The organism is Pseudomonas sp. 3MA1, assembly GCF_029237275.1.
Taxonomy (GTDB): Bacteria; Pseudomonadota; Gammaproteobacteria; order Pseudomonadales; family Pseudomonadaceae; genus Aquipseudomonas; species Aquipseudomonas fluorescens_AP.
Window position 1 is genome coordinate 956,094 of record NZ_JAACFX010000001.1, and the last position, 56,074, is coordinate 1,012,167.

A 56,074-nucleotide genomic window follows, 5' to 3' on the forward strand; every position below is an offset into this window, starting at 1 on the left:
CGTGGAGACCAGACCTTTATGCCAACGTCCTTTCTAGAAATTGTCGAGTTGCCAGACGGCCGTATCGAGCTGCGCAGAGCTGAGGACGAGGGTTCTCTGGTTACTTTGGATTTCTCCGAGGATGCCAAAGCCTTTTTGCAAGGTCAGCATGTTGAGGTGGCCAAGGCCATGTTGAGCGTCGGTGTGCAGATGGCCGGACGCCTGGTAGAAGGTGAAATCGATAAGGAAGACGGCCCGCGGGTTCTTCACTAAGCCCGTTTATCGGTTTTCTTCCGGTTGCTCGTCATATTTATTTCGGCTTCTCAATCCTGGAGAAGCCTCGTGCTTTTCAAGCGCATTGTGTAGCGATTTCCCGGTGTTTATCCCAGGCGAATATTCAGGCTTTGCGCATCTCCCGTGCGTGCGGCGCTGATCAACTGTTGCCGTGCGCTAGCGCTCAGTGGATTCAGCCAACTGACCACGGTATGACTGCGCCCCAGGCGCAGGGCCTCGCAAGCCAGCTGTTGTGGGCTCTGAGAGCCCCGGGGGTGAAGCAGCAGGATACGTTCGCGATTCAGGCCGGCATCCCGTAGCCAGCTTTGGGTCAGGCTTGAGGGTGGGGCGATCAAAGTCAGCCATCGTGCGTCCTGCTCCTGGCTCAACTCTCTGAGAATGGGTGCCAGGAGGTTCAGGCAGTTCCCGGCGGCGCCGCGTAACGACAGTTCGCTGAAAGCCTCTGGGTCTTTATTCCAGGGCGACTCGACCGCTTCTTTGAGCGCAGGCGCCAAGGGCTGGGCCAGGAACGCTTCAAACAACGGCAGTTGGGCTTGCTGTGGTGTATGAGGGAACTGCATGGAGCCTCCTTTAGCGGCGAATGACGCCGACACTCAAGCCTTCGATCACCAGCTCCTGATCTTTCAGGTTGACTTCGATGGGGGCGAAATCAGGGTTTTCGGCGATCAGCCAGACTTTGCTGCCTTCGCGCTTGAAGCGCTTGACCGTGACTTCATCGCCGATGCGCGCCACCACCACCTGGCCGTTGCGGGCCTCGCGGGTGGTATGCACTGCCAGCAGGTCGCCGTCGAAGATGCCGATGTCCTTCATGCTCATGCCGTTGACCCGAAGCAGGTAGTCGGCGCGAGGATGGAAGAAGGTCGGATTGATGTTGCAGGATTCTTCGATGTGCTGCTGGGCCAGGATGGGGGCGCCAGCGGCAACGCGACCGATGATGGGCAGCGAGTCGTCGGACTTGGCTTCGAAGCCAGGGATGCGGATGCCGCGGGAGGCTCCCGGGGTCATCTCGATGGCGCCTTTGCGGGCCAGGGCCTTGAGGTGTTCTTCGGCGGCGTTGGGCGACTTGAAGCCCAGCTCCTGGGCGATCTCGGCGCGGGTGGGCGGATAGCCGTTGTCTTCAAGGCAGCGTTTGATAAAAGCCAGAATCTCAGCTTGGCGTGGCGTCAGTTTTAGCATGTCGATCGCTCTGTCTTTTTATACAGTGACTGGGATTATATACAGTGAACGTCGCTTGGCAATCCTCCATTTACCGTGGTCGGTCGGGCGGTTGTCATTCCGGGGTAGCAATCCACTGCTCAAGGCTGGCTACAGACCGCGGCAGGTATGATTAAATAGCGCGCCGGACGGCCTTCGCAGAGGCTGGCAGGCTTGACATTGGCGAGCCTGAAACGTATGTTTCAAACAAGTGTTTGTCAGGCGGAGTAGCCATGGCCCAGTCGGAAACCGTTGAACGCATTCTCGATGCTGCCGAGCAGTTGTTCGCGGAAAAAGGTTTTGCCGAAACCTCGTTGCGGCTGATTACCAGCAAGGCCGGGGTCAACCTGGCAGCGGTCAACTATCATTTCGGTTCCAAGAAAGCCCTGATCCAGGCTGTGTTCTCGCGCTTCCTCGGGCCTTTCTGCATCAGTCTCGATCGTGAGCTGGAGCGGCGTCAGTCCAAGCCGGACAGCAAGCCGAGCCTGGAAGAGCTACTGGAAATCCTTGTCGAGCAGGCGCTGGTGGTGCAGCCACGCAGCGGCAACGACCTGTCGATTTTCATGCGTCTGCTGGGTCTGGCTTTCAGCCAGAGCCAAGGGCATTTGCGGCGTTATCTGGAAGACATGTACGGCAAGGTGTTTCGCCGCTACATGCTGCTGGTCAACGAGGCGGCACCGCGTATTCCGCCCATAGAACTGTTCTGGCGCGTGCATTTCATGCTGGGTGCGGCGGCGTTCAGCATGTCCGGAATCAAGGCGTTGCGGGCCATTGCCGAAACCGATTTCGGGGTCAACACCTCCATTGAGCAAGTGATGCGGCTGATGGTGCCGTTCCTCGCCGCCGGTATGCGCGCCGAAACCGGCGTCACCGATGAAGCCATGGCCAGCGCCCAGCTCAAGCCCCGCAGCAAATCAGCCCCGGCAGTCGCCAAGGCTTGACCTCACGGGTGGGCGCGACAGCTTGCATCCGCTAAGCTAGCCGCCCATGCCGACTCTGTTTTTTTACCCCTGTGCCTTCCCCTTGTTGACGTTGATTGGCCCGGTTGCGTCCGTTGCGGATGAGGCTTGGTCCTGCGTCTTGCGGGGGCCATCGTCGATGGCGTGCGCATTCGTGTCTAAGGAAATGTTATGACCGCTGGCCTGCAAGGCTCCTTGATGGTGGACGTCGCCGGTACCTGGCTGACGGCTGAAGATCGCCAACTCCTGCGTCAGCCGCAAGTGGGCGGGCTGATCATTTTCGCTCGGAATATCGAGCACCCACGCCAGGTGCGCGAGCTCAGCGCGGCGATCCGGGCCATCCGCCCGGACCTGCTGCTGGCGGTGGATCAGGAAGGAGGCCGGGTGCAGCGATTGCGTCAGGGTTTTGTCCGTCTGCCGGCGATGCGCGCCCTGGCCGACAACCCGAATGCCGAGTTCCTGGCCGAGCAGTGCGGCTGGATCATGGCCACCGAGGTCCTGGCGGTGGGCCTGGACCTGAGCTTTGCCCCGGTCCTGGATCTGGATCACCAGCGCAGCGCGGTGGTGGGCAGCCGGGCGTTCGAAGGTGATCCGGAGCGCGCGGCGCTGTTGGCCGGTGCCTTTATCCGCGGCATGAACAGCGCCGGGATGGCGGCGACCGGCAAGCATTTCCCTGGACATGGCTGGGCCGAGGCCGATTCCCATGTGGCGATTCCCAATGACGAGCGCAGCCTGGACGAGATCCGCGCCAAGGACCTGCTGCCGTTCGCCCGCTTGAGCAAGCAGTTGGCGGCAGTAATGCCGGCCCATGTGATCTATCCGCAGGTCGACCCCCAGCCGGCCGGTTTCTCCCGACGCTGGCTGCAGGACATTCTGCGTGGCGAGTTGCAGTTCGATGGGGTCATCTTCAGTGACGACCTGTCCATGGCCGGCGCCCATGTCGTCGGCGATGCGGCAAGCCGGATCGAGGCGGCCCTGGCGGCTGGTTGTGACATGGGGCTGGTGTGCAACGACCGCGCCGCGGCCGAGCTGGCCTTGAGCGCCGCGCAGCGCTTGAAGGTGCAGCCGTCGCCACGCCTGGCCCGGATGCGCGGTCAGGCGTTCGCCAATCTCGAATACAAGCAGGACCCGCGCTGGCTCGCGGCTCTGGAAGCGCTGAAGGCCGCCCAGTTGATCGATTGAGGTGGTTTGGCCCGGCACCGCGAGTTGCGCGGTGCCCGTGCATTGACTGGCCTCAGCGGCCGGTTTTGTTGTCCGGCAAGGGCGCGAACAGGGCTTCGATGTCTTCGCTCTGCAGCTTCCAGTCGCCGGCCTTGCGTCCATCCAGTACGCCTGCCGCCAGGTCCGATTTCTCCTGTTGCAGGTGCTGGATCTTCTCTTCCACGGTGCCGCGGGCGATCAGCTTGTAGACGAATACCGGCTTTTCCTGGCCAATGCGGTAGGCGCGGTCGGTGGCCTGGCTCTCGGTCGCCGGGTTCCACCACGGATCGTAGTGGATCACGGTGTCGGCCTCGGTCAGATTCAGGCCCACGCCACCGGCCTTGAGGCTGATCAGGAAGATCTGCAGCTTGCCGCTCTGGAAATCCCGCACCGGCGTGCGCCGATCCCGGGTCTGGCCGGTGAGCAGGGCGTAGGCAATGTTGCGTCGTTTCAGTTCAGCCTCGATCAGGCCCAGCATCGAGGTGAACTGGGAAAACAGCAGAATGCGCCGGCCTTCTTCAAACAGTTCCTCCAGCATCTCCATCAGGCTGTCGAGCTTGCCCGAGGAACTGCCGCGCGCCGGTGGCGAGTCGTTGACCAGGCGCAGGTCGCAGCACACCTGGCGCAGTTTGAGCAGGGCTTCGAGGATGATGATCTGGCTGCGGGCCACGCCCTTGCGGGTGATTTCGTCGCGGACCTTCTTGTCCATGGCCAGGCGCATGGTTTCGTAGACGTCCCGTTGCGCCTCGTTGAGTTCGACCCAATGGATGATCTCGGTCTTGGGCGGCAGCTCAGTGGCCACTTGCTCCTTGGTGCGGCGCAGCAGGAAGGGTTTGATCCGGCCGTTGAGGTGTTGCAGACGCACTTCGCTGGCGTGCTTTTCGATCGGCACCCGGTAGTCGCGGTTGAAGCTCTTGGCATCGCCAAGCCAGCCTGGCAACAGGAAATGGAACAGTGACCAGAGCTCTCCCAGGTGGTTTTCCAGGGGCGTGCCGGACAGACACAGGCGCTGTCGGGCGTTGAGTTCGCGGGCGGCTTGGGCGGCCTTGCTCGACGGGTTCTTGATGTACTGCGCCTCGTCGAGGATCAGCACGTGCAAGGGCTGCGCGGCCAGCAGCTCGACATCCTTGGGCAGCAGGGCGTAGGTGGTCAGCAGCAGGTCGTAATCGGCCAGTTGCGCGAAGTGTTTCTTGCGCCCCGCGCCATACAGCGCCAGAACCTTGAGTTGCGGGGTGAAGTGCGCGGCCTCGTCCAGCCAGTTGGGAATCAGGCTGGTGGGCATCACCACCATGCACGGCCGATCCAGGCGGCCGGCATTCTTCTCGCTGAGGATGTGCGCCAGGGTCTGCAGGGTCTTGCCCAGGCCCATGTCGTCGGCGAGGATGCCGCCCACTTCCAGCTGACGCAGGGATTGCATCCAGCTCAGGCCCTCCAGCTGGTAGGGGCGCAGCGTGGCATTCAGGCCTTGCGGCGCTGGCGCCGAGTAGTCGCGGATGTCCCGCAGGCGCTGGGCGAAGGTGCGTATATGCTCGCCGCCTTCCCAGAGCAGCGGCAGCTCTTGCAGCGGGTTGAGCCGGGTAGCGTCGGCGCTGCTCAGGCGCAGGGTGGTTTCGCCGGGTTCCTGCAGGTAGAACTCGCCCAGGGTCGCCAGCACCGGCTTCAGGCGGCCGTAGGGCAGCGCCACTTGCAGCGGGCCGTGCAAGGAGTTGGGGCGATTGGGAATGTTCACCAGGATCAGCTCGTCGTCGCGGCGCTTGGCCAGGCGTTCCGGGTTGAGGATCTCGGTGTGGGAGCGCATCAGGTTGAGCAGGATCGGCAGCAGGCTCAGGCGCTCGCCGTTGACGATGATCCCCAGCTCCAGGTCGAACCAGTCGCGCCCGGGGGCTTCGTCGACACTGGCATACCAGTCGTCCACCGCGGTCAGGTCGAAGCCGAAGCCATCGTCGATCTGCAGTTCCCAATCCTGGCTGCGCAACTTGGGCAGTTCATTGAGGGTGAAGGTCAGCCAGGCGCTGTCGTTGACCATCTCGAACAGTTCGCCGGCGCTTTCCGGCAGGGCCTTGCTCTGCCGCGTGGCGATCTTGAAGCCCAGGCTGCGCAACTGTTCGCGCCAGCCTTGCTCCAGTTCTGGCTGGCGCTTGATGCGCAGGCTCTGGTGTTCCTGGCGGATGATCACATCGGCATTTTTCTGGCCGCTGACGTACTCGCCCTGGTAGTTGAACGACAGCGCGGCACGGTGCTGGATGTAGCGCTGCATCTTGCCGTTGCGCGGCTCGAAGGCGCTGAACTCGATGCTCGCCAGCCACAGGCGCGGCACTGGGCGCACGTCCTCCAGCAGCACCTGGGGCAGGGCGGCGGGCCGCCGGCTGTCGAGCACGGCAGAGAGTTTCTCCAACAGTTCGGCGTCTTTGGCCGCCGCCGGGTAGGCCAGGGTTTCTTCCACTTGCAGCAAGACCGCGACCACATGTTTGCAGTTGCTGCGTACCGGGCAGGTGCAATGGGTGTCGATCAGCAGCAGGTTGCCCTTGCTCGACTCGCGCAGGTTGATGCTTTGCCGGTAGACATTGCCACCGGAGCCCTCGCAACTGGCGTTGATAGCGCTGTCTGCGGCGCTGACGATGCGCACGCGCTTTTCCAGGGCATAACGCCGGCCGCGCTCCAAGGTTTGTTCCTTGAAGCGGTTGACCCAGGACGGGGCCAGGGGTTTGGTCAGGGGCGGACTCATAGGGACTTCGATCAGTCCGGTATTTCAGTTGGAGCGGGACGGGGTGCCGGTGCGGTGAGCGAGGTGATCTTGATCAGCAGGGCCAGATGGCCGTTGTCCAGGTAGTTGAGCTGGCCGTTCTTGGTGTGGCTTTGCTGTTTCAGGCGTTCGCTGCGGGTGACCAGGCCATTGCTGTCGATCTGGTTGATCCAGAAATCCGCGTCCACATCGGTGAAACGCCCCAGCTTGAGGTTCAGGGTGCCTTCGATGGGGAACTGGCCGAACAGTTCCGGGCCGTCGCTGAGGGCCACCTTGACCGGGGTTTCCCCCAGGGTCTGCTGCCAGGCCTTGTGCAGCAGCACGCTGTAGTTGCCACTGGCGTTGAGCTTGTCGACGATCCCGCCCAGGGCGGGCGTGCGCTGGCTGTCGGGGCTCAGGCGTTGAGCGCCGGCGGCCCAGTCTTCCGGAGCGGCGCGGCTTATGATCTGCGGCTCGGCGTTCTGCCGGACAAGGATCATTTCCACCTGGTACAGATCGTCGGCAAACGCCATGGGCGCGACCAGGGTCAGGAGCAGGGTCAGGGAGCGGAACAGGCGCATGGGGCGTCCTTCAAGCAGTTTTCGGGGTGAGGCGTTCAAACAGTGCCTCCAATGTATTAAAGCGCTCTTCCGGGCGCTCCATCGGCACCATGAACTTGAACAGGGTTGCGCCTTCGAATTTGTAGCGTTTGGGCTGGCTCTGAATCAGTTTGATCAGCGCCAATGGGTCCACCGGAGTGTCCGCCGCGAACTCGATGCGCCCGCCTTGCGGGCCGCCGTCGACCTTCTTGATCCCCAGGGTTTCGGCCTGGAGTTTGAGCAGGGTCAGGCGGATCAGGTTCTTGGTCGGCTCGGGCAGCAGGCCGAAGCGGTCGATCATCTCCACCTGCAGGTCCTTCAGGCCGTCCTCGTCGGTGGCCGAGGCAATGCGCTTGTAGAGGATCAGGCGCGCGTGCACATCCGGCAGGTAGTCCTCGGGAATCAGCGCCGGCAGGCGCAGGTTGATTTCCGGGCCGCCGCCCAGGGGCTGGTCGAGGTTCGGTTGTTCGCCCTTGCGGATGGCTTTCACGGCGCGCTCGAGCATCTCCATATAGAGGGTGAAGCCCACGGCCTGGATCTGCCCGCTCTGGCCGTCGCCCAGCAGTTCGCCGGCGCCACGGATCTCCAGGTCGTTGGTGGCCAGGACGAAGCCGGCTCCCAGGTCCTGGGTATTGGCGATGGCTTCCAGGCGCTTTTCCGCGTCCGGGGTGATCTGCTGGCGCGGTGGCGTCAACAGATAGGCGTAGGCCTGGTGGTGACTGCGTCCGACCCGGCCGCGCAACTGGTGCAGTTGGGCCAGGCCGAACTTGTCGGCGCGCTCGATGATGATGGTGTTGGCGCTGGGCACGTCGATCCCGGTCTCGATGATGGTCGAGGCGATCAGCACGTTGAAGCGCTTGTGGTAGAAGTCGCTCATCACCTGTTCGAGTTCGCGTTCGCGCATCTGCCCGTGGCCGATGCCGATCCGGGCCTCGGGCACCAGTTCGGCCAGCTCGGCGGCGCATTTCTCGATGGTCTTCACGTCGTTGTGCAGGTAGTACACCTGGCCGCCACGCAGCAGTTCGCGCAGCAGGGCCTCTTTGACCGTGCTCTTGTTCTGCTCCATGACGAAGGTCCGCACCGACAGGCGACGGGCCGGCGGGGTGGCGATGATCGACAGGTCGCGCATGCCCGAGACCGCCATGTTCAGGGTCCGCGGGATCGGCGTGGCGGTCAGGGTGAGGATGTCGACTTCGCTGCGTAGCGCCTTGAGCTGTTCTTTCTGGCGCACCCCGAAGCGGTGTTCTTCGTCGATGATCACCAGCCCCAGGTTCTTGATCTTCACATCGTCCTGCAACAGCTTGTGGGTGCCGATGACGATGTCGATCTTGCCTTCGGCCAGGTCGGCCACTGCGGCGTTCACTTCCTTGGCCGACTTGAAGCGGCTCATCACTTCCACGGTTACCGGCCAGTCGGCGAAGCGGTCGCGGAAGCTGTTGTAGTGCTGTTGGGCGAGCAGGGTGGTGGGCACCAGGATCGCCACCTGCTTGCCGCCGTGCACCGCAATGAAAGCGGCGCGCATGGCCACTTCGGTCTTGCCGAAACCGACGTCGCCGCACACCAGGCGGTCCATCGGCTTGCCCGAGAGCATGTCCTCGCGCACCGCTTCGATGGTGCTCTGCTGGTCCGGGGTTTCCTCGAACGGAAAGCCGGCGCTGAAGGTGGCGTAGTCGGCCTTCGGATCGGCGAAGGCGTAACCTTCGCGGGCGGCGCGCCGGGCATAGATGTCCAGCAGCTCGGCGGCCACATCGCGCACTTGCTCGGCGGCCTTGCGCTTGGCCTTCTGCCAGGCTTCCGAGCCCAGGCGGTGCAACGGCGCCAGGGCGTCGTCGCTGCCGGTGTAGCGGGCGATCAGGTGCAGGTTGGCCACGGGTACATAGAGCTTGGCGCCCTCGGCGTATTCCAGGGTCAGGAACTCGGCGGCCTGGTTGTCGATTTCCAGGGTCGCCAGACCCAGGTAGCGGCCGACACCGTGGTCGATGTGCACCACCGGCGCGCCTTCGCGCAGCTCGGTGAGGTTCTTGATCACCGCATCGTTGTTGGCGTCGGCGCGTTTTTCCCGGCGCCGGCGCTGCATTACTCGTTGGCCGAACAGCGGGCTTTCGGCCACCAGGGCCAGGGCCGGATCGTCCAGCACCAGGCCTTCGTCCAGGGGCGCGATGGTGATCGCCAGGCGCTCCTTGCTGGCGACGAAGTCCGGCCAGCTGTCGACGGTCTTCGGTCGCAGCTTGAGGCGTTCCAGCAGCTCCAGCAGCACTTCCCGGCGGCCGGCGGATTCGGCGGTGAACAGCACCCGGCCGGGGAACTCGTCGAGGAAGCCCGAGAGCGCCGCCAGCGGCTGGTTGGCCTTGGCCTCGATGGCCAGGTTGGGCAATTCGTGGGCCGGGAAACGCTCGCGGCCGACGCCGGTTTCGATGTCCTGCTGGCTGGCCACCACCCGTGGCCAGTTTTTCAGGCGGGCGAAGCAATCTTCCACCGGCAGGAACAGCTCCGCCGGCGGTAGCAGCGGTCGCGAGGGGTCGACGCGGCGCTCTTCATAGCGGTTGCGCACGTCGTTCCAGAAGTTTTCCGCGGCCTGTTCGATGCCCGGCAGGGAGAACACCTGGGTGTCCTGGGGCAGGTAGTCGAACAGGGTCGAGGTTTCTTCGAAGAACAGCGGCAGGTAGTACTCGATACCGGCCGGGGTAATCCCGCTGCTCAGGTCCTGGAAGATCGGGCAGCGGCGGAAGTCCACGTCGAAGCGTTCGCGAAAGCGCGCCTTGAAGCGGGTCACCGCTTCTTTCTGTAGGGGGAACTCCTTCGCCGGCAGCAGGCGTACCGAGTCGACCTTGTCGATGGAGCGCTGGTTCTCCGGATCGAAGGTGCGCAGGGTTTCGATTTCGTCGTCGAACAGGTCGATCCGATAGGGCAGCTTGCTGCCCATGGGGAACAGATCGATCAGCGCGCCGCGCACGGTGAATTCGCCGTGCTCGTAAACCGTGTCGACATAGCGGTAGCCGCTGGCCTCCAGGCGCGTGCGCATCTGTTCCACATCGAGCTTCTGGCCGACATCCAGCACCAGGCTGCTGCCCAGCAGGAACTGGGTCGGCGCCAGGCGGTGCAGGGCGGTGGTGATCGGTACCACCAGCACGCCGTGCTCCAGTTCCGGCAGCCGGTAGAGGCTGGCGATGCGCTGGGAAATGATGTCCTGGTGCGGCGAGAACAGGTCGTAGGGCAGGGTTTCCCAATCGGGAAAATGCAGCACCGGCAGGTCCGGGGCGAAGAAGCTCAGCTCCTGCTCCAGCCGGTCAGCGCTTTGGCTGTCGGCAGTCAGCAACAGGGTAAAGCGCTTGGCGGCGCTGGCGGCTTCGGCGATGGCCAGGCTCAGGGCGGCACCGGGCAGGTTGCCCCAATGCTGTTTACCGGCGGCGGCGGGGAGTAGCGGTAGACGCAGGACGGGCACGGACGGTCAAGCTCCAAGCGTTGCGACGAAAGTCGGTAATTGTAACGGCCCCGGGTGGCCACTGTCAGTGGCTGATGCGTCTATTACGCCGGTCAGGGCAAATGTAGTGGCTATGACAACAAAATGTGCTTTTTGAGCGGAAATGTAGTGCCGAATCCGGCTGGTGTTACGGAGGGTTACAGACAGGCTGGTGTGCCGTCCAAAAAATTGACGCTGCTGGAGGCCGCGGTTTTACTGGGCTCCAGCACAGTGGTGTTTTTTTGCAAGGGCTTTTTGTTACGTTCCGCACGACAGGCGCGCATTGCTACGACAGGAGCGGGGCGGCATAATGTAGCCCCTTTTTTCTGCCCCTACATGTGGAAGGTTCCCGTGACTCAGAAGCCCGACCAGTGTCTTGGTGAATGGATCGACCGTGAAGCACTCGCAGAAGCGATGATTCCGCTTATCGGTCAGCTCTACCGCAATAACAATGTGGTGAGCTCGATCTATGGCCGCAGCCTGATCAACCAGTCTGTCATCGCGATTCTCAAGGCTCATCGCTTTGCTCGCCATCGCTCCTCCGACGACAGCGAACTCTCCGTCCACGAAACATTCCCACTGCTCAAGGCCATGAGCGAGCTCAAGCTCGGCGCGGCTTCGGTAGACCTGGGCAAGTTGGCGTTCAAATTCCGCAACGAAGGCAACGGCCGCAGCGCCGAGCAGTTCGTGCGTGAAGAAATGGCTGACGTGGTTGGCCAGCAAAACGCTTCGGCCCGCAAAGGCACTGACGTTGTGCTGTACGGCTTCGGTCGTATCGGCCGTCTGCTGGCGCGCATCCTGATCGAGAAAACCGGTGGCGGCGACGGCCTGCGCCTGCGAGCCATTGTGGTGCGCAAGGGCGCCGAAAACGACCTGACCAAGCGCGCCAGCCTGCTGCGTCGCGACTCGGTGCACGGTTCGTTCAACGGCACTATCACCATCGACGAAGAAAACAACACCATCACCGCCAACGGCAACCTGATCCAGGTGATCTACGCGAAGAACCCGACCGAGGTGGACTACACCCAGTACGGGATCAAGAACGCGCTGCTGGTGGACAACACCGGTGTATGGCGTGACGCCGACGGCCTGGGCCAGCACCTGGCCTGCCCGGGTATCGACCGCGTGGTGCTGACCGCGCCTGGCAAGGGCAAGCTGAAGAACATCGTTCACGGTATCAACCACAACGAAATCACCGCTGAAGACAAGATCGTGTCCGCCGCGTCCTGCACCACCAACGCCATCGTGCCGGTGCTCAAGGCTGTGAATGACAAGTTCGGCATCATCAACGGTCACGTTGAAACCGTTCACTCGTACACCAACGACCAGAACCTGATCGACAACTTCCACAAGGGCGATCGCCGTGGCCGTAGCGCCGCGTTGAACATGGTCATCACCGAAACCGGTGCTGCCACTGCTGCTGCCAAGGCCCTGCCTGAGCTGGCCGGCAAGCTGACCGGCAACGCGATCCGCGTTCCGACGCCAAACGTGTCGATGGCCATTCTCAACCTGAACCTTGAGAAAGCCGCCACCCGTGAAGAGATGAACGAGTACCTGCGCTACATGGCGCTGCACTCCGATCTGCACAAGCAGATCGACTTCGTCAACTCGCAGGAAGTGGTGTCCACCGACTTCGTCGGCTCGCGTCACGCCGGTGTGGTCGACGCTGAGGCGACCATCGTCCAGGACAACCGCGTTGTTCTGTACGTCTGGTACGACAACGAGTTCGGCTACAGCTGCCAGGTGGTGCGCGTGATGGAAGACATGGCCGGGGTCAACCCGCCAGCGTTCCCACGCTAAGCGACTGCTGAAATGAAAACGCCCCGACTCGTCGGGGCGTTTTTGTTTGTGGCTTGCGCCGGCCAGCTAAGCTGGCGCAAGCCGTAGTAGCTGGCTTGCCAGCGAAGCTTTGGTCTCAGGCGCCGCGCGCTGTTGCCGCTTGCGCGGTACGCAGTTCATGGCGATTGCCGCGGAACAGCACCAGGGTGGCGATCAGCCCCAGCACCGCCGCGCCACTGAGCCAGATACCCGGGGCCGCCTGGTTGCCCAGGACGTGGATCAGGTAGGTACAGGCCGCCGGGGTGAAGCCACCGAAGGTGGCGGTCGCCAGGCTGTACGCCAGGGAGAAGCCCGTGGTGCGTACTTCCACCGGCATGATTTCGGTCAGGGCCACCACCATGGCGCCGTTATACGAGCCATAGAGGAAGGACAGCCACAATTCGACGATCAGCAGGTGACTGAAGCTGGGGTTGGCCACCAGCCAGGACAGCGCTGGGTAGGCGGTGAAGATCGCCAGGAGGGTGGCGCCCAGCAGCAGCGGCTTGCGGCCGATCTTGTCCGACAGCGAACCCATCACCGGCAGCCAGAAGAAGTTCGACAGGCCGATGCACACGGTCACCAGCAGGGCGTCGAAGTCCGACAGGTGCAGTTCGGCCTTGCCGAAGGTCGGGGTGTAGGCGGTGATCAGGTAGAAGGACACGGTGGTCATGACCACCAGCGCCATGCCAGCGATGACGATGCCGAAGTTCTGACCGATGGAGCGGACGATTTCCTGCAGCGAAGGGCGATGCTTGCGGGCCTGGAATTCCGGGGTTTCCTCCAGGGAGCGGCGGATGATGAAGATCGCCGGAACAATCATGCAGCCCACCAGGAACGGCACGCGCCAGCCCCAGTCGCCCATTTGCTCGGGGCTCAGCCAGTGGTTCAGGCCCACGCCCAGCAAGCCGGCGAACACCACCGCGGCCTGTTGGCTGGCCGACTGCCAGCTGACGAAAAAGCCCTTGCGGCCCGGCGTGGAGATTTCGGCCAGGTACACCGACACGCCACCCAGCTCGACGCCGGCGGAGAAGCCTTGCAGCAGCCGGCCCAGCAGCACCAGCAAGGGCGCGGCAACACCGAGGGTGGCGTAGCCTGGTACGCAGGCGATCAGCACCGTGCCCGCGGCCATCAGTGCCAGGGTGATGATCAGCCCCTGGCGACGACCGTGGCGGTCAATGTAGGCGCCGAGGAAGATCGCCCCCAGGGGGCGCATCAGGAAGCCGGCACCGAAGGTCGCCAGGGACAGCATCAGCGAGGCGAAGGCACTGTCGGCAGGGAAGAAGGTCTTGGCGATTGCCGTGGCGTAGAAGCCGTAGACCATGAAGTCGAACATCTCGAGGAAGTTGCCGCTGACAACGCGAAAGATCGCCTTGCCTTTGCCCGTGGTCGTGGACATTTTTTTCACTCACTTTGGCTGTCTTGTTAGCAATCCCTGGTCGTTATGCGTCCCTTACTGCAAAGCCGGGGTTTTGAGGCTGCACGCTGAACAGTTTTGTAACGATATGTGTATGAGCGCTATCAGGCAACTAAATCTCTTGGTTGGGCTGCGTGGGCTCTGGAAAGGGGCTCCGGCCGTGAGTGAGACAAGGTTCCGGGTGCGTGGGCCGGTGCCGTCTGTCACATAATGGCGTTTTGCATAGCGAAGTGGCCTTGCGGGGCACTTGATTGGGAGAGCGGACTGTGTGGGCAAGTCATTTCTGGCCGGGTCCCGTGTTATGGGCGGCGGCACTGCTGCTGGCGGGTTGTGGCGGCGAGCGCATGGAAAGTATTTCCGGGCCGACCATGGGCAGTACCTATTCGGTGCAGTACGTGCGGCACGCTGATGGCCCGGCGGCGTCTCGGGTCAAGAGCGAAGTCGAGGGGATTCTTGCCGAGGTCGATCGGCAGATGTCCACCTATCGCGCTGACTCGGATATCGAGCGCTTCAACGAATTGCCGGCCAATAGCTGTCAGCCGATGCCTGAACCGGTACTGCAGTTGGTGCGTGTGGGGGAGCAGTTGGCTGCTGACAGTGAGGGCGCCTTTGATCTGACGGTGGAGCCGCTGCTCAATCTCTGGGGCTTTGGTCCCCAGGGGCGCGAAGAGAAGGTGCCAAGCGCGGCAGCGCTGGCGCAGGTGCGGCAGCGGGTCGGGCATGGGCACCTGCGTATCGAGGCCGGGCAGCTGTGCAAGGACGCGGCGGTGGAGGTGGATTTCAACAGCATTGCCGCCGGTTATGCGGTGGATCGTATCGCTGCCCGGCTCGGGCAGTTGGGTGTCGACAGTTTCCTGGCCGAGGCCACCGGCGAACTCAAGGCGGTGGGGCGCAAGGCGGACGGCTCACCTTGGCGCATCGCCCTGGAAGAGCCTCGGGATGACCAGCAAGTGGCCCAGCGAGTGATAGCGCTGGATGGCTATGGCGTATCCACGTCCGGCGACTACCGTAACTACTTCGAGCAGGATGGGCGGCGCTACTCCCATACCTTCGATGCACGGACCGGCAGGCCCATAAGCCACAAGCTGGCGTCGGTGACGGTGATTCATCCTTCGGCGCTCATGGCCGATGGCCTGTCGACGTTGTTGCTGATTCTCGGCCCCGAGGCCGGCTGGGAGTACGCGGAAAAACACCGGATCGCCGCATTTTTTGTGATGCGTGCCGATACAGGCTTCGTCACACGCAGCAACCCGGCCTTCGATGCGTTGTCGGCGGGGGTAAAACAATAAACCGGCGCGCTGTCACGAACGCTGTAGTGCAGGCAAAAGTAGCCTACGACGCGACCAAGGGTTAATGTGCGCGGCGTTGACGCTTCTATAGACTGTGCCCGGGTTCGTAACCGAGCCAAATTGATCCTTCATGCCGCTGGCCGCGGCATGATTTAGCCGGAGATGCCAGAAGGGCATCTCGGCCTGTTCTGAGGAGTACGCATGGCTGTCTACAACTACGACGTAGTGGTGCTGGGCTCAGGCCCCGCTGGAGAAGGTGCGGCGATGAACGCCGCGAAAGCAGGACGCAAAGTGGCGATGGTCGATAGCCGTCGCCAGGTCGGCGGCAACTGCACCCACCTGGGTACCATTCCGTCCAAGGCCCTGCGTCACTCGGTCCGGCAGATCATGCAGTTCAACACCAACCCGATGTTCCGGGCCATTGGCGAGCCGCGCTGGTTCTCGTTCCCGGACGTGCTCAAGAGCGCCGAGAAGGTCATTTCCAAGCAGGTGGCTTCGCGCACCGGCTACTACGCCCGCAACCGGGTCGACGTGTTCTTCGGCACTGGCAGCTTCGCCGACGAGCAGACCGTGGAAGTGGTCTGCGCCAACGGCGTGGTGGAAAAGCTGGTAGCCAAGCACATCATCATCGCCACTGGTTCGCGCCCGTATCGCCCGGCGGACATCGATTTCAGCCACCCGCGTATCTACGATAGCGACACCATCCTCAGCCTCGGCCACACCCCGCGCAAACTCATCGTTTACGGCGCCGGGGTCATCGGTTGCGAATACGCCTCGATCTTCAGTGGTCTTGGGGTGCTGGTGGAGCTGGTGGACAACCGTGGCCAGTTGCTGAGCTTCCTGGACTCGGAAATCTCCCAGGCCCTGAGCTACCACTTCAGCAACAACAACATCACCGTGCGCCACAACGAGGAATACGACCGCGTTGAGGGTGTCGACAACGGGGTGATCCTGCACCTGAAATCCGGCAAGAAGATCAAGGCCGACGCCTTGCTCTGGTGCAACGGCCGCACCGGCAACACCGACAAGCTGGGCATGGAGAACATCGGGGTCAAGGTCAACAGCCGCGGCCAGATCGAAGTCGACGAGAACTACCGCACCTGCGTGCCGAACATCTACGGCGCCGGTGACGTGATCGGTTGGCCAAGCCTGGCCAGTGCCGCCCATGACCAGGGTCGCTCCGCTGCCGGCAGCATCGTCGACAACGGTAGCTGGCGCTTCGTCAACGATGTACCGACCGGGATCTACACCATTCCCGAGATCAGTTCGATCGGCAAGAACGAGCAGGAGCTGACCCAGGCCAAGGTGCCTTATGAAGTGGGCAAGGCGTTCTTCAAGGGCATGGCCCGCGCGCAGATCGCCGGTGAGCCGCAAGGCATGTTGAAGATCCTGTTCCACCGCGAAACCCTGGAAGTTCTCGGCGTGCACTGCTTCGGCTACCAGGCTTCGGAAATCGTGCACATTGGTCAGGCGATCATGAGCCAGCCGGGCGAGCACAACACCCTGAAGTACTTCGTCAACACCACCTTCAACTACCCGACCATGGCCGAAGCCTATCGGGTAGCGGCATACGATGGCCTCAACCGGCTTTTTTGAGCGGCTCCGGCCGGTGGCCTGAGCCGGCCGGGGAGACCGATTTCAGTAATTCTCGAGAGTGGCGCTGGCCAAACCGGGAAAGTCTGTAATCAGGCTATCTACGCCGAAGTCGGCGAGCCTGCGCATCAGCGCGGGCTCGTTGACCGTCCACACCGACACATGCAAACCCTGACGCTGTGCACGCTGCAGACGCTCCGGGGTGCACAGGGTCCAGTTCAGCGCAAGAATCTCGCAGCCGTAGCTCTGGGCGACCTTCAACGGGTCGAGCCAGGCGTATTCGGCGACCAGTCCGCGAGACAGGTCCGGGGTCAGCTCGACTGCCGCTTTCAGCACTTCCCGCGAGCTTGAGGTCACGGTGACCTTGTCCAGCAGGCCGAAGCGCTGGGCCATTTCCCGGATTGCCAGCACCGTGGTGGCGGCGCGGGTGCGTGAGGCGCTCTTGACTTCCAGCTGCCAGTGCTCGAAGTCGCATTTCTCGAACAGTTCTTCCAGGCGCGGAATAGGGCAGGGGCTGACCCAGCCCGGGCCACCCTTGCGTGCGTCGTAGGTCACCAGTTCGGCGGCGGAATGCTCCACCACCTTGCCGCGCCGATCGGTGGTGCGCTTGAGGGTCGGGTCGTGAATCACCATCAACTCGCCGTCCATGGACAGGTGCAGGTCGAGCTCGCAACGGCGCACGCCGTGCTTGAGACATTCCTGAAAGCTGGTCAGGGTGTTTTCCGGTGCTTCGCCTTTAGCGCCGCGATGGCCATAGATCAGGGTCACAATTGCTCCTTCACGGATGTTGTTGCACAAGAAGTGGGGTGGCGTATTGCTCAGCCGGCGGCGGGGTCGCTCTGCTCCCGGGCCAGGCGGCGTTGTTGCGCCTGTTTCTGCAGGATGTAGCGTGCCAGCAACTGGCGCTGGGCGTCGGTCAATGCTTCGAACTCGGTGCCGATTTCGAAGGTGCCGAAGCTTTGTGGCTCGCAGTGAATGACCTTGGCCCGCAGCAGCAGACCCAGGGCCTGGGGCATCAGCAGCAGTTTCACCGCCAGATGGCTGCCCTTGGCGTAGCTCAGGTGATGGTTGAACTCGATGCCGCCTTCGGAAAGGATCACCCGCTGCGGTTCGCCGAACTTGCCGAATACGGTCTGCGCCACCACTTGGCTGAGCAGATCAATGCGCTTGTTCATGGCCTTGAGGTAACTGGCCAGGGTGCGATCCCGTTCGCTGACCTGGCGCAGCAGGTGCTGGGATTCGAATTCGCTCAGGTGCAGTTCGCTGAGCAGATTGAACAGCGGAGACTCATCCTGCAACACTTCCTTGCTCGCCGCGTCGTGGGCGGACAAGGGGCTAATTTCCAGTGCGATCGCGTCCTCGATACGGTAGTATTCGCGGCGATCTTCTTCATCTAATGTCGACATGGCGAACCCAAGGTAGAGGCAGTGGTCTGAGTGTAAAGCTGCTTACCAGGCCCCGCCACAAGGACGTCTTCTTTTCCTCTGCACAAGCCCCGACATGTTCAGACCTCTGTTTGCTTTTATCGGCACGCGTTATACCCGTGCAAAGCGTCGCAATCATTTTGTGTCATTCATTTCCCTGACCTCGATGATCGGACTCGCCCTCGGCGTGATCGTGATGATCGTGGTGCTGTCGGTGATGAATGGCTTCGATCATGAGATGCGCACCCGCGTGCTGGGCATGGTGCCCCACGCCACCATCGAATCCGGCGAGCCCATCAGCGACTGGCAAAGCCTGGCCGACAAGGTCAAGCAGAATCCGAAAGTCCTGGCGGTGGCACCGTTCACCCAGATGCAGGGCCTGCTGACCAACAACGGCCAGGTGCAGAAGGTGCTGCTCAATGCCATCGATCCTGCGCAGGAGCGGCAGGTGTCGATCATCGACCACTTCATGCAGCAGGGGCAGTTGGACGCGCTGGCGCCCGGCAGTTTCGGCATCGTCATCGGCGACAAGGCGGCTGCCAAGCTGGGCGTTGGCCTTGGCGACAAGCTGACCTTCGTCGCGCCGGAAGTCACGGTGACCCCGGCCGGCATGTTCCCGCGCATGAAGCGCTTTACCGTGGTGGGCATCTTCCATGTCGGCGCCGGCGAGATCGACGGCTACCTGGGCCTGACCAACCTGGAAGACCTGGGCCGCCTGCACCGCTGGAAGCCGGATCAGGTCCAGGGCCTGCGGCTGAAGTTCGACGACCTGTTCCAGGCCCCGCGCACCGCTTGGGAAATTGCCCAGCAGTTGGGCGAGAACCATTTCTATGCCCGCGACTGGACCCGTACCCACGGCAACCTGTACCAGGCCATCCGCATGGAAAAAGCCATGATCGGCCTGCTGTTGCTGCTGATCGTCGCGGTGGCTGCGTTCAACATCATCTCGACCCTGGTGATGGTGGTTAACGACAAGAAGGGCGACATCGCCATCCTCCGTACCCTGGGTGCCACACCGGGCACCATCATGGCGATCTTCATGGTCCAGGGCACGGTGATCGGCGTGGTCGGCACCCTGATCGGCGCGGTGCTGGGGATGCTCGCAGCCTTGAATGTCAGTGCCGCGATCTCCGCCCTCGAAGGCCTGATCGGCCATAAATTCCTGAATGCCGACGTGTATTTCATCGACTACCTGCCGTCGCAACTGATGGCCGAGGACGTGTTGATGGTCTGCGGCGCGGCATTGGTCCTGAGTTTCCTCGCCACCCTGTATCCAGCCTGGCGTGCGGCGCGCACCCAGCCTGCGGAGGCGCTACGTTATGAGTGAGTTGGGCATGAGTGAAAAAGCAATCCTGAGCTGCCGTGACCTGGGCAAGTCCTACGAGGAAGGCCCGGAATCGGTGGTGGTTCTGTCCGGCCTGCAGCTGGAGCTGCACCCGGGGGAACGAGTGGCCATCGTCGGTACTTCCGGCTCTGGCAAAAGTACCTTGCTCAACTTGCTCGGCGGCCTGGATACGCCGTCCAAGGGCAGCGTCTGGCTGGCCGGCGAGGAACTCTCGGCGCTGGGCGAGAAGGCCCGTGGCCAGTTGCGCAACCGCGCCCTGGGCTTTGTCTACCAGTTCCACCACCTGCTGCCGGAGTTCACCGCGCTGGAGAACGTCTGCATGCCGCTGCTGATCGGCCGTACCCCGATCCCGGAAGCTCGTCAGCGTGCTACCGCGCTGCTGGAGCGGGTCGGCCTTGGCCATCGCCTGGAGCACAAGCCGGCCGAGCTGTCCGGCGGCGAACGCCAGCGGGTGGCGATTGCCCGGGCCCTGGTAAACAAGCCGGGGTTGGTGATGCTCGACGAGCCTACCGGCAACCTCGACTCGCACACCGCCCAGGGCATTCAGGACTTGATGCTGGAGCTCAGCACGTCGATGCGCACCGCCTTCCTGGTGGTGACCCACGACATGAACCTGGCCCGGCAGATGGACCGCGTACTGCACCTGCAAGAAGGTCACCTGGTCGCCATCTGATGCGGCCGCACGCGGCGTTGGCGGCTGGTCCGCCGACGCCGGGTCATTAATTTTTCCAGGGTGCCTTGCCCATGTTCAGACCCTTATCGATCTTTATCGGCACGCGCTACACCCGCGCCAAGCGGCGCAATCGCTTTGTCTCGTTCATCTCCATGACCTCGATGATCGGCCTCGCCCTGGGCGTGCTGGCGATGATCGTGGTGCTGTCGGTGATGAACGGCTTCCAGCGGGAAATGAGCTCGCGGATCCTCGGCATGGTGCCCCACGCCACCATCGTCGGGGTCAAGCCCATCGACGACTGGCAGCCGGTGGCCGCTGCGGCCCTGAAGAACCCGGAAGTCACCGCGGCGGTGCCCTTCACCGAGATGGAAGGCATGCTGTCCTACAAGGGTGCGATGCAGCCGATCCAGATCAGCGGCATCGACCCGGCCCAGGAAGGCAAGGTGTCCATCGTTACCCAGCACATTGTCCAGGGCAGCCTTCAGGACCTGAAACCGGGTGAGTTTGGTGTGGTGATCGGCGAGATCACCGCCCGACGCTTTCGCTTGAATGTCGGCGACAAACTGACCCTGATCGTGCCCGAGGTGAGCACCGCGCTCGGAGGCATTACCCCGCGTATGCAGCGTCTGAATGTGGTTGGCGTGTTCAAGGTCGGTGCTGAACTGGACGGTTCCATGGGCCTGATCCACGTGGCCGATGCCGCCGAGATGCAGCACTGGCAGCCAAACCAGGTACAGAGCGTGCGCCTGGCGGTCAAGGACCTGTATGCCGCGCCACAGGTTTCGGCGGACATCGCCAAGGGCCTGGGGACGGACTTCCGCGCCGACGACTGGACCCACACCCAGGGTAGCCTGTTCAGCGCAATGAAGATGGAAAAGACCATGATCGGCCTGCTGTTGCTGATGATCGTCGCGGTGGCGGCGTTCAACATCATCGCCACCCTGATCATGGTGGTGAACGACAAGGGCGCGGACATCGCGATCCTGCGTACCATCGGCGCCACACCGCGGCAGGTGATGGCGATCTTCATGGTCCAGGGCACGGTGATCGGGATTGTCGGCACCCTGATCGGCGGGGTGCTGGGGGTTGTTGCGGCGTTGAACGTCAGCGAACTGGTGGGCTGGCTGGAGCGGATCAGCGGCCAGCAGATCTTCAGCTCCGACGTGTATTTCGTCAGCAACCTGCCTTCCGAGTTGCAGGGCGGCGATGTTGCCTTGATCTGCGGTGCCGGTTTCGTTCTGAGCTTCCTGGCCACTGTGTATCCGGCCTGGCGCGCGTCCAAGGTCGAGCCGGCCCACGCCTTGCGCTACTCCTGATATTCGCTGTCGCCGGCAAGCCGGCTCCTGCCTGGTTAGTGCAGGAGCCGGCTTGCCGGCGAACAGATCCTCAATCTCCTTTCGGCAACTCGATCACAAAGCGGGTCCAGCCCGCCGCCGATTCGCAACGGATCTGCCCGCCATGGGCGCGAATGATCGACTGAGTGATTGCCAGCCCCAACCCCGCATGTTCGCTGCTGCCTTCGCGCCGCGCCGGGTCGGCCCGGTAGAAACGATCGAACAGTCGTGGCAGCGCCTCTTGGGCGATGCCTTCGCCACTGTTCTCGATGCTCAGGCTCACGCGTTGCGCGCTGTCGTTGATCCGCACCTTGATCGAGCCTCCGGCAGGGGTGAAACGCAAGGCGTTGTCCAGCAGGTTGGACAGCGCGCGACGGAGCATGCTGCGGTCCCCGGCAAAGCCGGCATGGCCTTCGCGGATCAGTTCAATCTGCGCGTCTTCGGCCAGCGGCGCATAGAACTCCAGCAGCATGTCGGCCTCCTGGGCCAGCTCCAGCGCTTCGCGCCTGGGGCTGAGCAGGCCATGGTCGGCCTTGGCCAGGTACAGCATGTCGTTGACCAGTTGTGCCATCCACTGCAGTTCTTCGAGGTTGCTGTGCAGGGCTTCGCGGTAGTCCTCCAGCGGTCGCGGGCGGGTCAGGGTGACCTGGGTGTGGGTCAGCAGGTTCGACAGTGGCGTGCGCAGTTCGTGGGCGATGTCGGCGGAAAACGCCGAGAGGCGTTGGAACGACTCTTCAAGGCGTCCCAGCATGGCGTTGAAGCTGCTGGCCAGTTCTGCCAGCTCGGCGGGCATGTGCTCCTGGGGCAGGCGCTGGGTCAGGGAGCTGGCGGAGACACCGGCAGCCACCGCACTCATGCGACGCAACGGGCGCAAGCCGCTGCGGGCGGTCCAGGCGCCGAGCAGAGCGGTAGCCAGGGCGGACAGGCCCACGGTCAGCCAGATCAGATGCTGCATGCGTTGCAGAAAGTGCTGATGGTGGGTGATGTCCAGCAGCAGGGTCAGCTGCGGTGAGTCGCTGCGGCCGGGGCTGAGCGCTACCTCGTAGATTCGGTAGGCGGTGTCGCCCTGAATCAGGCTGTGCAGGCCCGGGGTGTTGGTCGGGGCGACGGGCAGGCTGGGAGCGCTGTCGAACCAGAGTTGGCCGTCGGCACCGTGGATCCGTAGTGCCAGGTCCGGCTGCCGGCTCAGTTCGTTGTGCAGTCGGGCCTGCAGCCGGGGGAAATCCCCGGCCTGCCGGGCATCCTGCAGCACACTGCGCAGGGCGATCAGCTTGCTGTCCAGCAATTGCTGGTCCAGTTCGATGAAGTGGGCCTCGCTGGCCCGGCTGAACAGCACCCCGGCCACCAGCGAAACCGCGGCGGTGCACGCGGCGAACAGCAGCGCCAGGCGCCCGCTCAAGGACAGGCGGCGCATCAGGCCTGGCGCTCTTCGAGCACGTAGCCCATGCCGCGCACGGTATGGATCAGCTTGTTCGGGTAATCGTCATCGATCTTCAGGCGCAGGCGGCGGATCGCCACTTCGATGACGTTGGTGTCGCTGTCGAAATTCATGTCCCAGACCTGGGAGGCGATCAGCGATTTGGGCAGCACTTCGCCCTGGCGCCGCAGCAGCATCTCCAGCAGGGCGAACTCCTTGGCGGTGAGGTCGATGCGTTGGCCGCTGCGCTCCACCCGGCGGCGGATCAGGTCCAGGCGCAGGTCCGCCAGTTGCAGGCTGGTTTCCTGGGCTACCGCGCTGCCCCGGCGCAGCAGGCTGCGCACCCGAGCCAGCAACTCGGAGAAGGCGAAGGGCTTGACCAGGTAGTCGTCGGCGCCCAGTTCCAGGCCGTGGACCCGATCCTCCACGGCATCCCGGGCAGTGAGGAACAATACCGGCATCTCCAGGCCGGCGCTGCGCACCGCCTGGAGGATTTGCCAGCCATCGCGGCCGGGGAGCATCACGTCGAGAATCAGCAGGGCGTATTCGCCGCTCAGGGCCAGTTGCTGACCGGTGTTGCCGTCGGCCACCAGTTCGACATTGAAGCCGGCTTCGCTCAGGCCTTGGCGCAGGTAGTGGCCGGTTTTGGCTTGGTCTTCGACGATCAGCAGTTTCATGGTGGGACTCGTGGCGGGCCTGACCCGGGCTTTATACCTTGCAGGAGGCCGGGGCGGTTCAAACTGACAAAGTTGTAATCTGTTTGTCAGCTGGCTGGCAGCGGCAGGGTTCTAGAGTGTGCCACAGGCTGAATCCCGATCTTGTTGGAGTCTGATGATGAGTATGCAGAAGCTGTTGTGGCCAGGCCGATCGATCCTGGTCGGTTGCCTGATGCTATTGAGCGCGCCGCTGTGGGCTTCGCCGACAGCGTCCTACGACTTTGGCCAGCCGGCACCGGCAGCCAAGGCCAGTCGCAGTGTCGAGGTGGTGATGGGTGACATGTCCTTCAATCCCAAGGCCCTGGAGATCAAGGCCGGGGAAACCGTGCGTTTTGTACTGATCAACAAGGGGCAACTGCTGCATGAGTTCAACCTGGGCAATGCGGCCATGCATGCCGAGCACCAGCAGGAAATGCTCAAGATGCAACAGAGCGGGATGCTCACGCCCACCGGCATGCAGGCCATGGATCATGGGGCGATGGCAGGCATGGACCATGGCATGCGGCATGACGATCCCAACAGCGTACTGGTGGAGCCGGGCAAGCAGGCCGAACTGACCTGGACCTTCAGCAAGAGCGGCAGCCTGGAGTTTGCCTGCAACATTCCCGGGCATTACCAGGCCGGGATGGTGGGCAAGCTGACGGTCACTCCCTGAGTTCGGGGGCTCAAAGGCGGGAGCAAAGGCTGGTAGAATCCGCTGATTCTTCAGTCAGGTTTCCGCCATGCATCCCGCAGCCGAACATTCGCCGCTGGGCAAGTCCAGTGAATACGTCTCTACATACACCCCATCCCTGCTGTTCCCGATTCCTCGGGCGGCGAAATGGGCCGAGCTGGGCTTGAGCGCCGATACCCTGCCTTATAAAGGTGTGGATTTCTGGAATTGCTTCGAGTTGTCCTGGTTGCTGCCGTCGGGCAAGCCGGTGGTGGCCATTGCTGAGTTCAGCATTCCTGCGGATTCGCCGAACATCATCGAGTCCAAGTCTTTCAAGCTCTATCTCAACTCATTGAACCAGACGCCATTCGCTGACCGCGCGACGCTTGAGTCCACCTTGCGCGCTGATCTTTCGGCCGCTGCCGGTAAGCCGGTGGGGGTGCGTATCCGCAGCTTGCAGGAAGTAGAGGCCGAGGGTGTGGTGGCGCTTCCCGGCGTGTGCATCGACGAATTGGACATCAATGTCGACAGTTACGAGCACCCGCGTCCGGAACTGCTGCGCTGCGATGCTTCGCGCGTGGTGGAGGAAAGCGTGCACAGCCATCTGCTCAAGTCCAACTGTCCGGTAACCAGCCAGCCGGACTGGGGCAGCGTGGTGGTGGAGTACCGGGGGGCGGCGCTGGATCACGCCAGCTTGCTGGCGTATCTGGTGAGCTTCCGTCAGCACTCGGATTTCCATGAGCAGTGCGTGGAGCGGATCTTCCTTGATCTGCAGCGCTTGCTCAAACCCGAGAAACTGACCGTCTACGCTCGCTATGTGCGTCGTGGCGGGCTGGATATCAATCCGTACCGCAGTACCGAAACCGTGGAGTTCGCCAATCAGCGATTGGTTCGCCAGTAAGCAGAAGCCCCGCAAATGATGCGGGGCTTTGTTTTTATGAGGCGCTGTTGTCGGACGCCATCAGATACCGATGTTGCCCAGGGTCTGGACGATGTTGCGCAGGGTTCCGGCAATGGCCGGGTGTTCCAGTTCGAAGCGTTCCACCGCCAGATTGACGCCGTCAGCGAGGCTGGCGTCATGGGTGCTGGTTTCCAGCTTGAGTTGCAGCTCGATCTGCTGCATCAGGTCATGCAGGTTGGCGCGCTCGGCTTCCGAAAGCGGTGGGTTCTGCTCCAATTGCTCGCGCAGGGTATCGAGTTGTTCTTGCAGTTCGCGGGCAGGCATGGCGTTCTCCCTTCATTGATAGGCACAGGGATGGACCGCGCGATTGAAGCAAAGATCCATGCCCACGGCTTAGAGTAATCCACTACCAGGCACTGTGCATGATCCTGATCAACAGGCTTATGTCAGGGCTTTTCACCCTTGAGTCGACGTTGTTCGATGTCGGCCAGACAGGTCCGCAATTCTCCCAGGTGGTCTATGACCGAGTGCACTCCCAGGCCGAACAGTTGCAATGTGGCCTTGCCCCGTTTGAGCTCGCGCTCCTGTTGGCTCAGCGCCTGCCACTCGCTGGGTGTCATGCCGCACAGCGAACCACAGGAGGCCAGGCCTATGGTCCAGAGGCCGGCGTTGAGCCCCGACTGCAGAAGCTGTGGTTCGCCGCTGACCAGCACGCAGCCATCGAGGCGCGACACTTTGAGCGACATCAATGCCTGCCAGCAGGCGTCGGGCGCGGGCCATTGAGCGGGGACGGCAGGGGTGGGCTTGATCCATTCCGGCAGTGCTGCGGCTAGCTGGCGGGCGCTGGCGGCTGGTAGTTGCTCCAGCCATGCGCAAGGAATGCCTTGCTGTTGCAGGTGCTGCAGGGTTGCCAACGCGCCCGGTGTGGCTTGAGCCTGTTCCGGGCCGGGGCTTGTGGAGCTGTGCAGGCGCGTACGCGCCCCAAAATCCACCAGGCAGCCACTGAGGCCAAAGAGTACGGCGGTCAAGGGCGCGGCAATCTGGGTTGAGGCGTCGGCTTGGGGCATATCAACGTCCTTGAAATACCCATCGAGGCTAGCGGGACAAGATGACACGCAAGTGACAGTCGGGTGACCCTGAGCGGGACTGGCGGTCCGACGCGTTGAGCCTGATTGCAGTGATGCTGCCTAAACCGGCGTATCCGATTTATACTCCCGAGCCTAACCTCAGGGCATAGCCCCAAGAGAGAACAACCCAAGGAGTTTCCTGCTATGCGCTGGAGCCGTTATCTAGTTCCGCTATGTATGAGTGCCGGTGTGACGCTGGCTCCCCTGGTCGTCCAGGCGGCTGAAGAAGATCCGTGGGAGAGCATCAACCGTCCCATCTTCACCTTCAACGATACCCTCGACACTTATGCTCTGAAGCCATTGGCCCAAGGCTACCAGGCGGTCACGCCGCAGTTTCTTGAAGACGGCATCCACAACATGTTCCGCAACCTGGGTGACGTCGGCAACCTGGCCAACGACATCCTTCAGGCCAAGCCGCGTGCTGCCGGTGTGGATACGGCGCGTCTGCTGATGAACACAACCTTGGGACTGGCGGGCTTCTTCGACGTCGGCACCAAGATGGGCCTGCAGCGCAACGATGAAGATTTCGGTCAGACTCTCGGTTACTGGGGAGTGGGTAGTGGTCCTTACGTAATGCTGCCGTTGCTGGGTCCTAGCACTTTGCGTGATGCACCAGCCAAGTATGTCGACAGCTACACCGAACCCTATCGCTACATGAACGATATCCCTGCGCGCAACACCACCATTGGCGTGGATATCATCGATACCCGTGCCAGCCTGCTGTCTGCGGACAAACTGATACGCGGTGACAAGTACACCTTCATTCGTAATGCCTACCTGCAGAATCGTGAATTCAAGGTCAAGGACGGTAAGGTCGAAGACGATTTCTGATCGAGCGACTGTCCGGTAGTCACTAAAAAGGCGGCCATTGGGCCGCCTTTTTCATGGGGGAGATTTTTACTTCATTTTAAGGATTGTAAGCCCAAGTTTCTGACCGCCTCCCTCAAGCCCATTGATCCAGACCACTTCAGTCTCTGCTTCCAGCCCTTTCAAGGCTGCGTGGTCGGAGTCGATGCGCACGCTCAGGCGATCACCGACCTGGAACGAGCGGGGCGCCTGAACCTGCATGCCGCTGCTGGAAAGGTCGATACAGACCGCTTCAATCACCTGTCCCTGGTGGATTAGCGTGACCTCGGCATCCACCCGCATCCGGATGTAATCGCGCTTTTCACTGTAGTCACGCTGGTTTTGATTCATGGGTTCCATCCTGCGATTGAGTTGCGGTTTTATCGGTTTTTATAACTCCCGGTGATTTGCGATGTAAAGACGTCAGGCGACCATCGGCATGAGCTTGAAACGCCCCGCGGATGGGAGTACCGTCTGCGCCTTAGAAGGGCACCTCTGATAGGCGGGCGTGCAGGGCTGAAGGTCCTGGCTCCACTTCCAGAGTGGCTAGAAAGCGAATCCAGTAGCGTGCGCCAGGCCCCGGGCCAAGCCAGCTACGCCAACCTAATTCTGGCGCCGTTTGCCCACATGCAAAAAACCAGTGCCACGCTGCTGATAATCGATGACGACGAAGTAGTACGCGCAAGTCTCGCGGCCTATTTGGAAGACAGTGGCTTCAGCGTACTGCAGGCTGCTAACGGCCAGCAGGGTCTTCAGGTATTCCAGCACGACCATCCCGATCTGGTGATCTGCGATCTGCGCATGCCGCAGATGGGCGGTCTCGAGCTGATCCGTCAAGTAACCGAGCAGTCTCCGCAAACCCCGGTGATTGTGGTGTCGGGTGCGGGCGTGATGAACGATGCAGTCGAAGCCCTTCGCCTGGGGGCGGCTGACTACCTGATCAAGCCGCTGGAAGATCTGGCCGTGCTCGAGCACTCTGTGCGCCGAGCCCTTGATCGAGCGCGCCTGCTCCTGGAAAACCAGCGTTATCGGGAAAAGCTCGAAGCCGCTAATCGCGAACTTGAAGCAAGCCTCAATTTGCTTCAGGAAGACCAGAATGCCGGTCGCCAAGTGCAGATGAACATGCTGCCCACCAGTCCCTGGTCGATCGACGAATTCAACTTTGCGCACCAGATCATCCCATCGCTGTACCTGTCGGGAGATTTCGTCGACTACTTCCGTGTCGATGAGCGTCGGGTTGCCTTCTACCTGGCGGACGTTTCTGGCCATGGCGCCTCATCAGCCTTTGTCACCGTGCTGTTGAAGTTCATGACCACTCGGCTGTTGTTCGAATCCAAGCGCAATGGCACCTTGCCGGAATTCAAGCCTTCGGAAGTACTGGGCCATATCAACCGTGGCCTGATCAGCTGTAAGCTGGGCAAACACGTCACGATGGTCGGTGGAGTCATCGACGAGGAGACTGGTTTGTTGACCTATAGCATTGGCGGGCATTTGCCGTTGCCGGTGTTGTACACCCCGGACAGTGTGCGTTACCTGGAAGGGCGTGGTTTGCCGGTGGGCCTGTTCAACGAGGCGACCTATGAGGACCATATTCTGGAATTGCCGCCGGTGTTCAGCCTGACGCTGATGTCCGACGGGATCCTGGACCTTTTGTCCGAGCCTACACTCAAAGAAAAAGAAGCGGCCTTGCCCGAACGGGTGAGAGCAGCGGGCGGCAGCCTGGATGGCCTGCGGCAAGTTTTTGGATTGGCCACGCTAGGGGAGATGCCGGATGATATCGCCCTGTTAGTGTTGAGCAGGAACCTTTAATGAGTACCGGTAGAATCCAGTTCGCCGAGCAGGATGGCACCTTCGTCCTGAAGTTCATCGGTGAAGTGCGCCTGACCTTGTGTTCGGCGCTGGATGCAACTATTGAGCGAATTTTCACTGCGCTGAATTTTTCGGCGATCGTCATCGATCTGACCGAAACCCGTAGCATCGACAGCACCACCCTGGGCCTGTTGGCCAAGTTGTCGATCCTGTCACGGCAAAAAGTCGGTCTGTTGCCCACTGTTGTCACCACCCACGAAGACATCACCCGGCTGTTGCAGTCCATGGGCTTCGATCAGGTGTTCAACATCGTCGATCGTCCGATACCTTGCCCGGAATGCCTGACCGACTTGCCGTCCCAGGATCAATCCGAGGAAGTGGTGCGGATCAAGGTCCTGGAGGCGCACAAGATCCTCATGGGGCTCAATGACTCCAATCGCGAAGCCTTCCATGACCTGGTGAACGCTCTAGAGCGTCACTGATCGACTGAGGCGTTTGCGCATGAAAAAAGGGCGAACCTGTGAGGGTTCGCCCTTTTTGCATTGCCGCGCAGCTATCAGAACTTGGCAGCCAGCAGGGCTTCGAGCTTTTCCTGGTCGCGGGCGAACTGGCGAATACCTTCGGCCAGCTTTTCGGTAGCCATGGCGTCTTCGTTGGAAGCCCAGCGGAACTGCGCTTCGTTCAGGCTCTGGCGGGCCTCACCGGTCTTGCCCGGACTCAGCTTGCGCTCCAGCTTGCCGGTGTCGGCGGCCAGTTTTTCGATCAGATCCGGACTGATGGTCAAGCGATCGCAGCCAGCCAGTTGCTCGATCTGGTTCAGATTGCGGAAGCTGGCGCCCATGACCACGGTCTTGTAGTCATTGGCCTTGTAGTAGTTGTAGATGCGGGTAACCGACTGCACGCCCGGGTCGTCGGCGCCGACGTAATCGTTACCGGTGGCTTTCTTGTACCAGTCGTAGATTCGTCCCACGAATGGCGAAATCAGGAATACACCGGCTTCGGCGCAAGCAACGGCCTGGGCGAAGGAGAACAGCAAGGTCAGGTTGGTCTGGATGCCTTCGCGCTCCAGTTGCTCGGCGGCACGGATGCCTTCCCAGGTGGAGGCAATCTTGATCAGTACCCGGTCGCGACCCACGCCGGCCTTTTCATAGAGCTCGATCAGGCGATGGGCACGCTTGAGCATAGCCTCGGTATCGAACGACAGACGTGCGTCCACTTCGGTGGAAATGCGGCCGGGAATGACCTTGAGGATCTCTTGGCCGACCGCCACGCCAAAGCGATCGCTGGCCAGGCCGACATCGCCTTTGCAATCGCTGACGCAGGCGTTCAGCAGATCGGCATAGCCGGGAATGGCCGCGGCCTTGAGCAGCAGCGAAGGGTTGGTCGTGGCGTCCACCGGCTTGACCCGGGCAATGGCCTCGAAGTCGCCGGTATCGGCCACCACGGTGGTGATTTTCTTCAGTTGTTCCAGCTTGGAAGTCATGAGCGTGCTCTGTCCTATGGGTCTGATGACATTACCCGAGCGCTGGCAGGCGCTCAAGGGCGCGAAAGGCTTACGGCGGCACCGGGGGCGGTGACCTGAAAACAGCTGTCTGAATGCGGGGACAGATTTCAGGTTATTCAGATATCAAAAGCCGCATCAGGTTCAATCCGGTTGACGCTTAGCGTCCTTCAAGCAGTTGCCCAGCCTGATCCAGCAGGCCCAATGGGTCCTGGGTCTTGTGGATATCCACCGACAACAACTGGCGGAACTTGCGTGCTCCGGGGAAGCCGGTCCCCAGTCCCAGTACATGGCGAGTGATGTGATGCATGGCGCCGCCGCTTGCCAGATGCTCGGCGATATAGGGCCGCAATTGCGCCAGCGCCTCGGCACGGGAAATCACCGGCGCGCCACTGCCGAACAACTGCTGGTCCACTTGGGCCAGCAGGTAGGGATTGTGATAGGCCTCACGCCCCAACATCACCCCGTCAAAGGTCTGGAGATGCTCATGGCAGGCCTCCAGCGTCTTGATACCACCGTTGAGGATCACCTCCAGGTGCGGGAAGTCGGCTTTCAATTGCGCGGCCACGTCGTAGCGCAGTGGCGGAATATCCCGATTCTCCTTGGGCGACAGCCCCTCAAGAATCGCAATGCGTGCATGCACGGTAAAACTGGTGCAACCGGCCTCATGGACCTGCCCGACGAAATCACACAGCTCGGCATAACTGTCACGGCCGTTGATGCCGATCCGATGTTTGACCGTCACTGGAATCGACACGGCATCGCGCATGGCCTTCACGCAATCGGCCACCAGTGCCGGGTGCCCCATCAGGCAGGCGCCGATCATATTGTTCTGCACCCGATCGCTAGGGCAGCCGACATTCAAGTTGACCTCGTCATAGCCATGTTCCTGAGCCATTCGTGCACAGGCCGCCAGATCTGCCGGAGTACTGCCGCCCAATTGCAGCGCCAGCGGATGCTCGCTCTGGTGATAGCGCAGAAAACGCTCGTGATCACCATTGAGCAACGCACCGGTAGTGACCATTTCGGTATAGAGCAGGGTGTGTTTGGATAGTAGGCGCAAGAAGTAGCGGCAGTGGCGGTCCGTCCAATCCATCATGGGTGCCACGGAAAATATACGCGACATAACTTGTTGATTCATAAGTGTTTTTTTCTAACGTGATACACCCATTTTACGCGCTTTGGCGCCCTGAGTGCACACGGCGTGCACACGAGGTGACTAATGGGTAGCAGTAATGTCTATAATATGTGCCTATCGAATTGCACACGGGGTGCACACGAGCATGGCTACGTTCACAAAGCTTCCATCTGGCAAGACCAGGGCTCAGGTGAGGGTCGGTGGATTCTACAGATCTCAGACCTTTGACCAGGAGAAAATCGCAAAAAAGTGGGCAAAGGAGATTGAACAGCAGCTCAAGCTGTCTACTGGCGGTGACTACATTGATCCGCCGAAAGATGCGAATTTCGAAGATCTCGTCAGCGTCTACGAAGAGCATGTTGGCGGTGTGAAGGTTTTTGGAAAGAACAAAAAGGCAGTACTGAAGTCGCTGAAAGACAAGCTAGGTCATGTAAAGCTAAGGGCCATGAGCGAGGCTGTGGTTCGAGATTTCGTGGATCGCCGAGTCAAAGAGGGAGCCGGTGGCGTCACTATCGGCATCGATCTCGCTTACATGCGAACTGTCCTCAGTTGGGCCAGGTATGTCAGAAATCTAAATCTCGACCCAGACATTACTTTGGATGTTAAGCGGTCGTTGGCTAGGCGTGGCCTCAAGACTCGTTCAAATGAGCGTACCCGAGTTGCCAGCCCTGGTGAGCTTGCAAAGCTTTGTGAGCATTATCAGAGGATGAAACGAAACACGATCGACATGATTGCGGTCATCGAATTTGCCGTGCTGACTTCGCTCAGGCAGGAAGAGATCTGCATGCTGAGGATTGAGGACATTGATCTAGAGCGTCGAGTTATGCTCGTCAGAGACAGGAAGCATCCGACTGAAAAATTGGGTAACCATGGCGAGGTGCCGGTTCTGGATGACTTCGTTGAGCCAATCACAAAAGCTATGAGTGGTCGCAAAACTGGAAGGCTGTTTCCTTACGCCCCTAGGTCAGTGAGTGCTTCATTCACTCGTGCTTGCCAAGCTCTTGGCATCGATGATTTGAGGTTTCATGATCTCCGCCACACCGCTGCTACTGATCTCTTTTCGCGAGAGCTCGATATTGAAGCAGTGTCCTTGTTCACTGGTCACAAGGACTGGAAGATGCTGCGACGCTACACCCATATCAAGGCCGAATCCGTGCATCTTGTTGAGCGTCGAAAAGCCCTTCGGAGAGCCGGTGAGGATCAGTCACAGAGCAGCCCTGATGTGACTTCTGTCTGACCTCGCTTGAGCAAGTGAATTGAAGTGGCCCTTCACGTCTGCGATTGGGTAGAGGGGCGCATTTCCGAACATAATGTAGTCTGGGCCTTTCGACCTTTTACGCCATGATTCCAGCGTTGACCGCTTTACGCCGGCAAGCGTGGCTAACTGGCCCTCAGTGAAATAACCCAGCGACTCTGCAAGCCTCGCACGCTCCCGCTCTGCAGCAGCATCATCGATAGCTAGCTCAAACCTTTCTACCTTCACGCACGCATTCATCTCTCTTTCCAGTGCTCACAACGGGCGACACCACGCAGCCCCTGCCAATTAATATGTTGCCAAATCGAATTGCTGGCAAGACCGTTCGTCGGAAATGTTAAGATACACCATTGACAAATTGGCAATGTACTGAAAACACACTTGGTGTACTATTTCAGCCCCGCGTGGCTAAAAAGCGTGAAATACCCAGCAAAACCGGGGCATTGCCCTTGTCTGGAGGCGAGATTATGATTAAATAAATGCCATAATATGTCAATCGGGGGCGGAAATGGAAACCATCAAAAATTGGTGTCGGCGTTTCTTTGTGCTTGTGATGATCCTGTACATCTGCTCTATCTGGCTCTAGCCGCCCCATGACCCAACCCCGTTCGGAGCTGCCTGGCGGGGTTTTTGGGAACAAAGGGGAATTGCTTTCTGGCTATGCTGGTGGTTGCATATCGCCATGATCAGCACGGAGGCGATGATGAGGCAATTTGAGCGAGATGATGTGCTGCTTGCTGCAGCAGGCGACCCTAACGCTCAGATGCGTGTGGAAAGGCGCAGGGAAATTCTGAAATTTACTGCTGAGCAGCGCAAATATGCTCTGGAGTGGGCTACGCCTGACTGGGTCGACAATAAGGCAATCAAGGCTATCTACGCTGAATGCAAGCAGCGCACGTTAGAGACGGGCATCAAGCACGAAGCTGATCACATCATCCCGATCCAAGGGAAGAGGGTCTGCGGGCTGCATGTACCTTGGAATCTGCGAGTGATCACAAAGGCTGCCAATGCAAGGAAGCACTGCAGATTCGGTGACGATGACGTTGTTGGCTTTCTCTCGGAGCGCGGATACGAAATCGTCTATGGCATCAACAGGCTCAAGCGCGCAATCAGGGTCGGAAAAAGTGAATGGCTGTCGTTGATCGGGCCTGGCCTGCACGAGTCGCTGAGCATCGCTTACCTGCATGGAGAGTTTGTGATCACTCCTGGCCCTGAACTGATAGAGGGAAAGCCCATGCCGAAAGTGGCAATAGCTTGGGTCAAAATACCTGCCGCTAATCCATTTCCTGATGCTTGAACTCTAGCTATTTGGCTTTCTTTGCTTCCACTTCTTTAAGGCGCTTGATCTCCCGAGGTAGCGTCAGTTGGTCGTATACGTCGCGGACGGCTGCCAGCTCCGCCTTTGCACTCAAAAGGTGATACCGGGGGGAGTTGTGGTGCTCAAGCGGCAGATCGGGCTCGCCGAGTTCAATGTAGCGTTTGCGATCGGCCTTGAGGAATTTAAGATGGGCTTCCAGGCGGTTCACCTCCGCTCTGGCTTCGATTTGGTCGACCCCGCCTAGTTCCTTTACGAGCCTTTTGAACTGAGCAAGGGCGTCTCGGTAGATCTTTGCTGCTCGATCGTGAATCTCTACGCCCTGGAGCTTGGATTCGAGATCAGTTATGGAATTGTCCAAGTCCTGCTTGCGCTTGCTGTAGTCAGCCTCAACCTTGGCCACTGTGCGAGCTGGGCGCCCCATGGTTCGCGGTGACTCTTCGTTGATCATTGCTTTCGCTAAAGCCAGGCGCCCGATGCCGTAATTTTCGGCCAATCCTCTGTCCAAATTTTCAATCGGCGACTTTGGAGGTCTTCCGATTCTGGGCGCCGCTTCTATTCGGGCTGATATGTCCTCTGGCCTCGAAACCTCCTCACCCTGGTCGACCTCAAGGGCATTTAGCTCGGCGAGCAAATTGGTGAATTCGGCAACAAGCTCGACATACGTTTGCTCATCCGACTTTGCGATCTTGCCCACCCTTAGCTGGACTTCAGGCGTCTGCTGAAACGCGAACACGTCCTGTACTTCTGGCAACTGCGCGAGCTGCTTCGAGAGTGCTGCTTTGGTCTCACCACCCCTTGAGATGAGCATCCCCAGGCTAAGGCGCTGGGACAGCGCGTTTGCGCGCAAAATCGCTGTATGGGGATCATCCACAGCCAGGGGCTCAGCGAGTTTGTACCCGCACTCGTCGAGATTAGCTTTAAGTCGTGCGAGCTGATTTCGCTTTAGCTCGATTTCGGATGGCTTTGCCATGGTACGGCACCTAGTGCAAATATCGGGGATAATATGCCATGACGCCGTCAGAGGCTATTCCGGGCGCTCCGATTCGGGAAGGACGAGGTCGAGATTGCGCTTGTAGCGCCTGAGATCAGTCAGGGCCTTCTCGGGGGATGCTTCCCATACCTGACGATCTTCATTGCGCTGGAGATGGCCTACCCAGCAGTCGGGGTCTTCCTCCGTGTGCACGAAGTCGATGTCACCGAGCAAGGTGCTGTATCGATAGCTGCGGCCCGTAGTGACGAAGGTCAGGCAGAAAGGCAATTGGCTGATCCAACCATGCTCGCTCAGGATGGACTCACAGCTCAAATAAAAGCTGTCTGCCGGCCTTAGAAAATTGGTTAAGCGAAACAGTGCCGAAGATGGCGCTTTGAGAAACGGGTTGGAGTAGAGCTTTGGCCCCAGGCGCTCGATCAGCCCAGCGTTGACATGTCGAGTGAGAGCAACCCGCAGGTATAGCTTGTCAGGGTAACCCGCACATGCGCTGAGGGTTGACTCGGGGATGCACCAGACCCCGGCTGCAGCCAGCGTTTTGCAGGATTCCAGCAGCAGCTTTCGATTCATCATCAGCCCTCATTTAACTCAACAAAAAACTATCATTTTTGATAATAAATTGTCAGGTGGGTGAGCGGCTCACTGAGACCCAGATCCAGGTACCACACGCTGGAACGAGCGGCGATAGTACTGCTGGCATTCCTTTAGTGAGTAACGAATGTCGCGATTATGACCACGGAAGTAGCCCAAATTCGAATTCCTGGTGCGCCAGGTCTTCAGCGTGTTCAGGCTCACACCCAAGACCTCTGCAGCTTCGCTGGCAGTGATCAAGTCATTCGGAATCCGCTCGTACATGCCCATCGTTTCGCTCTCTTTTCTGTTGTGTCGTCAACCGACCAGCACAAGGCTAAGAGCAATCAATATCCCTGTAAACCGTCGGGAAATAATCAACTAAGTGTACTAATACCTAGTGTCAGACAACCACTCCCAGCAAGCCCAGCAATTCCGGGAGTTGTCTGACACTGCCCCAACTTTCTCTCATTACTTTCTCTGACGAATGGCAACGAAATTGACAAATTGGCAACATAAAAAAGCCCCGAACAGGAAAGAGAGGGGAACCTGGTCAGGGCTTGGGTGCAGCACACAACAAAGAAGCAGACAGGAAGAGAAAGAAGCTGCCTACACCTCTATATTACCACTGCCATTAAGCTGTATGTGGGGATAAATCAAAAGCAGTTGGGTTTTTGAGTGCAAAGATTGGTGGGTTTGCGCGCAAAGAAAAAATCTTACGCCCCGGCTAAGAGGTCTAGTCCACGTCTGTCTATGACAACATGATGAAGTGCAACATTCTTCTCAGTGTTATAGATAGAAACGTCGAGGCCCCTCGGGTCTTCTTCATTTCGGGACTCTACTTCAAAACGATACACTGTCTCGTTGTGAGGGTTGCCCTTTTTGTCGATGGTGAATAAGTACTCAAAGGCATGGCGCAGCAATTGTCGAGCGCTGTGCTCATCCTGACTGAAGAAAGACTTATAGATAAGTCCTGCAGTTGTCACAGGCAGTTTGCCAATGCGTAGCTGTTCGATTTCTTTGTCAGTGACTGAGTGGGTGTCAAACATTTTGGTACTCCGGTTTTTTTGTTCTTTTACCGTTATTATCTCAGTGAGTATTTCTCAGTGCAATAGTTGTTCGGCTGTATACCTGAAAGCAGTTGGGTGTCAAATCGTGAGGGCGTAAAAAAGCCCCTGGGTAGGGGCTCATTTCAAATTTGGTCAGCGCCGCTTTCTATCTCGCGCTGTTTTTTTCTCGCAAGATAACGCTTATGCATGATGGTCTCGCCTTGTTTTTCGAGCCATTCGACAAAAGCAGAGAGTTGATCCAGGGCGTGGAGGAATTTTTCAGTATCAATATGGATGTTAGGCCTCATCAGCCAGTTACGCCCTTGCTCCCCGAGCTCCTCCGACAACTCCTTATCGCGATCGCTGATGAAAAACGGGCTTGGCATCTTGGCCAGGTCTTCGTCAGTGTATCGATAGGTATCAAAAATTAATGAGTCGGGGTGCTGGATGCTATTTCTCGCGAGCACCAGCTCAACGATGAGGTCGAAATTGAATGGCCCTGTGCTGAAGCTATCTGAGCCATGAGCCTCGTAAAAGGCGCGGTACCCGTTGGGCCAGCCCTTGTTCTTGAATGTCGACTTCAGAGATGGCCCAGGTGGCGTTCCCAGAAGACGGTGCCATTCGGTCAGATAGAGATGCAGGGCTGCCGACAGCATTGACAGGCACGAGCTACCCAAAACTTGTATGGAGGCATCTGCTTCAATCCATTCACTAATAAACGGCGGCTCCCCATCTTCGCTGTACGGTGGGATGAACGGGTCTTCTTCGTTCTCGATCTTCCGCTTGCGCTCATCGAATGGCGCAGATCCACTCAGGTACAGCTGCTTAATAAAGGCCAGGCGTTGCTCGAAGAAGAAGCGAATATCCATTTCCTAGGTCTCGTAAGGTGGGGGCCAGCCCATGATGGCACCGCAGGCTGGCCGACCATATCACGACAGGGGTTGAGTGAAGAACGTCCCGATTTCGTTTTGATCAGGGAATCCCCCAGTCCCTGCCTTGAGCTTGATCCGGGCGTGGACGATAACGCCTTTTGCTTTCAAAGCATCGTCGAAGCTGGCTGTTGGAAGACTGGCGGCGGTCTTGAATTTTTCGAGCATCTCATTGGAGATTTTGGTTGCTATGGGGTGGTTGCCATTGCCGTAGAAGCGGTGCCAGACGTGACGGCCTGCGTGCTCGCCGCTGACGATTTCGAATTCGGCCAAGGCTGTTTCGCCGCCTGCTTTGGTCTTGCCTGGTTTGAAGTCCTTGAGCTTAATCATGGCTTCGTGAGTAGGCATTGGCTGTTTGCTTTGAGCCTTGCGGTTCACGACCGTCCTGTCGACTCCACGGGCTTTGCGGCGGAGCCAGTTCAGGTGCGATTTGACCCATGAGCGGCATGCTCGGAGGGCGGCGGCGTTTTGGCTCTCTCCTGGGCGTGGCTTGTGTCGAGCGTAAGATTGGTCTCGGAAGTATTCGCTCCCAGGGTTCTGCTCCTGGTCGACCTCAAGGATTTTATGGACGATTTGCTCTTCGTTTGCCGAACCGAACATGCCACCGAGTATGCGGTTCAGCTCGAAGCTGCGGCCTGCTGCGCCTACGGCTGTGCCTGGCTTGCGGGGCTTGCCTGGAGTTGACGATTCGAGGTCGAGGCCGTACGAGCTCTGAGCTAGCTTGAGATCCAGTGCGCACAAGGGCTTGCCGGGGTTATAGAAGCTGATGGCTCCGTTACGACGCTCTGGGTGTGACATGAATGTGTAATAGCAACGCGACACTTCTTGCCAGCATCGATCCAGGACTTTAATCAAACGGCCATCAAAAAATCCGTCAAGGCATTCGATAACCGCAGCTGCTACTGCTGGCAAAGACTCCGGTTGAATTGGGGTATCCAATGGCATTACGACCCTAAAACGCGGGTATCCGGCAGTGTTGCTGTGGGATGTATATATGCAGTGCTCAAAGTTCATGTCGAGCAAGGCATCTTCCATCTCTTCCAGGGTGATAATGTCGTCATGGAGCTTTTGATCGACATCAAGCACGATCATCGATAGCTCCATCGCGTGTTCGATCAATCGTTCGGGGTGTCTGAAGATCGCAGGAGTAAATGTATGTCCTCTTTTCTCTTCTACTACGTTCTCGTCACGTAGGACATTTTCGAAAAATTCTTTGAAGCTGGCTGTTTGGCAATTTTTTACCTGGCGGGTTGCTGCTGAATATTGAATGCCGAATTTCATTGTGATGCTCTCTCTTCTTATTGTCGTGCTCTCATGCACATTTACAGTGTTGAATATGAGCAAAAGCCTGCGCAACACCTTTTTCGCTTGTCAATTTTGGAAGTCGAGGTATATGAAAGGGAAATCTACTTCCGTTTTTCTTAACCAAAAAAACTCCTCACCTGCAACGGGTCTCTCCTTTTATAAAAGAAAAGGGGTGGTTGAGGGTGCAGATGCTTTGTGATGAGGTTATACAAACCCGAGCCAGGAGTCAGGTCAAGTCACCTGGTTAAGAAAAACTGAAATCACAACGCTGCGTTACGTCCTGCTCTCGAACCGCATCTCTGCGCAACCGAAATCAACCGGGCGTTACCTCAATAGCTCCCAATCAACCCAGCGTTACTTGCATACCTCAATATGCCAAAGTGTCAACCCCAAAAGGTATTGCGCTGCGTTTTGCTCATGCTCAACAATATAAATGTGCAGCGAGCACACAATACAAAAAGAGAAGAGAATCATGTCGTACGAATCGATTATCCTTGGCGCCCAATCAAATAAATACCTCATCGGTCATTCGGAAGTGATTGATGGCTTCAGGTCTGTGCCTGCCATTGACTGCCTGAAAACGGCGCATTACTTTAAATCCGAATACCCGCGAGCCAAGAGATACATTAATGTTCAGCCAAACTGCTTGAAGGCCGTTAAAGCTGCCATGAGCACAGCGTCTGGCCTGTACGACTCTGAAAGGCAGGCGGTGATTGCTGAGAGCGTTTACGACATCGACAAGGCCTCTCTTGTTCGTCTTGTAATGAATGGCTCTGGCGACATCGAGGCCAAGATTGCTTTTTCCACAAAAGTCTTGGGGGCTGAAGTTTTCGCTGGAATGGACTTTGATGAAGCTCTCGATACTATCGACACCGATGATTTGCTCACAGAAATGCAGGCACGCGACCTTCTTGAGTCGGCTGTCAAATTCAATTCGGATAAATTTGATCAGAGCACAGGCTCTTTTGACCATCTACTGACGTACAAAACGCTCAGCGCCAAAGAGATCAGAGATAAGATTTTCCGCGTGCCACGCAGGGCTCTGCTGCAATGCCACACTGGCTTCGGCAAAACCTCTATCGTCCTGAAACATCACATCGAAGAGTTCCTGGCTCAAGGCAAGCGTGTGCTCTTCATCTCTCCCCTGCGCTCGATCGTCAAAGCTTTCGACGTTCCCGGACTGGTCGACTACCAAGATGTAGAGCCAGGTCAAATGAACGACGCGCTCGGCCTTAAAGTAGTCGTCAACTCCCTCATCGCTGAGAGATTCGCTGGCTTCATCGCGCAGGCAGACCTAGTTGTGATCGACGAGGCCAGCCAAGTGATCGAGCACGTCATGGACGGCACCGTCCGCGATCGTGATCAAGTTTGGGCAGCTCTCCAGGCCGTAGTGAAGAACGCTCCAAACGTCGTGTTTGCTGACGCAGACATCAACAAATCCTGCTTCGACCTGATCAGCAAAGGAAAGGGCCCTGTTGTGGTCTTCAAAGCAGATGCCGTTCACAGCGACATCGAGATCCAACTCAGCTCGATCAATCAGGTGCGCAAGCAAGCGATGGATAGTGCACTGGTCGAGAACACCCTCATCGCCTGTGATAACAAGAGGGACGCCGCTGCCATGGGCCTGGAGCTGGAGCGTGCTGGCCGCAAGGTCATGCTGATCACTTCGACAACTGGCGGTTACGCTGACCAGCAGCTGTTCCTGAAGAACCCCAACTGCACTGACTACGACGTCCTGATCTACTCGCCGGCAATGAAGTCCGCGATCAGCATCACTTCGGGTCATTTCACCAAACACTTCGGTTTGTTTGAAGGGTCAGTAAGCCCTAAAGGCGCGATCCAGATGCTCCGTCGCGACCGTCTGGCCACGGCCTTCGTGGTGGGCGTCAGAAACCCTCAGAACCGCACCTCCGAGCTTGTGCAAGTAGAGTTCGAGAATGGGCCAAAGACAGCCTTTGAAGAGCTCCGCCATCATCACAGAAAGTCAGCGGCTTGGTTGAAAGACAACATCCAGCTCACCCTTGCCATTGAGCTGCGCCGCCAAGGCTTCAGTGTCTCGAAGCAGATCGACAATGATGATCAAGCGAAGGAAGGTCTCAAAGAGCACAGCAAAGTCCGTCGCGCCCTGAAAATCGACGTCGCAAAGGCAGTCCTGGACGCGATCCCAATGACTAACATCAAAGCTGCTGAAGCCTTGGTCAGGGATGGCGCATCCAGCCACAAGGAGTACTTCAGCGCGATCAGAGCCGAGGCTGAACTGCACTTGCGGAAAACCGACCTGTCCTTCGCTGATGCCGAATTCTGGAAGGAAGGCGAAGGCAAAGCGAAGCTCCGCAAGTTCGAAGACCTTCATAAGCCTTCAGTGTCGAGGCTCCATCGCGTCCTGGTGCGTGTATTCAAGGGCATGACTGAAACCAAATCATGGACTCCTGCTGACTCTGTCGAAGCTTACGACGATCTAAACGAGTGCCGCGCTGAAGTGCTCCTTGCGGGTTTCAACATGCCCAGGCAGTCCAAGTTAATTTCTGATCGTTCGAAGCAAGGAGCGATCACCGACATCCTCAAAGCCCATGGTTTGAAAACAAAGCGGAAAGATGGCGGTGAGTCGGGTTATTACTACATCATCGATTCGAAGTCGCTTGAGCAAATGAAAGAATACACAGGGCTTTAAGGGATTGCCTGGGGGCAAGGATGCCCCTTATTCACCGCAAGTTGTCCGACGCAAGAAAGAATTAAGATAATTGAATAAATCGCGCAATTAGGTGTTGCGCCAGGTTTTGCTCATTAACGATAATAAGATCATAAGCAACACAATATAATAATAAGAGAGTGCGACATGAATGCCGATCCACACCTGATTACTCAGATTCTTAAGACGCCTGAGAATGAGGCTCTGCTTCTTAAGCCCTACGGTTATCGCGAAATTTCCAGGGCACTATTGCAGCTTTGCGCCGAAGCTGTACATGAGATTGAACTTGCCTTTCCATGGAATGATTACAACAGACAAGCATACGCTCGCCACTTCTTGGATGGTGAAGAAATCATAAAGACCCCAGATCTTCCAAAGTATCCGCGCCCTTACCGGAGTTGGGCAGAGTTCAGTGCTTCTGAGTTTGGCGGCATGCAGGGTTTTGCATATGAACCCAAGGGTCTTGAGGTCTACTACTACGTTAAGCACAAGCACGTTCCGGATTGGGTCGATCCGCTCAACAATAGAGTCTGGTATCAGGGCAAGGGCGTCATCGCCAATCTTGAGTCAGCCAGAAGCTACATTGCGTCCGCAAAGCAAAACTGCATACATCACGTATTTATCCTGACCGTTCCTAACATCCAGTGCCCATGGATGATTCGCAAGCCTCGTAAAGATGGCTCGGTAATGACTCTTGAGGACTGGTGCGTTAAGGAAGGCTTTGACTATTGCTACAAAGGTCAGGAAGGTGCCTGGATAAAAAGTGAAAGACGTCAATGGCTCGTAGAGAATACGGGCGTGAACCTTCCTCAACTTGGGGAGCATAAGGACGTTAGGCATATCGACCAGCTTCTCATTAATCCGGCCCTGTTTGCGCACAAACAACAATCAGCAAGTGTTACAATGACTGTACAATAAAAATAATAAAGTCAGTCCTCATGCGACATATCCTAGGTATCGATCCGGGTCTTTCAGGTGGTATTGCAATAATTGACGAGTGCTTCCAGCTCGTTGATTGTTTTCGCATGCCCGTGAAAGACATTGGTGGTAAGAATAAAGTTGATGCCGGGGCACTCTTCGCTCGGCTTTCTCAATTCAAAATTGACCTGGCGGTGCTGGAGCTTGTTGGCACGAGGCCAGGCGAAGGGGCTGTTGGGGCTTTCAGTTTTGGCGACGGCTATGGTGCTGTCAGAGCAGTTTTGGAGTGCCTGGGCTTCCTCTATCGCCTTGAGCGTCCGCAGGCCTGGCGCGGTGGTCAAAGCCTCACTGGTTTGAGCAAAGAGCAGATCGGTGAGATCGCTTTCGAAGTCTTTGGCTCTGACGAGATCTACCGTGGCAAGCGCCTGAAGAAGGACGGCACCCGTGGCGTGAATGACGGCATCAGCGATGCCCTCATGATTGCCAAGTTTGGCGTGAGGTTTCTCGATGCGCCGCGCTAATCAACTCTCAGCAAAACTCGTGAAAAAAATCGTAGATGGTGTCCAGCGGACAACCACTATCGAGCTCGCGTGCGCCATTGCCGGTGTCTCAGAAGCTGGCTTTTACAAGTGGCAAGCACTCGGCAGGGCCTTGATCGCAGATGAGGTTGAACAGGATGAAATGACTCCTGATGAGGCTCTGTGCGTAGAGCTTGTGGAGTCCGTTGAGCTTGCCAGGAAATTATCCTGCCTCCCGGCGATCGACACAATTCAGAAAGCAATCAAAATGGGTGACGTCAAAGCTGCCGAAAAGCTCCTAGCTCGCCGCATGCCGGATGCTTTCGGTGACTACGATCGCAAAGAAGTCACGATCAAAACCGACACGAACGGCGAGCAAAACTCCGGTATTGCCAACATCCCCACCCTTGGAGGCGCCGCAGGCCAAGATCTAGAAGCCATCCTCATTCAGCAGCAGGCCGCAGCCGTAGACCTTGCCAAATCGTCAACCCAGGCGAGGAAGTCAGGTCATGATTAAGCAGCGCACCCGATTCGACTGTGGGATCGCCTCATTCGCGACAGCGCTCAGCCTGAGCTATGACCAGGCACTGACCCTCTTTGCGCCTCAATCCGACCTCCTGGGCACAACAGCCGCAGACACAGCAAACGCTCTCACACAGCTTGGCATTCAAAATCAGTACGTCACATTCCCTGAGTTCTACACACACCTCGGTCGCCCCGGAAATCCCTGCAACTCCGAAATTGTCCGAGGCTGTCCTGCGATCCTGACGATCCTTTCGCGTAGTGGTTATGGCCTGCACGCGGTGTATTGGGATGGCTACCAAGCGCACGACCCAGATCCTCGCTACCCCGAGCCAAGAGCGTTGGAATCCCTGATCCTGCTCGAAGCCGTGTTTGTAAGCAAAACACCAGCTTTGTGCGCAAACAGCGGAGCGGGATTGAAGGGCTTTGAGGGGTTGCCGGCATGACCGCGATGTTGCCCCGCAAGGCTTTGAATACCGCCGTTCGCAGAGTGATTTGGGAGCCAACCAAGAACAAATCGGGCGGTCTGAGCTCGCAGGAAATGTTCCTCATCGTGGGCCAGCCAGGCACCCTGGTTCACGAGGTGCTTTTCCATGGCACTCGGGGAAATGGCAAGTCCGCGTGCCTGCTGATGGGGTTTGCGCAGCATGTCGGTAAGGGCTGGGGCGCGTACTGGCGCGGTGTGATTCTTCGTCGTCAGTATTCCGCTCTGCGCGACCTGATCAACGAGGCGGAAAAGGTCTTCCCGAGGCTCTTCCCTGGCGCGACTTACAACAAATCTGAGCGCACCTGGGCGTTCCCGGACGGCGAGCAGCTGATCTTTCAATACATCGAAAAAGCGTCCCAATACGAAGCCAAATTCCACGGCCAGCAGTTCACATACATTGGCTTTGATGAGCTGACCACGTGGGCAACGGACGAGATCTACGAAAAATTGCTCTCCACGCTCCGTACGGCGTACCAACCTACAGCCCGGCAGCCCCTGATGCCCCCGAAACAGGTCAGAGCCATGACCAACCCCTGGGGAGTGGGCAAACGCTGGGTGAAAGAACGATTCATCGACGGCAAACGCAACGGCGAGATCGAGCGCACCATCAAAACCCTGGTCGACGAAGACGGCAACAGCCAGGAAATCGAGTGGAAGCGCTGTGCGATCTTCGGGACGGTTTTTGAAAACAAATACGTCGACCTGGAATACAAGGCCTGGTTGATGAACATCGCAGATCCCATGTTGCGGGAAGCTTGGCTTTTCGGGAATTGGGAGGTTGTCGACGACACTGCCATGTTTGGCAAGGTCTGGAACAGGGACGTGCATATCCTGCAGCCCTTCGAGATTCCGGCAGCGTGGAAGGTGGATCGCGCATTCGACTACGGTCAGTCGACTCCGTTTTGCTGCCTGTGGACTGCAGAGGCGAATGGTGAGGCCATCATGGTCGGTGGCAAGGTTTTCTGCCCGCCCAAGGGGTCGCTGATCATCTGCGGCGAGGACTACGGAACGCCCTTGACGCCTGATGGCAAGCAGCAGAAACGGGATCTCGGTTTGTTTCTCAGTGCCGGTAAGATCGGTGCGCGCTTGAAAGCCCGTGAGGTAAAGCTGCAGACAACAGTGCTGAAAAACCATGCTCGTATCGCAGCTGGCCCTGCGGACAATCAGATCTTCAACGGCGCCCAGGTCGACAATGGAACGGCCCCAACCGTAGCAAAGGAGCTGGGAAAAGAAGGCATGACCTTTTCCCAATCCGACAAGCGCGCCGGCAGCAGAATCACGTCAGCGCAGCTGATGTTCGAGCGCCTCCAGGCTACTGCCGACCGTAACCCCGAGAAGCCCCATATCTACGTTTTTTCAGGCTGCAAATTCCTCACACGCACGATCCCGGATCTGTATCGAGATGAAGATGAGCCAGACAGCGTGGCCAAGGGCGCGGATGACCACAGCTGGGACGCCTTGGCATATCGCCTGACCTGGAAGCGCCCACAGGCCACGGTTTCCCATGGGATATTGGTTTAAATAAACGCCATAATAAGAGTCGAAAAGACCGTGAAAGTACAAGACAAGTCCGAAATCTGCTCCAAATTCTACTCAGACCGGCGCCCCATTCGCGCACTGCGCGGTGGTACCGACGCCATGCGCGCAGCAAGCCAGGAATTCCTCCACAAAATGGCCGGGGAAACTCCTGAATCCTACAAAGCCAGGCTATGCCGCACGACACTGAACAACCGGATGGCCCGCGTCGTAAAAAGTTTGTCTGCAAAGCCATTCTCCCGACCTGTAGCTGTCACTTCGGAATCGCATCCAGAGCTTGCCGAACTGTTCAGCAGCAACATCGACGGCAAAGGGACTTCAGTAAGTGCGCTAGCGGCGATGGCCTTCCAGGATGCTCTTTGGAATGGGGCTTCCTTCCTGTGCGTCGATGCTCCTGTAGGCGGTGGGCAGCCTTACGCTTATCGGCTTTCAGGCGATGACATCTTGGGCTACAAGCTCGACGAGGATGACAAGCTGCGGGAGATCCGTATCTCTGAAAAGGCCACTATTGAAGACGGCGAATGGGGTGAAAAGTCTGTTTGCAGGGTGCGTGTTTTCAGGAAGGTCAATGGCAAGGTGCTGTGGTCGATTTTCCAAGAGTCTGACGGCGCTGATTATGTGCAAATCGAAGCCTGGAGGGACTTTGGGCTTGAGGAGATTCCGGTGGTGCCGATCCATTCGAACCCCGCTGACACCAGGGGCACTCTGTTCTGCGATCCGCCCCTGAAAGACCTGGCCTACCTCAACATCAAGCACTGGCAGTCCCAGAGCGACCAAGACAACATTCTCCACGTTGCCAGAGTGCCAATCCTATTCGGCAAAGGCATTCCAGAGGGCACCGTGGTCAAAATCGGCGTCGACAGCGCGATCATGTGCAGTGCCGAAGGCGCAGATCTGAAGTTCGTTGAGCACACTGGCGCTGCCATTACCGCTGGACGCGACAGCCTGCAAGACTTGGAGGTGCTGATGGCCTCGTATGGCAACGAGATGCTGCAGAACACAGGGGTTGTCGAGACAGCAACAGGCCGTTCACTTAATGCCTCGGACAACAACAACCAGATCGCATCAATGGCGGCAGCAACTGCGTCGGCGCTCAAGACTGTATTTGGAATGTTGGCGAGGTTCAGCAGGGTAAGCAACGCCACGTTCGCAGTCGACATCAACACTGACTACGGCATCAATGCCAACGCCCAAGAGCTCACTGCGCTAGCTACCGCTCGTGCAAATGGTGATCTTAGTCAGTACGAATACCTTCGCGAGCTCAAGCGCCGAGGGATTATGGGCAATGACTTCTCGATCGAGGACAACGCAGACAGGCTTGCGACTGAGTACGTCGCCGCCTGATTTGATGTCAAAGGGCCCACGGCTCGCTATGATTCCCATTCACAGCGCCGGGAGGGTCTATGCCAGTCATCGAATTGTATTCAAAACGTAGGAAGCGTGAGCTCGGTCTGGAACCTGATGTCTATACCTACGATAATTTTAGTGCCAACCTCCGAGCTCAAATATGCTATGTGATCGATGATGTGCTTGGCATTCAGGATCGAAACGAGCTAGAGCGAAATTACGGAAGCATTTGCGAAGTCCTGCGGCGGGAGTATGGGGTCTACAAGCTTGTGGCAGGTCTCCATGCTCGGGCTTCAGCAATGGATGAGCTTGGCCAGTTCATATCACTGGAACAGGATATTGACAGGGTTCTCGATGCCATTGAGCTCTGCTTCGTAATCGCGGAATCCTATAGAGATAAGTCCTATACGTATCGGTATCCTCAGGAAGACACTGGTGCCTACATTGATGAGTGTGTTTCCGAGTTAAACACGCGATTCAAAGAGCATGGCAAGGGTTACGAAGTAAGTGATGGAAGAGTCCTTAGAATTGACTCCGAGCTTCTTCATACAGAAGCGGTCAAGCCCGCCATAAGCTTCCTGAATCAGTCTGAGTACGCTGGCCCAAGGGATGAATTCTTTGGTGCATACGAGCACTATCGGCACGGCAACCTTAAAGAGGCCCTGAACGACGCGCTGAAGGCATTTGAAAGTACCATTAAGGTTGTGCTAGAGCTGCGAGGGTGGGAGTACGATAAGGCCTCACCAGCGAAAAGGCTTCTGGCTGTACTCCTGGCTAATAACTTCCTGCCGTCGTATCACCAGAACCACCTGAATGCTCTCTCAACCTTGTTGGAAAGCAGTGTTCCAACCATCAGGAATAAGGAGGGTGGGCACGGTCAAGGCTCGGAGGTCTCCGAAGTCGAGCCAGAGATTGCTGCATACGTTCTGCACATGACTGCCTCGGCTATCGTCATGTTGTGCAGTCTAGAGAAAAAGACCGCCCAAACCGCACCTGGCGAGTGATGCCTTCACTCGTGTGTACTCTGTGTGAGCCATCGCTCGGAAGAGAGGTAGGCCACACACCATGTTTTGATGTCAAAGGGCCTCCCTGTCGGTATGCTTGCCGAATTTCAGGGAGGTGGTCAGTGAAAAAAGCGTTTGAGAAGTACGCTAAGGAGATAGAGACGGACTCAAGCCGGGTCTTCGTCAGGAGAGTGATGTGGACTGACATGGAGATGCGCGTCAGGACATTATTTAAAGAGATCGAAGGCTCGCCGCAAGCTGAATGGTACGGAGGTATTAGGGTTCACGGAGGGCTGCACCCCCTCGCAGAGGAAATCCCGGTCAACAATAAGCTAAATCAGCTGCAGATTACTTGCATGACAAAGCGGCTAGGGCTTAGAGGTGTTGAGAATTTTGAAGAAATTCGAAACGTTGACGGGGTTGAGAGCAAAGTTTCGAGAGTCAGGCTTAAGACCCATTTAGAAAATGGGGCGGTGATGTGGTTTTCCCAATCACCTTCAGGCGGTGTAACTGTTTTTATGGCTCCGTGTAAGTCAGATCTAGTATCTTTTAACGAGAAGGAAATTATTTTAGGGATGTACAAAGATCCCAGTCACCTGTCTGACCAAAAAATAAAAAAACTCTCTGCCAAATTCTTTAAATATGCCTCTAAATCAAGTGCCCTGCATAGGCATACGGTCTTTGACTACTACTGGAGGCTATGGCTCCTATACATAGATGTTCGAAATAGAAAGGTTTGGAAGACGTTCATAGCTATCAATGCACTGGTGATTTTTGGCGGCGCTTTCTTTACTATTCTTGGGTACTTCTTGAATTCGGGGCCTTCGACTTAATACGTCAAGTCCTGATACACCTGAAAGTGGTTTGCTGTCAAACAGCCTCCTGTTATAATGTTGGCCTGCATAACAGGAGGTGATGTTGTGACTTTGGTGATCGCTGGGCATTCGTTGCTCAATATGGGTTTCAGTCGGTTGGATAATAAGTTCTGCGAGGGGATTTTCTTCGTATCTGACAGCAGCATCACACAACAAGGTACCCCCTTAGTCAGTGGCTTCAAGAAAGTTATCGAGATGCCTATCCGGGTCGCGGGGCTGAACTTTCTCGAAGAATGGTTTCAGGGTTATCATGGATACAGGTACGAAGGGGCATGCGCTATCGCGTTCGCCGGCAGCACCTTGGTAGCACAGCATATCCTGAATTCGATTCGGAACCACTTGGCTGACTTGCATCCCACTTTTCGAGATGGCACTTATCAGCTGGCCATGGTCTGCGAGGAGCATAAATTCCTCTATGGTGATTATCCGACAGACATGTTTTTGGAGCGGGATATTAGCCCTAGCAGTCTCCTATCTGCTCAAGTGATTGCCGACGTGGTAGAGCACTCAGTCCAAGCGATTCTGAATCAGGCTAAGAAGCATAAAAATATGAAGCACATGTTCTCTGCTTACCAAGCTGATTTTATTCTCGGCATCTGCTGCCCTAAAACAAAAAAATACCATTTGTATCAGTATGAAATTTTGCCGAGCGATCCAGACGGTGCCGTCGTTTCGATGAAGGAAATTCCGGAGGGCCAGGTCGCTGTTATCGGTATGCGCAAGCTACATGAGCAGGACGCCAACGACGCATTTGCCAAGGCCGTGGCGGACGGGAAGACCACAGCGCCCGTGATGTTTGATTTTTTGGCCAATGCCATCAAAGCTCAAAACGAGATTGGGGTGTTTGATATCGGCTTCCCTGCTTTCCACTACACGCTTGAGCAGAGTCGCTTGAGTAAGCCCAAAAGGCGTGAGTCATAACCACAGATCCCGCCAACCCGAGATCCCACACCCAGGGCAAGTGGCAACTGGCCTGGGTAGCGTTGTTTGGTTAAGAAAAACCGCTTGTAAACAAATAGCCTACTGGCGGTGGCATTCTCATCCAGTGTTAGTTCACAGAAGATGCTCTCAGTCCTAATGACCAGAACCGTCTTCGACTTTAGAGTTCCGGATTTTGGCTCGAACAGTTTCCAGATCTGACCCCGTCGGCACATCGACACGCTTCAGTGTCTTGAACCTCCCACGCCCAAAGTCCTTACGCAGTTCGTAGATGTCCAAGATTTCGTCGTTGTTGCCGTAAAGCTCCTGGATGTAGTGGATCTCAAGGCCTTTGCCTAAGATAGTGGGCGCGTCTTTCATACTCTTCCCTCTTATTGTTATGAGCTGCAGGTAGATTTGAAAACAAAGGCAAGGGTCAAAGGCCCAGATCAGCGCCTAACTTATGGTCGACATATTCCCTTTAATGGGTCTTTGATGTGTCGGCCATGTATGCGTCAGCCAGGCGATCTTGAAGGTAGGAGAAGTATTGTTGCTTGCGTATAGATATGAGTCCAATTAGATCGTTGTCGAGATTGCTAGAAAGACGCAAGCCTCGTAAACATTGTACGAAGGCATATTGAGCATTTGCCATTAAAGATGAGGCTTCAACTACTGCGTCGAGCCCGAACTCAGCCATAGCGTGTTTGACAAGATCAGTCATAGCATAGCAGACCTTATATTCGCTTCTATCCTGAAGCCCTTGTGTCTCGTCAAGCGAATTAATACGAGCGTTAAGCTTCATCAAGGCGTAAGGCGCTTGAATATCTTACGTCACCAGCTTTTCAAAATCATTCATTACAAGCCCCCGACCATTGAGGCAGCAGCGGCCTCTCAAACTAAGGCCCTTGAAGCCCCATGGCGCACTTGAACCCGGTCGATCGTCTTGGTGTGATCACCAAAGTCTTGGAGTACTTCATACACGTCTTTGATGAGCTTGCGGTTGCCCAGAGTGATCTCCTCAACTGGAAAGATCGTGATGTCTTGTGCGAAATTAAATGAGCTGCGAAGCATGGCGTTTTTCTCTCTTGTGGTCTCTACTTTCAAAGTACTGGATGCACATACAGTCGCGCAATACCCCATAGCAAATATTCTCGACTCGTACAACAACTAGCGAGATAGTGGTTGCCGTGTGACTACATTGGCACTACATTTCATAGCAATTACTAAAAGCGGAGCTTCATCGATGTCAAAAGCAGCAGAATATAGGGCGTTGGAACGCCAGATCGCCGAACAGCTTCAAGCTCTCGAAGCCCTGAAAGGCAGCGAAGCCCTGCAGGCAGAATTGGAATTTGAAGACAAACTGCGCAAGCTGCTCGCCGAATACGGCATGTCGCTGCGGAACGTCATTGCCATTCTCGATCCTAACGCTGGTTCGGCTGCTGGTGTTGTCGGGGCTGGCAAGGTTGACGGGCGTCGTGGGCCGCGTTCTCCACGGGCGGTAAAGCGCTATGTAAACCCGTACACTCAAGAAGTGGTCGAGACTAAAGGTGGCAATCACAGCACTCTCAAGGCGTGGAAAAGTGAGCACGGTGCTGCTGAAGTTGAAAGCTGGTTGCAGGACTAAGGGAGGTCAAATGGGGAGCAGGGAAGTCCAAGATCCAAAACTGCTGGAAGAGATACGATCCTTCCTTTACTACTTGTATTTGAAGTCTACAGACCTGCTTGTATGGCCTCCGAACAAAGCCGGTCGAGACTCACCGGACTCCGGAGCCGTGCGGCTATCAAACCTCTTTAACGAGCAACCTGATTTGCCAGGGATTCATTATCGAGCGCACGAGATTGAAGCCCGTGGACTCGGGGCTGATGTCTACATTCGTACCGTCGAAGAATCAGAAGTGAATAGGGTCGTCGACGAGCTCTCATTGAAGTGCGGTATTGACCTGCGACAAACAGAGTGTTTTTACGGGTTTGTGCAGGCTGACATCATGTGCTCTGAGGAAGCTGGCTTGGCGATGAGTGAGGCTCAGCGAATTCACGAGGCAGTGCTGATGCTTGAGCATGACAACGCATTGATTGATGGAAAATTCCGTCTCGTTAGGGTCAGTAGATCAAGGCTTGATGACTTCACGGGTCACGAGAGGCTGTGTAAGAAGGGTTATCAGCGTGTCTCATTCGATCATCACTATCTTATTGCAAGAATAAAGTAGGTTGAGCGTTGCGCTCTCTTTTGCTCCATCTGCATCATATAAATGATGGCAAATAATAAGAGAGCGCAATCATGGACATCCGAGCAGCGATCGTCGAAGCCAACACAATTAATATTGTTCAGTTCGGCATCCACGCAATCCTAAAAATGCAGCCAGAGGTCGAGGAGTTTTGTCAGAACGAGTGCATTAGGCTTGTCGAAGAAGCGCTTCGCCTGGGGTCGACGAAGGCCTCCAAGCACCCCCTCCTGAACGAGCTCCCGCTCTGGCAGTACATCTGCGCCATGGCTTGCGAAAACGAGTTCTACCAAGCCCTTGAGCGCACAGCGCCCTAGCTGCACCAGGCCCTGCAACCCCACTGGGCCTTGACATTCCCGAGCCTGATTGCCAATCTGTCAATAACTGCCATGATATAACGGACTGGTCATGCTCACTTATATCACCCCCCGCGACCGCCTGCTGCTCCGTTTTTTGAAGCCAAAAGTGGCAGCGTGGAGATGGTTTGCAAAAGCTAAGGGGCTGGTGGGGATTTCGGCGCAGAGCCACGTGTTTCTTGAGCGTGTTCTTAATGAGCAGATTCAGAATTACGACGTATGGTCGATGAGCGGGGGATTTACGTTCGAAAACGGGCAGTACCTGTTGAAGCTTAATACCGCCAGCGGCGGTGTAGTTGATCGTCATTGCTCGTCACTGCTCGAAGTCGCCACGATTGTGAGCTTCAAGTTCAAAGTCTGGGATGGTGCTGTAGTCTGCCTCGCTCCGTCGTTTGCCAGGGTTGCTCTAAATGCCAAGAGTCCTGATGATTTTATTCAGAAGTTCCTGGCGGCTTTGAAAGAAGAAAAGCTGGATCATTTGCGAAGAATTTGGGTTGCGTATCTGACTACTGAGAGAGATAGCGATGCTTCCAGGTCTGCTCAGGTTAAATGTGTTGCCGGGATTCTGTTCAATAACTATGAGTCCGTTTATGCCGAGGCAGATGTAGGAGAACAATACTCTTCTGAGCTGGTGTGCCTGGGGATTGATAAGCGTCAGGCTCAAGGGGATATCTTCGACTTGATGAAGCCATTGATTCTCAAAGACCTGCAGCTCAACAGGCCTCACGCTTACCATCTTCATTCCATTTGCGAAACAGAAGAAGAACTACGTCGACTGCTTAGTGGGGACATGGGTTTTTTGCGCGCAAGAATGGCATTGATGACTGCCGAGCAGCGTGAATATATGTTCGGTTCGGAGTTGGGGCTATGATCGAGATTGTAGGCCTATTGGCGTTTGTTAAGAAGCTCAGAGCTGAGAGTGATCTAGTTAAGAATCCAATACTAAATCCGGAGTTTAGAGGGCTGCATTATTTTTATGCTGCAATGCAAATGCTCTACAAACAGCGTGATCTTGTTGGTGTTACGTTGCATTTTTCATTTATTGAAGATGCCGTGCGGGGCAAGACGCTTAGAACGGATGATGGCTTTGTTTGTTGGCTGATGGACGAGCTAATCGATAATAACCACGAGCCAAGCGTGCAGGCACTTCTCTCTAAGCTTTACTGGCTTTGTCAGCATGCAGAGAGTAATGCGCTCTATGAAGAGCTGCTTAGATTCTACGTGCATCTTGGTGCTAAAACATGATGTGTCTACAGAACATCATCAGGTTTTGTTCTCCAGCTGCGATCCGGTTCGATGGCGGAAAATACTATTTCGATGAGTGTGAGTTCGGAACTTTCATTGAGTTCTTTGACCATGTCGCTCAAGTCTACTCTTTTTCTGAGACGAGCACTAACATAGACTGGGAATTCGAATGTCTCAGCAGCATCGCTCATAGCATCTCAGATGAGCAAACAAATCTTGATGATGTGGAGTTTCTGTGGCACTTGCTACGCACAGTGTTCTTTGATGACCTGGGTCGCAATGAATCCCTTGATTTAATTATGGCCAAGATGTACTGGTGCCTCAAGCACAGTGACATCGATGCTGGCTGCAATGCCCTGACTGACTACGCTCGACAAGCGACTGCGAGTGAGAGTGCGACTGCCAGTTGTTAGCTACTTGAAATGGGTATTTGCGGTACTGCTTAAAGCACACGACGGCTATGTAATTTACGATCGTCAGACATATACATCTGAGCGTGATCTGATTGTTGTTTTGTACTCAAACTTCCTAGCGTTGCCTGGGAGTTATTATCGTGAGCGTGGGTTTGATAAGGTTTGGGCGCTGGTTGACGCCATTGCTGATGATGACTTGTTCTACCTCGCGCAGGGGAATGAAATTGCTGGGATAGCTTGGGGACAGGGGTTTGTAGGAGGGCTGGACAAGATTTTCATTGTCAAAGAAAATGCGGCAGATGAGTATTACTGGTATCTATCAGCCGGGAATGACTTGGGTATTATCAAGTTTACGCTGAAGTACATGGGTAAGTTCAAAGATATGCTGTATGGAGGAAATATGAAATCGTTAATCCAGAGCTTTCATGACAAAAAGCGCGAAGAGTTCATTCGTCGATATCGCCTGGTTAACCCTGAACGAGCTGCAATTCTCGATGAATGCAAGACAGAGGGCGAATGCGACAGGTTTCTGCGCAATGATTCTGAATTCATGCCAGTACTTCGGCAGAGGCTACTTGACGCCGGGAAAGCTGATCTGGTTGACGAGCTCACTGCTGCTGACCTTGGCTTGTGATTTGGTTAAGAAAATCTCTGTGTCGGATCGCCTTGCGAGGACTGGCCGAGTTCAGAGTTTTTCTTAGCCAAAATAAACACGCCCACCTGCCGGCTACCCTTGGAGTGCGAATAATAATATCTGCCATGATATTGATTTTTTCTTGGCTCACAGGCGATAATGAACCATAAAAACAATAAGAAAGAGTGCTAGTTATGACCACAAAACCTTTGGTCGAGCCCGTTGTGGTTTGCGACGAGTCCACCCGTCATCTATGCGCTGTCTATTTGTGCGGCGGGTATGACAAAGCTAAGAATTGGTATGCCGGTGCTTCACGTTTTTTTCGTGGGCAGCACCAGGAAGCCCTCCAGCCCTGGGGGATTGAAGCGGAGCTCGGAGATACACAGCACTTGCAGATTTTTAAATGCATGGTGATGTACGTCCTGAGCTCAGGTCGTTTCAAATTTCGGCATATAACTTATGAGTTCAGCGTCGACACCTTTGACGAAGAGACCCTGGACTCCCTTGCATGGGAGGTTCTGGCCCAAATTAATGAATGGTGAGATATGCTCAATCAATCAGCTGAAATGATCTTCAAGGCATTCACGGCTCGCAACCTCAACGGCCTGCAATGCATCCGCCATCATCTCGACAAAAACGAGCTCCAGGCAGGCACAGTCCAACTGCTGGCCGACATCGCTGACTACCTGCACGGGCTTGGTTTTGATGGCAAAATCAAGCCGTTGACTGAAGAGTACCGCGAGCAGTTGCTGGAGCTCGCGACCCTGGTGGGGCCTGTGGGGGTGTTGCTTGGGACTCAGCGCGGGTCTGGGATCAGCGGTGACTATGAGCTTGTGCGCTGCTTGCTTAACCAGCTGCAGGAGCACCAGGACGAGCTTGTGATTGCGCAAATCCCTGTCGCGCTGATGAACTCGCAGTTTAACGTTGGTATGTTGCTGGTTCGGTTCTATCTGCACAAGCTGCCGGCAGGTCGCAAGCCAGAGCGTAAGTTGACTGCCATGGAACTTTACGAGGCTTTCGAGGCGTTGGATGAAGTTGTCTCGTTTAATAGCCAAGGCAATGAGGAGTTGGTGGCACTGGAGATCATGAGACTGATGGTGGACACAGGCTTCGTGCACAATATTCTATATAGAGCTCAGACGGGTAAGTTCGTACCTAGCCAGTCCTTTTACAACGCTTTGAATCACTTGAAGCCTCAGGAGCAGCTGTTTCTCAAGCAATTCCATGCTCGTAAAAAAGCCTGAAAAATATTTGCATTCGTCCCCCTTTGTGTGTTTGGCATTGATATAATTAGGACATAACGATAAGAAAACAACGTCCTTGGGGGACTAAATGTTTCAGATGCACGAGCTGGTAAGTCTTATTCGCTTCGGCGAAGATGAAGTTCCACCACTGGACTTCAACACCCTTGCAGAAAATCCCGCTTTCCTTGACTTCGTCAAATCCCATGTCGAAAAAGAAGTGGCTCCTCTCAAGAGCAAAAACGCCGATCTTCTGAACGAGAAGAAAACCCTTGCAGAACGGATGAAGGCCTTTGAAGCAGGCATCCAGGAGAAAGACGACCTTGAAGCG

General features: G+C 57.2%; 57 protein-coding genes (1 of these 57 running past the window's edge). 35 read left to right on the plus strand and 22 right to left on the minus strand.

All coding sequences use genetic code 11. The annotated features are described in order from the left end of the window. Positions 1-18: 18 nt before the first annotated feature. Positions 19-252, plus strand: a complete 234-nt coding sequence (locus GWQ44_RS04520; RefSeq protein ID WP_011060267.1) for a hypothetical protein — start codon at positions 19-21, stop codon at positions 250-252. Positions 253-359: 107 nt separating this feature from the next. Here the strand turns inward: GWQ44_RS04520 and sulA are convergent, their stop codons facing one another. Then, positions 360-833 (minus strand): SOS-induced cell division inhibitor SulA, encoded by a 474-nt coding sequence (gene sulA, locus GWQ44_RS04525; protein ID WP_016967103.1) that lies wholly within the window; start codon positions 831-833, stop codon positions 360-362. Positions 834-843: 10 nt separating this feature from the next. Beyond that, positions 844-1,449, minus strand: coding sequence for a transcriptional repressor LexA (gene lexA / locus GWQ44_RS04530; RefSeq protein WP_047302992.1), 606 nt, complete (start codon positions 1,447-1,449; stop codon positions 844-846). 251 nt (positions 1,450-1,700) lie between these two features. On the opposite strand from lexA, the gene GWQ44_RS04535 reads away from it, so the two are divergent. Then, positions 1,701-2,408 carry a TetR/AcrR family transcriptional regulator gene (locus GWQ44_RS04535; RefSeq protein ID WP_016967101.1) on the plus strand — a complete coding sequence of 236 codons (708 nt, stop codon included), beginning with the start codon at positions 1,701-1,703 and terminating at the stop codon, positions 2,406-2,408. Between the two features lie 201 nt (positions 2,409-2,609). Beyond that, positions 2,610-3,608 carry a beta-N-acetylhexosaminidase gene (nagZ, locus tag GWQ44_RS04540; protein WP_177435171.1) on the plus strand — a complete coding sequence of 333 codons (999 nt, stop codon included), beginning with the start codon at positions 2,610-2,612 and terminating at the stop codon, positions 3,606-3,608. Between the two features lie 52 nt (positions 3,609-3,660). Here nagZ and GWQ44_RS04545 read toward each other — a convergent pair whose 3' ends face one another. From GWQ44_RS04545 to mfd, 3 genes are read right to left on the minus strand one after another with little or no spacing between them, the layout of a single operon-like run. Further along, on the minus strand, positions 3,661-6,351 hold the full coding sequence (locus GWQ44_RS04545) for a DEAD/DEAH box helicase (RefSeq protein ID WP_275926716.1): 2,691 nt from the start codon (positions 6,349-6,351) through the stop codon (positions 3,661-3,663). Positions 6,352-6,362: 11 nt separating this feature from the next. After that, complete coding sequence (locus tag GWQ44_RS04550) at positions 6,363-6,929, minus strand: CsiV family protein (RefSeq protein WP_047302998.1); 567 nt, start codon at positions 6,927-6,929, stop codon at positions 6,363-6,365. A gap of 10 nt (positions 6,930-6,939) precedes the next feature. Beyond that, a complete protein-coding gene (gene mfd / locus GWQ44_RS04555; protein ID WP_016967096.1) occupies positions 6,940-10,389 on the minus strand; it encodes a transcription-repair coupling factor in 3,450 nt (1,149 codons plus the stop codon). Positions 10,390-10,743: 354 nt separating this feature from the next. On the opposite strand from mfd, the gene GWQ44_RS04560 reads away from it, so the two are divergent. Continuing rightward, positions 10,744-12,207 (plus strand): glyceraldehyde-3-phosphate dehydrogenase, encoded by a 1,464-nt coding sequence (locus GWQ44_RS04560; protein WP_016967095.1) that lies wholly within the window; start codon positions 10,744-10,746, stop codon positions 12,205-12,207. 115 nt (positions 12,208-12,322) lie between these two features. Here the strand turns inward: GWQ44_RS04560 and GWQ44_RS04565 are convergent, their stop codons facing one another. Further along, on the minus strand, positions 12,323-13,621 hold the full coding sequence (locus GWQ44_RS04565; protein WP_047303000.1) for an MFS transporter: 1,299 nt from the start codon (positions 13,619-13,621) through the stop codon (positions 12,323-12,325). Positions 13,622-13,983: 362 nt separating this feature from the next. Here GWQ44_RS04565 and GWQ44_RS04570 point away from each other — a divergent pair, with 362 nt between their 5' ends. Together GWQ44_RS04570 and sthA are read left to right on the plus strand one after the other, a co-directional pair. Further along, the gene (locus GWQ44_RS04570) at positions 13,984-14,928 is read left to right on the plus strand and encodes an FAD:protein FMN transferase (RefSeq protein WP_103739346.1); all 945 of its coding nucleotides are present in this window, start codon (positions 13,984-13,986) and stop codon (positions 14,926-14,928) included. Positions 14,929-15,129: 201 nt separating this feature from the next. Then, positions 15,130-16,524 (plus strand): Si-specific NAD(P)(+) transhydrogenase, encoded by a 1,395-nt coding sequence (gene sthA, locus GWQ44_RS04575; protein ID WP_016967736.1) that lies wholly within the window; start codon positions 15,130-15,132, stop codon positions 16,522-16,524. A gap of 42 nt (positions 16,525-16,566) precedes the next feature. Here the strand turns inward: sthA and GWQ44_RS04580 are convergent, their stop codons facing one another. After that, entirely contained in the window at positions 16,567-17,289 is a 723-nt protein-coding gene (locus GWQ44_RS04580) for a glycerophosphodiester phosphodiesterase family protein (RefSeq protein WP_016967735.1), read from the minus strand. Between the two features lie 50 nt (positions 17,290-17,339). Then, complete coding sequence (locus tag GWQ44_RS04585) at positions 17,340-17,927, minus strand: PilZ domain-containing protein (protein WP_016967734.1); 588 nt, start codon at positions 17,925-17,927, stop codon at positions 17,340-17,342. Between the two features lie 94 nt (positions 17,928-18,021). Between GWQ44_RS04585 and GWQ44_RS04590 the strand changes: the two genes are divergently transcribed. From GWQ44_RS04590 to GWQ44_RS04600, 3 genes are all read left to right on the plus strand, one after another. Next, the gene (locus GWQ44_RS04590; protein ID WP_016967733.1) at positions 18,022-19,272 is read left to right on the plus strand and encodes a lipoprotein-releasing ABC transporter permease subunit; all 1,251 of its coding nucleotides are present in this window, start codon (positions 18,022-18,024) and stop codon (positions 19,270-19,272) included. A gap of 7 nt (positions 19,273-19,279) precedes the next feature. Then, positions 19,280-19,963, plus strand: coding sequence for a lipoprotein-releasing ABC transporter ATP-binding protein LolD (gene lolD, locus GWQ44_RS04595; RefSeq protein ID WP_015634822.1), 684 nt, complete (start codon positions 19,280-19,282; stop codon positions 19,961-19,963). Positions 19,964-20,034: 71 nt separating this feature from the next. Next, positions 20,035-21,279 carry a lipoprotein-releasing ABC transporter permease subunit gene (locus GWQ44_RS04600; RefSeq protein WP_275926717.1) on the plus strand — a complete coding sequence of 415 codons (1,245 nt, stop codon included), beginning with the start codon at positions 20,035-20,037 and terminating at the stop codon, positions 21,277-21,279. A 70-nt stretch (positions 21,280-21,349) separates the two neighbouring features. Here GWQ44_RS04600 and GWQ44_RS04605 read toward each other — a convergent pair whose 3' ends face one another. Next, positions 21,350-22,711, minus strand: coding sequence for a heavy metal sensor histidine kinase (locus tag GWQ44_RS04605; protein ID WP_275926718.1), 1,362 nt, complete (start codon positions 22,709-22,711; stop codon positions 21,350-21,352). Beyond that, positions 22,711-23,391 carry a heavy metal response regulator transcription factor gene (locus GWQ44_RS04610; protein ID WP_253163430.1) on the minus strand — a complete coding sequence of 227 codons (681 nt, stop codon included), beginning with the start codon at positions 23,389-23,391 and terminating at the stop codon, positions 22,711-22,713. Before GWQ44_RS04610 ends, GWQ44_RS04605 begins: the two co-directional genes overlap by 1 nt. Positions 23,392-23,548: 157 nt before the next feature. On the opposite strand from GWQ44_RS04610, the gene GWQ44_RS04615 reads away from it, so the two are divergent. Further along, complete coding sequence (locus GWQ44_RS04615) at positions 23,549-24,085, plus strand: cupredoxin family protein (RefSeq protein ID WP_275926719.1); 537 nt, start codon at positions 23,549-23,551, stop codon at positions 24,083-24,085. Between the two features lie 67 nt (positions 24,086-24,152). Continuing rightward, entirely contained in the window at positions 24,153-24,983 is an 831-nt protein-coding gene (queF, locus tag GWQ44_RS04620) for an NADPH-dependent 7-cyano-7-deazaguanine reductase QueF (protein WP_016968041.1), read from the plus strand. A gap of 60 nt (positions 24,984-25,043) precedes the next feature. Here the strand turns inward: queF and GWQ44_RS04625 are convergent, their stop codons facing one another. Together GWQ44_RS04625 and GWQ44_RS04630 are read right to left on the minus strand one after the other, a co-directional pair. After that, the gene (locus GWQ44_RS04625) at positions 25,044-25,307 is read right to left on the minus strand and encodes a DUF4404 family protein (protein WP_016968042.1); all 264 of its coding nucleotides are present in this window, start codon (positions 25,305-25,307) and stop codon (positions 25,044-25,046) included. Positions 25,308-25,429: 122 nt separating this feature from the next. Next, a complete protein-coding gene (locus GWQ44_RS04630; RefSeq protein ID WP_016968044.1) occupies positions 25,430-26,050 on the minus strand; it encodes a hypothetical protein in 621 nt (206 codons plus the stop codon). Between the two features lie 204 nt (positions 26,051-26,254). Here GWQ44_RS04630 and GWQ44_RS04635 point away from each other — a divergent pair, with 204 nt between their 5' ends. Further along, positions 26,255-26,941, plus strand: coding sequence for a VacJ family lipoprotein (locus GWQ44_RS04635; RefSeq protein WP_016968045.1), 687 nt, complete (start codon positions 26,255-26,257; stop codon positions 26,939-26,941). A 66-nt stretch (positions 26,942-27,007) separates the two neighbouring features. Here GWQ44_RS04635 and GWQ44_RS04640 read toward each other — a convergent pair whose 3' ends face one another. Further along, on the minus strand, positions 27,008-27,307 hold the full coding sequence (locus tag GWQ44_RS04640) for a PilZ domain-containing protein (protein ID WP_016968047.1): 300 nt from the start codon (positions 27,305-27,307) through the stop codon (positions 27,008-27,010). A gap of 276 nt (positions 27,308-27,583) precedes the next feature. Between GWQ44_RS04640 and rssB the strand changes: the two genes are divergently transcribed. Together rssB and rssC are read left to right on the plus strand one after the other, a co-directional pair. Then, on the plus strand, positions 27,584-28,765 hold the full coding sequence (gene rssB, locus GWQ44_RS04645; RefSeq protein WP_042942123.1) for a two-component system response regulator RssB: 1,182 nt from the start codon (positions 27,584-27,586) through the stop codon (positions 28,763-28,765). Next, positions 28,765-29,247, plus strand: coding sequence for an anti-sigma factor antagonist RssC (rssC, locus tag GWQ44_RS04650; protein WP_016968051.1), 483 nt, complete (start codon positions 28,765-28,767; stop codon positions 29,245-29,247). Before rssB ends, rssC begins: the two co-directional genes overlap by 1 nt. Before the next feature lie 74 nt (positions 29,248-29,321). Here the strand turns inward: rssC and tal are convergent, their stop codons facing one another. Further along, positions 29,322-30,248 carry a transaldolase gene (gene tal / locus GWQ44_RS04655; RefSeq protein ID WP_016968053.1) on the minus strand — a complete coding sequence of 309 codons (927 nt, stop codon included), beginning with the start codon at positions 30,246-30,248 and terminating at the stop codon, positions 29,322-29,324. Positions 30,249-30,426: 178 nt separating this feature from the next. Then, the gene (dusA, locus tag GWQ44_RS04660) at positions 30,427-31,407 is read right to left on the minus strand and encodes a tRNA dihydrouridine(20/20a) synthase DusA (protein ID WP_275926720.1); all 981 of its coding nucleotides are present in this window, start codon (positions 31,405-31,407) and stop codon (positions 30,427-30,429) included. Between the two features lie 142 nt (positions 31,408-31,549). Here dusA and GWQ44_RS04665 point away from each other — a divergent pair, with 142 nt between their 5' ends. Together GWQ44_RS04665 and GWQ44_RS04670 are read left to right on the plus strand one after the other, a co-directional pair. Next, the gene (locus GWQ44_RS04665) at positions 31,550-32,641 is read left to right on the plus strand and encodes a site-specific integrase (protein ID WP_275926721.1); all 1,092 of its coding nucleotides are present in this window, start codon (positions 31,550-31,552) and stop codon (positions 32,639-32,641) included. Between the two features lie 700 nt (positions 32,642-33,341). After that, a complete protein-coding gene (locus GWQ44_RS04670) occupies positions 33,342-33,956 on the plus strand; it encodes a hypothetical protein (protein WP_275926722.1) in 615 nt (204 codons plus the stop codon). A 7-nt stretch (positions 33,957-33,963) separates the two neighbouring features. On the opposite strand, the gene GWQ44_RS04675 is transcribed toward GWQ44_RS04670, so the two are convergent. From GWQ44_RS04675 to GWQ44_RS04695, 5 genes are all read right to left on the minus strand, one after another. Beyond that, on the minus strand, positions 33,964-34,947 hold the full coding sequence (locus GWQ44_RS04675; protein WP_275926723.1) for a hypothetical protein: 984 nt from the start codon (positions 34,945-34,947) through the stop codon (positions 33,964-33,966). 54 nt (positions 34,948-35,001) lie between these two features. After that, a complete protein-coding gene (locus GWQ44_RS04680; protein WP_275926724.1) occupies positions 35,002-35,535 on the minus strand; it encodes a hypothetical protein in 534 nt (177 codons plus the stop codon). A gap of 716 nt (positions 35,536-36,251) precedes the next feature. Then, positions 36,252-36,584, minus strand: a complete 333-nt coding sequence (locus GWQ44_RS04685; RefSeq protein ID WP_275926725.1) for a hypothetical protein — start codon at positions 36,582-36,584, stop codon at positions 36,252-36,254. A gap of 143 nt (positions 36,585-36,727) precedes the next feature. Continuing rightward, positions 36,728-37,453 (minus strand): hypothetical protein, encoded by a 726-nt coding sequence (locus tag GWQ44_RS04690; RefSeq protein ID WP_275926726.1) that lies wholly within the window; start codon positions 37,451-37,453, stop codon positions 36,728-36,730. Between the two features lie 60 nt (positions 37,454-37,513). Further along, on the minus strand, positions 37,514-38,794 hold the full coding sequence (locus GWQ44_RS04695; RefSeq protein WP_275926727.1) for a hypothetical protein: 1,281 nt from the start codon (positions 38,792-38,794) through the stop codon (positions 37,514-37,516). A gap of 496 nt (positions 38,795-39,290) precedes the next feature. Between GWQ44_RS04695 and GWQ44_RS04700 the strand changes: the two genes are divergently transcribed. The 10 genes from GWQ44_RS04700 (at position 39,291) to GWQ44_RS04745 (ending at position 49,635) form a co-directional block, all read left to right on the plus strand. Continuing rightward, positions 39,291-41,489: a hypothetical protein gene (locus GWQ44_RS04700; RefSeq protein WP_275926728.1), complete on the plus strand. Its 2,199-nt coding sequence runs from the start codon at positions 39,291-39,293 to the stop codon at positions 41,487-41,489. 165 nt (positions 41,490-41,654) lie between these two features. Further along, on the plus strand, positions 41,655-42,425 hold the full coding sequence (locus tag GWQ44_RS04705; RefSeq protein ID WP_275926729.1) for a hypothetical protein: 771 nt from the start codon (positions 41,655-41,657) through the stop codon (positions 42,423-42,425). A gap of 20 nt (positions 42,426-42,445) precedes the next feature. Beyond that, positions 42,446-42,946 (plus strand): hypothetical protein, encoded by a 501-nt coding sequence (locus GWQ44_RS04710; protein ID WP_275926730.1) that lies wholly within the window; start codon positions 42,446-42,448, stop codon positions 42,944-42,946. Next, the gene (locus tag GWQ44_RS04715) at positions 42,933-43,460 is read left to right on the plus strand and encodes a hypothetical protein (RefSeq protein WP_083333557.1); all 528 of its coding nucleotides are present in this window, start codon (positions 42,933-42,935) and stop codon (positions 43,458-43,460) included. Before GWQ44_RS04710 ends, GWQ44_RS04715 begins: the two co-directional genes overlap by 14 nt. Beyond that, positions 43,453-43,911 (plus strand): hypothetical protein, encoded by a 459-nt coding sequence (locus tag GWQ44_RS04720; protein ID WP_275926731.1) that lies wholly within the window; start codon positions 43,453-43,455, stop codon positions 43,909-43,911. Before GWQ44_RS04715 ends, GWQ44_RS04720 begins: the two co-directional genes overlap by 8 nt. Beyond that, on the plus strand, positions 43,908-45,473 hold the full coding sequence (locus GWQ44_RS04725; protein ID WP_275926732.1) for a terminase family protein: 1,566 nt from the start codon (positions 43,908-43,910) through the stop codon (positions 45,471-45,473). Before GWQ44_RS04720 ends, GWQ44_RS04725 begins: the two co-directional genes overlap by 4 nt. 30 nt (positions 45,474-45,503) lie before the next feature. After that, complete coding sequence (locus GWQ44_RS04730; RefSeq protein ID WP_275926733.1) at positions 45,504-46,832, plus strand: DUF4055 domain-containing protein; 1,329 nt, start codon at positions 45,504-45,506, stop codon at positions 46,830-46,832. A 59-nt stretch (positions 46,833-46,891) separates the two neighbouring features. Next, entirely contained in the window at positions 46,892-47,839 is a 948-nt protein-coding gene (locus GWQ44_RS04735; protein WP_275926734.1) for a hypothetical protein, read from the plus strand. Positions 47,840-47,961: 122 nt separating this feature from the next. After that, positions 47,962-48,672, plus strand: a complete 711-nt coding sequence (locus tag GWQ44_RS04740; protein WP_275926735.1) for a hypothetical protein — start codon at positions 47,962-47,964, stop codon at positions 48,670-48,672. A gap of 87 nt (positions 48,673-48,759) precedes the next feature. Then, the gene (locus GWQ44_RS04745) at positions 48,760-49,635 is read left to right on the plus strand and encodes a hypothetical protein (RefSeq protein WP_275926736.1); all 876 of its coding nucleotides are present in this window, start codon (positions 48,760-48,762) and stop codon (positions 49,633-49,635) included. Positions 49,636-49,788: 153 nt separating this feature from the next. Here GWQ44_RS04745 and GWQ44_RS04750 read toward each other — a convergent pair whose 3' ends face one another. Next, entirely contained in the window at positions 49,789-50,013 is a 225-nt protein-coding gene (locus tag GWQ44_RS04750) for a hypothetical protein (protein WP_275926737.1), read from the minus strand. A gap of 510 nt (positions 50,014-50,523) precedes the next feature. Then, a complete protein-coding gene (locus tag GWQ44_RS04755; RefSeq protein ID WP_275926738.1) occupies positions 50,524-50,703 on the minus strand; it encodes a hypothetical protein in 180 nt (59 codons plus the stop codon). 172 nt (positions 50,704-50,875) lie between these two features. On the opposite strand from GWQ44_RS04755, the gene GWQ44_RS04760 reads away from it, so the two are divergent. The 9 genes from GWQ44_RS04760 to GWQ44_RS04800 all read left to right on the plus strand — a co-directional run. Continuing rightward, the gene (locus GWQ44_RS04760) at positions 50,876-51,256 is read left to right on the plus strand and encodes a histone-like nucleoid-structuring protein, MvaT/MvaU family (protein ID WP_275926739.1); all 381 of its coding nucleotides are present in this window, start codon (positions 50,876-50,878) and stop codon (positions 51,254-51,256) included. Beyond that, on the plus strand, positions 51,213-51,839 hold the full coding sequence (locus GWQ44_RS04765; protein ID WP_275926740.1) for a hypothetical protein: 627 nt from the start codon (positions 51,213-51,215) through the stop codon (positions 51,837-51,839). Before GWQ44_RS04760 ends, GWQ44_RS04765 begins: the two co-directional genes overlap by 44 nt. A 71-nt stretch (positions 51,840-51,910) precedes the next feature. After that, complete coding sequence (locus tag GWQ44_RS04770; protein ID WP_275926741.1) at positions 51,911-52,171, plus strand: hypothetical protein; 261 nt, start codon at positions 51,911-51,913, stop codon at positions 52,169-52,171. 91 nt (positions 52,172-52,262) lie between these two features. Continuing rightward, the gene (locus GWQ44_RS04775) at positions 52,263-53,081 is read left to right on the plus strand and encodes a hypothetical protein (RefSeq protein WP_275926742.1); all 819 of its coding nucleotides are present in this window, start codon (positions 52,263-52,265) and stop codon (positions 53,079-53,081) included. Further along, positions 53,078-53,455, plus strand: a complete 378-nt coding sequence (locus tag GWQ44_RS04780) for a hypothetical protein (protein ID WP_275926743.1) — start codon at positions 53,078-53,080, stop codon at positions 53,453-53,455. The genes GWQ44_RS04775 and GWQ44_RS04780 overlap by 4 nt, the downstream gene beginning before the upstream one ends. Positions 53,456-53,872: 417 nt before the next feature. Then, on the plus strand, positions 53,873-54,502 hold the full coding sequence (locus GWQ44_RS04785) for a hypothetical protein (protein WP_275926744.1): 630 nt from the start codon (positions 53,873-53,875) through the stop codon (positions 54,500-54,502). Between the two features lie 194 nt (positions 54,503-54,696). Further along, positions 54,697-55,044: a hypothetical protein gene (locus tag GWQ44_RS04790; protein ID WP_275926745.1), complete on the plus strand. Its 348-nt coding sequence runs from the start codon at positions 54,697-54,699 to the stop codon at positions 55,042-55,044. A 3-nt stretch (positions 55,045-55,047) separates the two neighbouring features. Then, a complete protein-coding gene (locus GWQ44_RS04795) occupies positions 55,048-55,746 on the plus strand; it encodes a hypothetical protein (protein WP_275926746.1) in 699 nt (232 codons plus the stop codon). 88 nt (positions 55,747-55,834) lie between these two features. Continuing rightward, a protein-coding gene (locus GWQ44_RS04800) for a hypothetical protein (RefSeq protein WP_275926747.1) crosses the window boundary here: on the plus strand, positions 55,835-56,074 show its 5' end (the start). The gene runs 534 nt beyond the window's last position; 240 of the gene's 774 nt are visible here — the first part of the coding sequence; the start codon lies at positions 55,835-55,837; its stop codon lies beyond the right edge, outside the window.

Excerpts from the sequence above, each read along its gene's own strand:
- GWQ44_RS04695 (WP_275926727.1), bottom strand. The coding sequence starts at position 38,794 with ATGAAATTCGGCATTCAATATTCAGCAGCAACCCGCCAGGTAAAAAAT.
- GWQ44_RS04720 (WP_275926731.1), top strand. The coding sequence starts at position 43,453 with ATGATTAAGCAGCGCACCCGATTCGACTGTGGGATCGCCTCATTCGCG.
- GWQ44_RS04690 (WP_275926726.1), bottom strand. The coding sequence starts at position 37,453 with ATGGATATTCGCTTCTTCTTCGAGCAACGCCTGGCCTTTATTAAGCAG.
- GWQ44_RS04755 (WP_275926738.1), bottom strand. The coding sequence starts at position 50,703 with ATGCTTCGCAGCTCATTTAATTTCGCACAAGACATCACGATCTTTCCA.
- GWQ44_RS04550 (WP_047302998.1), bottom strand. The coding sequence starts at position 6,929 with ATGCGCCTGTTCCGCTCCCTGACCCTGCTCCTGACCCTGGTCGCGCCC.
- GWQ44_RS04565 (WP_047303000.1), bottom strand. The coding sequence starts at position 13,621 with ATGTCCACGACCACGGGCAAAGGCAAGGCGATCTTTCGCGTTGTCAGC.
- sulA (WP_016967103.1), bottom strand. The coding sequence starts at position 833 with ATGCAGTTCCCTCATACACCACAGCAAGCCCAACTGCCGTTGTTTGAA.
- GWQ44_RS04560 (WP_016967095.1), top strand. The coding sequence starts at position 10,744 with ATGTGGAAGGTTCCCGTGACTCAGAAGCCCGACCAGTGTCTTGGTGAA.
- GWQ44_RS04665 (WP_275926721.1), top strand. The coding sequence starts at position 31,550 with ATGGCTACGTTCACAAAGCTTCCATCTGGCAAGACCAGGGCTCAGGTG.
- GWQ44_RS04610 (WP_253163430.1), bottom strand. The coding sequence starts at position 23,391 with ATGAAACTGCTGATCGTCGAAGACCAAGCCAAAACCGGCCACTACCTG.
- GWQ44_RS04570 (WP_103739346.1), top strand. The coding sequence starts at position 13,984 with ATGGAAAGTATTTCCGGGCCGACCATGGGCAGTACCTATTCGGTGCAG.
- GWQ44_RS04710 (WP_275926730.1), top strand. The coding sequence starts at position 42,446 with ATGCGACATATCCTAGGTATCGATCCGGGTCTTTCAGGTGGTATTGCA.
- GWQ44_RS04615 (WP_275926719.1), top strand. The coding sequence starts at position 23,549 with ATGAGTATGCAGAAGCTGTTGTGGCCAGGCCGATCGATCCTGGTCGGT.
- lexA (WP_047302992.1), bottom strand. The coding sequence starts at position 1,449 with ATGCTAAAACTGACGCCACGCCAAGCTGAGATTCTGGCTTTTATCAAA.
- dusA (WP_275926720.1), bottom strand. The coding sequence starts at position 31,407 with ATGAATCAACAAGTTATGTCGCGTATATTTTCCGTGGCACCCATGATG.
- rssB (WP_042942123.1), top strand. The coding sequence starts at position 27,584 with ATGCAAAAAACCAGTGCCACGCTGCTGATAATCGATGACGACGAAGTA.
- GWQ44_RS04780 (WP_275926743.1), top strand. The coding sequence starts at position 53,078 with ATGATCGAGATTGTAGGCCTATTGGCGTTTGTTAAGAAGCTCAGAGCT.
- GWQ44_RS04670 (WP_275926722.1), top strand. The coding sequence starts at position 33,342 with ATGATCAGCACGGAGGCGATGATGAGGCAATTTGAGCGAGATGATGTG.
- GWQ44_RS04705 (WP_275926729.1), top strand. The coding sequence starts at position 41,655 with ATGAATGCCGATCCACACCTGATTACTCAGATTCTTAAGACGCCTGAG.
- GWQ44_RS04520 (WP_011060267.1), top strand. The coding sequence starts at position 19 with ATGCCAACGTCCTTTCTAGAAATTGTCGAGTTGCCAGACGGCCGTATC.
- GWQ44_RS04750 (WP_275926737.1), bottom strand. The coding sequence starts at position 50,013 with ATGAAAGACGCGCCCACTATCTTAGGCAAAGGCCTTGAGATCCACTAC.
- GWQ44_RS04685 (WP_275926725.1), bottom strand. The coding sequence starts at position 36,584 with ATGTTTGACACCCACTCAGTCACTGACAAAGAAATCGAACAGCTACGC.
- GWQ44_RS04585 (WP_016967734.1), bottom strand. The coding sequence starts at position 17,927 with ATGTCGACATTAGATGAAGAAGATCGCCGCGAATACTACCGTATCGAG.
- GWQ44_RS04640 (WP_016968047.1), bottom strand. The coding sequence starts at position 27,307 with ATGAATCAAAACCAGCGTGACTACAGTGAAAAGCGCGATTACATCCGG.
- GWQ44_RS04775 (WP_275926742.1), top strand. The coding sequence starts at position 52,263 with ATGCTCACTTATATCACCCCCCGCGACCGCCTGCTGCTCCGTTTTTTG.
- GWQ44_RS04630 (WP_016968044.1), bottom strand. The coding sequence starts at position 26,050 with ATGCCCCAAGCCGACGCCTCAACCCAGATTGCCGCGCCCTTGACCGCC.
- GWQ44_RS04545 (WP_275926716.1), bottom strand. The coding sequence starts at position 6,351 with ATGAGTCCGCCCCTGACCAAACCCCTGGCCCCGTCCTGGGTCAACCGC.
- GWQ44_RS04725 (WP_275926732.1), top strand. The coding sequence starts at position 43,908 with ATGACCGCGATGTTGCCCCGCAAGGCTTTGAATACCGCCGTTCGCAGA.
- GWQ44_RS04590 (WP_016967733.1), top strand. The coding sequence starts at position 18,022 with ATGTTCAGACCTCTGTTTGCTTTTATCGGCACGCGTTATACCCGTGCA.
- GWQ44_RS04790 (WP_275926745.1), top strand. The coding sequence starts at position 54,697 with ATGACCACAAAACCTTTGGTCGAGCCCGTTGTGGTTTGCGACGAGTCC.
- tal (WP_016968053.1), bottom strand. The coding sequence starts at position 30,248 with ATGACTTCCAAGCTGGAACAACTGAAGAAAATCACCACCGTGGTGGCC.
- sthA (WP_016967736.1), top strand. The coding sequence starts at position 15,130 with ATGGCTGTCTACAACTACGACGTAGTGGTGCTGGGCTCAGGCCCCGCT.
- GWQ44_RS04680 (WP_275926724.1), bottom strand. The coding sequence starts at position 35,535 with ATGAATCGAAAGCTGCTGCTGGAATCCTGCAAAACGCTGGCTGCAGCC.
- GWQ44_RS04675 (WP_275926723.1), bottom strand. The coding sequence starts at position 34,947 with ATGGCAAAGCCATCCGAAATCGAGCTAAAGCGAAATCAGCTCGCACGA.
- rssC (WP_016968051.1), top strand. The coding sequence starts at position 28,765 with ATGAGTACCGGTAGAATCCAGTTCGCCGAGCAGGATGGCACCTTCGTC.
- GWQ44_RS04735 (WP_275926734.1), top strand. The coding sequence starts at position 46,892 with ATGCCAGTCATCGAATTGTATTCAAAACGTAGGAAGCGTGAGCTCGGT.
- lolD (WP_015634822.1), top strand. The coding sequence starts at position 19,280 with ATGAGTGAAAAAGCAATCCTGAGCTGCCGTGACCTGGGCAAGTCCTAC.
- GWQ44_RS04635 (WP_016968045.1), top strand. The coding sequence starts at position 26,255 with ATGCGCTGGAGCCGTTATCTAGTTCCGCTATGTATGAGTGCCGGTGTG.
- GWQ44_RS04605 (WP_275926718.1), bottom strand. The coding sequence starts at position 22,711 with ATGCGCCGCCTGTCCTTGAGCGGGCGCCTGGCGCTGCTGTTCGCCGCG.
- GWQ44_RS04795 (WP_275926746.1), top strand. The coding sequence starts at position 55,048 with ATGCTCAATCAATCAGCTGAAATGATCTTCAAGGCATTCACGGCTCGC.
- GWQ44_RS04600 (WP_275926717.1), top strand. The coding sequence starts at position 20,035 with ATGTTCAGACCCTTATCGATCTTTATCGGCACGCGCTACACCCGCGCC.
- GWQ44_RS04770 (WP_275926741.1), top strand. The coding sequence starts at position 51,911 with ATGGACATCCGAGCAGCGATCGTCGAAGCCAACACAATTAATATTGTT.
- queF (WP_016968041.1), top strand. The coding sequence starts at position 24,153 with ATGCATCCCGCAGCCGAACATTCGCCGCTGGGCAAGTCCAGTGAATAC.
- GWQ44_RS04760 (WP_275926739.1), top strand. The coding sequence starts at position 50,876 with ATGTCAAAAGCAGCAGAATATAGGGCGTTGGAACGCCAGATCGCCGAA.
- GWQ44_RS04700 (WP_275926728.1), top strand. The coding sequence starts at position 39,291 with ATGTCGTACGAATCGATTATCCTTGGCGCCCAATCAAATAAATACCTC.
- GWQ44_RS04625 (WP_016968042.1), bottom strand. The coding sequence starts at position 25,307 with ATGCCTGCCCGCGAACTGCAAGAACAACTCGATACCCTGCGCGAGCAA.
- GWQ44_RS04535 (WP_016967101.1), top strand. The coding sequence starts at position 1,701 with ATGGCCCAGTCGGAAACCGTTGAACGCATTCTCGATGCTGCCGAGCAG.
- GWQ44_RS04715 (WP_083333557.1), top strand. The coding sequence starts at position 42,933 with ATGCGCCGCGCTAATCAACTCTCAGCAAAACTCGTGAAAAAAATCGTA.